The 56,486-nt window shown below is 57.7% G+C and carries 56 protein-coding genes and 1 pseudogene (1 of these 57 running past the window's edge); 20 read left to right on the top strand and 37 right to left on the bottom strand.

Annotated features, from left to right (window positions below; genetic code table 11):
* From DQ393_RS20005 to DQ393_RS19995, 3 genes are all read left to right on the top strand, one after another.
* Window positions 1-640 carry the 3' portion of a hypothetical protein gene (locus DQ393_RS20005; protein ID WP_112343479.1) on the top strand. It extends 56 nt beyond the left edge of the window, so only the last 640 of its 696 coding nucleotides appear in the window; its start codon lies off the left edge, out of view; the stop codon is at window positions 638-640.
* Window positions 637-1,110, top strand: a complete 474-nt coding sequence (locus DQ393_RS20000; protein ID WP_112343478.1) for a DUF4189 domain-containing protein — start codon at window positions 637-639, stop codon at window positions 1,108-1,110. Before DQ393_RS20005 ends, DQ393_RS20000 begins: the two co-directional genes overlap by 4 nt.
* Before the next feature lie 169 nt (window positions 1,111-1,279).
* On the top strand, window positions 1,280-1,807 hold the full coding sequence (locus DQ393_RS19995; protein WP_112343501.1) for an invasion associated locus B family protein: 528 nt from the start codon (window positions 1,280-1,282) through the stop codon (window positions 1,805-1,807).
* A gap of 73 nt (window positions 1,808-1,880) precedes the next feature.
* On the opposite strand, the gene DQ393_RS19990 is transcribed toward DQ393_RS19995, so the two are convergent.
* The 6 genes from DQ393_RS19990 to DQ393_RS19965 all read right to left on the bottom strand — a co-directional run bounded on the left by DQ393_RS19990 (window position 1,881) and on the right by DQ393_RS19965 (window position 6,278).
* Window positions 1,881-2,177, bottom strand: coding sequence for a hypothetical protein (locus tag DQ393_RS19990; protein WP_245430410.1), 297 nt, complete (start codon window positions 2,175-2,177; stop codon window positions 1,881-1,883).
* Between the two features lie 72 nt (window positions 2,178-2,249).
* Window positions 2,250-3,182, bottom strand: coding sequence for a homocysteine S-methyltransferase family protein (locus DQ393_RS19985; RefSeq protein ID WP_112343476.1), 933 nt, complete (start codon window positions 3,180-3,182; stop codon window positions 2,250-2,252).
* Between the two features lie 58 nt (window positions 3,183-3,240).
* Window positions 3,241-3,930, bottom strand: coding sequence for an ABC transporter permease (locus tag DQ393_RS19980; protein WP_112343475.1), 690 nt, complete (start codon window positions 3,928-3,930; stop codon window positions 3,241-3,243).
* A gap of 11 nt (window positions 3,931-3,941) precedes the next feature.
* Window positions 3,942-4,667: an ABC transporter permease gene (locus DQ393_RS19975; RefSeq protein WP_112343474.1), complete on the bottom strand. Its 726-nt coding sequence runs from the start codon at window positions 4,665-4,667 to the stop codon at window positions 3,942-3,944.
* A gap of 12 nt (window positions 4,668-4,679) precedes the next feature.
* The gene (locus tag DQ393_RS19970; protein WP_112343473.1) at window positions 4,680-5,453 is read right to left on the bottom strand and encodes a transporter substrate-binding domain-containing protein; all 774 of its coding nucleotides are present in this window, start codon (window positions 5,451-5,453) and stop codon (window positions 4,680-4,682) included.
* A 45-nt stretch (window positions 5,454-5,498) separates the two neighbouring features.
* Window positions 5,499-6,278, bottom strand: coding sequence for an ABC transporter ATP-binding protein (locus tag DQ393_RS19965; RefSeq protein ID WP_112343472.1), 780 nt, complete (start codon window positions 6,276-6,278; stop codon window positions 5,499-5,501).
* A 171-nt stretch (window positions 6,279-6,449) separates the two neighbouring features.
* Between DQ393_RS19965 and DQ393_RS19960 the strand changes: the two genes are divergently transcribed.
* Window positions 6,450-6,935, top strand: coding sequence for an Lrp/AsnC family transcriptional regulator (locus DQ393_RS19960; RefSeq protein ID WP_112343471.1), 486 nt, complete (start codon window positions 6,450-6,452; stop codon window positions 6,933-6,935).
* Window positions 6,936-6,943: 8 nt separating this feature from the next.
* On the opposite strand, the gene bigR is transcribed toward DQ393_RS19960, so the two are convergent.
* The 8 genes from bigR to DQ393_RS19920 form a co-directional block, all read right to left on the bottom strand.
* Window positions 6,944-7,288, bottom strand: coding sequence for a sulfite-sensing transcriptional repressor BigR (gene bigR, locus DQ393_RS19955; protein ID WP_112343470.1), 345 nt, complete (start codon window positions 7,286-7,288; stop codon window positions 6,944-6,946).
* Window positions 7,282-8,577, bottom strand: a complete 1,296-nt coding sequence (gene blh, locus DQ393_RS19950; RefSeq protein WP_112343469.1) for a bifunctional sulfur transferase/dioxygenase Blh — start codon at window positions 8,575-8,577, stop codon at window positions 7,282-7,284. The genes bigR and blh overlap by 7 nt, the downstream gene beginning before the upstream one ends.
* A 120-nt stretch (window positions 8,578-8,697) precedes the next feature.
* Window positions 8,698-9,465: an SDR family NAD(P)-dependent oxidoreductase gene (locus DQ393_RS19945; protein ID WP_112343468.1), complete on the bottom strand. Its 768-nt coding sequence runs from the start codon at window positions 9,463-9,465 to the stop codon at window positions 8,698-8,700.
* Between the two features lie 212 nt (window positions 9,466-9,677).
* Entirely contained in the window at window positions 9,678-10,439 is a 762-nt protein-coding gene (locus DQ393_RS19940; RefSeq protein WP_112343467.1) for an ABC transporter ATP-binding protein, read from the bottom strand.
* Window positions 10,436-11,476 carry a FecCD family ABC transporter permease gene (locus DQ393_RS19935; protein WP_112343466.1) on the bottom strand — a complete coding sequence of 347 codons (1,041 nt, stop codon included), beginning with the start codon at window positions 11,474-11,476 and terminating at the stop codon, window positions 10,436-10,438. Before DQ393_RS19935 ends, DQ393_RS19940 begins: the two co-directional genes overlap by 4 nt.
* Window positions 11,473-12,504: an ABC transporter substrate-binding protein gene (locus tag DQ393_RS19930; RefSeq protein WP_112343500.1), complete on the bottom strand. Its 1,032-nt coding sequence runs from the start codon at window positions 12,502-12,504 to the stop codon at window positions 11,473-11,475. The genes DQ393_RS19935 and DQ393_RS19930 overlap by 4 nt, the downstream gene beginning before the upstream one ends.
* A gap of 169 nt (window positions 12,505-12,673) precedes the next feature.
* Window positions 12,674-13,771, bottom strand: coding sequence for a DNA polymerase IV (gene dinB, locus DQ393_RS19925; RefSeq protein ID WP_112343465.1), 1,098 nt, complete (start codon window positions 13,769-13,771; stop codon window positions 12,674-12,676).
* A gap of 229 nt (window positions 13,772-14,000) precedes the next feature.
* Complete coding sequence (locus tag DQ393_RS19920) at window positions 14,001-15,128, bottom strand: helix-turn-helix domain-containing protein (RefSeq protein WP_112343464.1); 1,128 nt, start codon at window positions 15,126-15,128, stop codon at window positions 14,001-14,003.
* Between the two features lie 459 nt (window positions 15,129-15,587).
* On the opposite strand from DQ393_RS19920, the gene DQ393_RS33220 reads away from it, so the two are divergent.
* A complete protein-coding gene (locus tag DQ393_RS33220; protein ID WP_146758991.1) occupies window positions 15,588-15,935 on the top strand; it encodes a hypothetical protein in 348 nt (115 codons plus the stop codon).
* Window positions 15,936-16,050: 115 nt separating this feature from the next.
* On the opposite strand, the gene DQ393_RS19915 is transcribed toward DQ393_RS33220, so the two are convergent.
* The 7 genes from DQ393_RS19915 to DQ393_RS19885 are packed head-to-tail and all read right to left on the bottom strand — an operon-like array spanning window position 16,051 to window position 23,354.
* Entirely contained in the window at window positions 16,051-16,563 is a 513-nt protein-coding gene (locus tag DQ393_RS19915; protein ID WP_245430409.1) for a DUF995 domain-containing protein, read from the bottom strand.
* Window positions 16,564-16,576: 13 nt separating this feature from the next.
* Entirely contained in the window at window positions 16,577-17,521 is a 945-nt protein-coding gene (locus tag DQ393_RS19910; RefSeq protein WP_112343463.1) for a glycoside hydrolase family 26 protein, read from the bottom strand.
* On the bottom strand, window positions 17,518-18,087 hold the full coding sequence (locus DQ393_RS19905; protein ID WP_112343462.1) for a DUF995 domain-containing protein: 570 nt from the start codon (window positions 18,085-18,087) through the stop codon (window positions 17,518-17,520). The genes DQ393_RS19910 and DQ393_RS19905 overlap by 4 nt, the downstream gene beginning before the upstream one ends.
* Entirely contained in the window at window positions 18,071-19,489 is a 1,419-nt protein-coding gene (locus DQ393_RS19900) for a UDP-glucose dehydrogenase family protein (RefSeq protein WP_112343461.1), read from the bottom strand. The genes DQ393_RS19905 and DQ393_RS19900 overlap by 17 nt, the downstream gene beginning before the upstream one ends.
* 12 nt (window positions 19,490-19,501) lie before the next feature.
* Complete coding sequence (locus DQ393_RS19895; protein ID WP_112343460.1) at window positions 19,502-21,358, bottom strand: glycosyltransferase family 2 protein; 1,857 nt, start codon at window positions 21,356-21,358, stop codon at window positions 19,502-19,504.
* Window positions 21,355-22,341 (bottom strand): UDP-glucose 4-epimerase GalE, encoded by a 987-nt coding sequence (galE, locus tag DQ393_RS19890; protein ID WP_112343459.1) that lies wholly within the window; start codon window positions 22,339-22,341, stop codon window positions 21,355-21,357. The genes DQ393_RS19895 and galE overlap by 4 nt, the downstream gene beginning before the upstream one ends.
* The gene (locus tag DQ393_RS19885; protein WP_112343458.1) at window positions 22,341-23,354 is read right to left on the bottom strand and encodes a UDP-glucuronic acid decarboxylase family protein; all 1,014 of its coding nucleotides are present in this window, start codon (window positions 23,352-23,354) and stop codon (window positions 22,341-22,343) included. The genes galE and DQ393_RS19885 overlap by 1 nt, the downstream gene beginning before the upstream one ends.
* Before the next feature lie 578 nt (window positions 23,355-23,932).
* On the opposite strand from DQ393_RS19885, the pseudogene DQ393_RS19880 reads away from it, so the two are divergent.
* Window positions 23,933-24,118 (top strand): annotated as a pseudogene (locus DQ393_RS19880) (ABC transporter permease); the annotation flags it as partial.
* 70 nt (window positions 24,119-24,188) lie between these two features.
* On the opposite strand, the gene DQ393_RS19875 reads toward DQ393_RS19880, so the two are convergent.
* Complete coding sequence (locus DQ393_RS19875) at window positions 24,189-24,989, bottom strand: hypothetical protein (protein WP_112343498.1); 801 nt, start codon at window positions 24,987-24,989, stop codon at window positions 24,189-24,191.
* 264 nt (window positions 24,990-25,253) lie between these two features.
* On the opposite strand from DQ393_RS19875, the gene DQ393_RS19870 reads away from it, so the two are divergent.
* From DQ393_RS19870 to DQ393_RS19855, 4 genes are all read left to right on the top strand, one after another.
* The gene (locus tag DQ393_RS19870) at window positions 25,254-25,610 is read left to right on the top strand and encodes a hypothetical protein (RefSeq protein WP_181592392.1); all 357 of its coding nucleotides are present in this window, start codon (window positions 25,254-25,256) and stop codon (window positions 25,608-25,610) included.
* 386 nt (window positions 25,611-25,996) lie between these two features.
* Window positions 25,997-26,236 (top strand): sigma factor, encoded by a 240-nt coding sequence (locus tag DQ393_RS19865; protein ID WP_181592391.1) that lies wholly within the window; start codon window positions 25,997-25,999, stop codon window positions 26,234-26,236.
* A gap of 380 nt (window positions 26,237-26,616) precedes the next feature.
* Window positions 26,617-26,868, top strand: a complete 252-nt coding sequence (locus DQ393_RS19860; protein ID WP_112343456.1) for a YMGG-like glycine zipper-containing protein — start codon at window positions 26,617-26,619, stop codon at window positions 26,866-26,868.
* 218 nt (window positions 26,869-27,086) lie between these two features.
* Window positions 27,087-27,725 (top strand): protein-L-isoaspartate(D-aspartate) O-methyltransferase, encoded by a 639-nt coding sequence (locus DQ393_RS19855; protein WP_245430408.1) that lies wholly within the window; start codon window positions 27,087-27,089, stop codon window positions 27,723-27,725.
* Window positions 27,726-27,824: 99 nt separating this feature from the next.
* Here DQ393_RS19855 and DQ393_RS19850 read toward each other — a convergent pair whose 3' ends face one another.
* From DQ393_RS19850 to DQ393_RS19830, 5 genes are all read right to left on the bottom strand, one after another.
* Entirely contained in the window at window positions 27,825-28,037 is a 213-nt protein-coding gene (locus DQ393_RS19850) for a hypothetical protein (protein ID WP_112343455.1), read from the bottom strand.
* Window positions 28,038-28,233: 196 nt separating this feature from the next.
* Window positions 28,234-29,025, bottom strand: a complete 792-nt coding sequence (locus DQ393_RS19845; RefSeq protein WP_112343454.1) for an SDR family NAD(P)-dependent oxidoreductase — start codon at window positions 29,023-29,025, stop codon at window positions 28,234-28,236.
* A 311-nt stretch (window positions 29,026-29,336) separates the two neighbouring features.
* Entirely contained in the window at window positions 29,337-30,068 is a 732-nt protein-coding gene (locus DQ393_RS19840) for a gamma-glutamyl-gamma-aminobutyrate hydrolase family protein (RefSeq protein WP_245430407.1), read from the bottom strand.
* Between the two features lie 719 nt (window positions 30,069-30,787).
* Window positions 30,788-31,342, bottom strand: a complete 555-nt coding sequence (locus DQ393_RS19835) for a hypothetical protein (protein ID WP_112343452.1) — start codon at window positions 31,340-31,342, stop codon at window positions 30,788-30,790.
* A gap of 272 nt (window positions 31,343-31,614) precedes the next feature.
* A complete protein-coding gene (locus DQ393_RS19830) occupies window positions 31,615-36,705 on the bottom strand; it encodes a trifunctional serine/threonine-protein kinase/ATP-binding protein/sensor histidine kinase (RefSeq protein ID WP_112343451.1) in 5,091 nt (1,696 codons plus the stop codon).
* A 324-nt stretch (window positions 36,706-37,029) separates the two neighbouring features.
* Between DQ393_RS19830 and DQ393_RS19825 the strand changes: the two genes are divergently transcribed.
* The 3 genes from DQ393_RS19825 (at window position 37,030) to DQ393_RS19815 (ending at window position 38,645) form a co-directional block, all read left to right on the top strand.
* Window positions 37,030-37,353, top strand: coding sequence for a type II toxin-antitoxin system RelE/ParE family toxin (locus DQ393_RS19825; RefSeq protein ID WP_112343450.1), 324 nt, complete (start codon window positions 37,030-37,032; stop codon window positions 37,351-37,353).
* The gene (locus DQ393_RS19820) at window positions 37,350-37,628 is read left to right on the top strand and encodes a helix-turn-helix domain-containing protein (protein ID WP_112343449.1); all 279 of its coding nucleotides are present in this window, start codon (window positions 37,350-37,352) and stop codon (window positions 37,626-37,628) included. Before DQ393_RS19825 ends, DQ393_RS19820 begins: the two co-directional genes overlap by 4 nt.
* 408 nt (window positions 37,629-38,036) lie before the next feature.
* The gene (locus tag DQ393_RS19815) at window positions 38,037-38,645 is read left to right on the top strand and encodes a helix-turn-helix domain-containing protein (protein ID WP_112343448.1); all 609 of its coding nucleotides are present in this window, start codon (window positions 38,037-38,039) and stop codon (window positions 38,643-38,645) included.
* Between the two features lie 400 nt (window positions 38,646-39,045).
* Here DQ393_RS19815 and DQ393_RS34330 read toward each other — a convergent pair whose 3' ends face one another.
* Together DQ393_RS34330 and DQ393_RS19805 are read right to left on the bottom strand one after the other, a co-directional pair.
* The gene (locus tag DQ393_RS34330; protein ID WP_112343447.1) at window positions 39,046-39,420 is read right to left on the bottom strand and encodes a response regulator transcription factor; all 375 of its coding nucleotides are present in this window, start codon (window positions 39,418-39,420) and stop codon (window positions 39,046-39,048) included.
* A gap of 142 nt (window positions 39,421-39,562) precedes the next feature.
* Window positions 39,563-40,186 (bottom strand): response regulator transcription factor, encoded by a 624-nt coding sequence (locus DQ393_RS19805; protein WP_112343446.1) that lies wholly within the window; start codon window positions 40,184-40,186, stop codon window positions 39,563-39,565.
* A gap of 351 nt (window positions 40,187-40,537) precedes the next feature.
* Between DQ393_RS19805 and DQ393_RS19800 the strand changes: the two genes are divergently transcribed.
* The 5 genes from DQ393_RS19800 to DQ393_RS19780 all read left to right on the top strand — a co-directional run bounded on the left by DQ393_RS19800 (window position 40,538) and on the right by DQ393_RS19780 (window position 47,226).
* On the top strand, window positions 40,538-41,842 hold the full coding sequence (locus DQ393_RS19800; protein ID WP_112343445.1) for a cytochrome c: 1,305 nt from the start codon (window positions 40,538-40,540) through the stop codon (window positions 41,840-41,842).
* Window positions 41,839-42,312, top strand: a complete 474-nt coding sequence (locus DQ393_RS19795; protein ID WP_112343444.1) for a (2Fe-2S)-binding protein — start codon at window positions 41,839-41,841, stop codon at window positions 42,310-42,312. Before DQ393_RS19800 ends, DQ393_RS19795 begins: the two co-directional genes overlap by 4 nt.
* A complete protein-coding gene (locus tag DQ393_RS19790; RefSeq protein WP_245430406.1) occupies window positions 42,309-44,561 on the top strand; it encodes a xanthine dehydrogenase family protein molybdopterin-binding subunit in 2,253 nt (750 codons plus the stop codon). The genes DQ393_RS19795 and DQ393_RS19790 overlap by 4 nt, the downstream gene beginning before the upstream one ends.
* 335 nt (window positions 44,562-44,896) lie before the next feature.
* Window positions 44,897-46,117: an MFS transporter gene (locus DQ393_RS19785; protein ID WP_112343443.1), complete on the top strand. Its 1,221-nt coding sequence runs from the start codon at window positions 44,897-44,899 to the stop codon at window positions 46,115-46,117.
* Window positions 46,114-47,226: an FAD-dependent monooxygenase gene (locus tag DQ393_RS19780; protein WP_112343442.1), complete on the top strand. Its 1,113-nt coding sequence runs from the start codon at window positions 46,114-46,116 to the stop codon at window positions 47,224-47,226. Before DQ393_RS19785 ends, DQ393_RS19780 begins: the two co-directional genes overlap by 4 nt.
* Window positions 47,227-47,400: 174 nt before the next feature.
* On the opposite strand, the gene DQ393_RS19775 is transcribed toward DQ393_RS19780, so the two are convergent.
* Window positions 47,401-48,300, bottom strand: a complete 900-nt coding sequence (locus DQ393_RS19775) for a LysR substrate-binding domain-containing protein (RefSeq protein ID WP_210209432.1) — start codon at window positions 48,298-48,300, stop codon at window positions 47,401-47,403.
* Window positions 48,301-48,408: 108 nt separating this feature from the next.
* Between DQ393_RS19775 and DQ393_RS19770 the strand changes: the two genes are divergently transcribed.
* Together DQ393_RS19770 and DQ393_RS19765 are read left to right on the top strand one after the other, a co-directional pair.
* A complete protein-coding gene (locus DQ393_RS19770; protein ID WP_112343440.1) occupies window positions 48,409-49,161 on the top strand; it encodes an SDR family NAD(P)-dependent oxidoreductase in 753 nt (250 codons plus the stop codon).
* Window positions 49,162-49,185: 24 nt separating this feature from the next.
* Entirely contained in the window at window positions 49,186-49,584 is a 399-nt protein-coding gene (locus DQ393_RS19765) for a nuclear transport factor 2 family protein (RefSeq protein WP_181592390.1), read from the top strand.
* A 162-nt stretch (window positions 49,585-49,746) separates the two neighbouring features.
* On the opposite strand, the gene DQ393_RS19760 is transcribed toward DQ393_RS19765, so the two are convergent.
* The 7 genes from DQ393_RS19760 to DQ393_RS19730 form a co-directional block, all read right to left on the bottom strand.
* Entirely contained in the window at window positions 49,747-50,736 is a 990-nt protein-coding gene (locus tag DQ393_RS19760; RefSeq protein ID WP_112343439.1) for a hypothetical protein, read from the bottom strand.
* Window positions 50,729-51,253 carry a (2Fe-2S)-binding protein gene (locus tag DQ393_RS19755; protein ID WP_112343438.1) on the bottom strand — a complete coding sequence of 175 codons (525 nt, stop codon included), beginning with the start codon at window positions 51,251-51,253 and terminating at the stop codon, window positions 50,729-50,731. Before DQ393_RS19755 ends, DQ393_RS19760 begins: the two co-directional genes overlap by 8 nt.
* Window positions 51,250-54,105 (bottom strand): xanthine dehydrogenase family protein molybdopterin-binding subunit, encoded by a 2,856-nt coding sequence (locus tag DQ393_RS19750; RefSeq protein ID WP_162737068.1) that lies wholly within the window; start codon window positions 54,103-54,105, stop codon window positions 51,250-51,252. Before DQ393_RS19750 ends, DQ393_RS19755 begins: the two co-directional genes overlap by 4 nt.
* A 349-nt stretch (window positions 54,106-54,454) precedes the next feature.
* The gene (locus tag DQ393_RS19745) at window positions 54,455-54,934 is read right to left on the bottom strand and encodes a DUF2442 domain-containing protein (RefSeq protein WP_112343436.1); all 480 of its coding nucleotides are present in this window, start codon (window positions 54,932-54,934) and stop codon (window positions 54,455-54,457) included.
* A 15-nt stretch (window positions 54,935-54,949) separates the two neighbouring features.
* The gene (locus DQ393_RS19740) at window positions 54,950-55,192 is read right to left on the bottom strand and encodes a DUF4160 domain-containing protein (protein ID WP_112343435.1); all 243 of its coding nucleotides are present in this window, start codon (window positions 55,190-55,192) and stop codon (window positions 54,950-54,952) included.
* 35 nt (window positions 55,193-55,227) lie between these two features.
* A complete protein-coding gene (locus DQ393_RS19735; RefSeq protein ID WP_112343434.1) occupies window positions 55,228-55,887 on the bottom strand; it encodes a nucleotidyltransferase domain-containing protein in 660 nt (219 codons plus the stop codon).
* A gap of 102 nt (window positions 55,888-55,989) precedes the next feature.
* Window positions 55,990-56,486, bottom strand: a 497-nt coding sequence (locus tag DQ393_RS19730; protein ID WP_112343433.1) for a hypothetical protein, incomplete at its 5' end; no start/stop codon positions are given.

Below are 56,486 nucleotides of genomic sequence, written 5' to 3'. Positions count from 1 at the left end.
AATTCAGACCGTGGCCGACGATCAGGTGAAACCGGGGCGGAGATGGCGGAAGGCGACCCTTCTCTCGCTGCTTGCCATCGCCATTGCCGGCGCCGGTGGCTATGCGGTCGCCCGATATGACCTGATCGGAAACCTGCTCTCGCAGCCGGCCGTCGCCGCGGCGAACGACGCCAATCCGGCGCTGCCGGACACGCCGTTCCTGCAGCACGCCAAAAAGGCCGGCCTGCAGTCCTGCTCGACCATCTTTCCGGTTCTCGGACAGCTGCTGACAAACGGCACGCAATACAATGTCCAATCGATCTGGAACAACCAGGCGGCCGACAAGCATGCGGTGCAGGCCCTCGTCGGCATGGACTACGCCACGCAGGGTTATAGCGGCCCGGCTGCCGGCATCGTATTCGCGGCACCGGTCGCATCCGGCTGCGAAGGCGCCATGGTCCGCGTGGCACCGTTTACAGGCTCTTGCCCGGAAGTTTCGGCCAAGTTCCCGAACGGAAGCAAGCTCGTCAACAATCTCGGGCAGGTCGGAGTCTACGAACTTGGCAGCGATGGCGGCGATGCGATGCTTCTGCCGACCGGAAACGGCTGCATCGTCATTTCGGTCGCTTCGGCAGCAGGAAAACAAGGGGGCACCAAATGAAATTGAGATCCGCCATTGCTGTGATCGGCATGCTGTTTGTCTCCACCGCCCATTTGGGGGCAGCCGATCTCTTTACGACCGAGCAGCCGCCGGCGCCTCCGCCGGACGAACGCGGCATCTGGGCGGCCATCGCCTATTCCGCGCCTGACGAGAAATACGGCTTCTTCTGGGGCGCCGACAAACGGCAGGAAGCCATGGATATCGCGCTCAAGCATTGCGAGCACGACAAGGGCAAGAGCTGCGTCGTCGTCAGCGTGTTCCGCAATCACCGGCACTGGGATGACGACGATAAGACCGGCTTTCCGTACAATCATTGCGGGGCGCTTGCCATCGGCAAGGAAAAACGCGAACGGGCGACGCCATGGAGCGCGAATTCGGCACCGACGCGCAAGGAAGCCGAAGATCTCGCGCTGAAGGCATGCGAGCGCTCCGGCTCTTCCTGCGCAGTCCGCGAGTGGGTGTGCACGTAACCATCCGCAGTCATGGTCGCGAAAGCATGGATTTCGCGATCATCGCTCATCGGCATGACCCATACCCCTGATGCCCTGCGGTACCGGCCGCGGAAATATTTTGCTCCAAGCAGAAAGACCTCATCCTTTGCCAGTTTCGACGTTCATTTCATCCCGCACGATCGGTCGCATGTTTCGGGCGATGCTCACCCTTGCCTGCGCGAGCGCGACTTTGACGCTTGCGCCCACGGCCTTTGCCCAATCGGCGCTGCCAAACGGTGCCTCAAGCCTGCAGGAGGCCTATCAGGACTGGCGCGTCGCATGCAGCCAAAGCGACAAGGCGCCGGTATGCACGATTTCGCAGGATCAAACCCAACAGAATGGTCAGCGGCTGCTTGCCGTCGAACTACAGATGCGTCCCGACGGCAGCGGGCTTGCGACGCTTCTGCTGCCGTTCGGCATCGTTCTCGACTCCGGCGTGACACCGAATATCGATGACCAGCCGCCGTTGAAGCCGGTGCGCTTTCGCACCTGCCTGCCCAATGGCTGCATTGCCTTGCTTCCGCTCGACGCGGCGACGCTCGCCAAATTGCGCAACGGTTCACGCCTGAATCTCAAGGTCGTTGCCGACGGTGGCAATGCGCTCGGTTTTCAAATCTCGCTGCAAGGCTTTTCGGCAGCGGTCGATCGGATCGCCGCCTTGAGTGTGAAAAAGTAAGATTGCCCCGGCTTTGCGACGGCACTGGAGACAGGCTCCTTGCGCCGTCGCGTCGTTATGGCGCCACAATTGCTCAGGCGAATACCGCTATGCAGACGGATAGCCAGATAAAGGCTATTCCCAGCGCCAAGGCGCGCCTGGCCTCGACCACTTTTTCCGCTTCTTCTTCCGCCACGGGAGTCGTCACGATCAAGGGCACGCAGCCAAGCGCTGCAAATCCGATGATGGCCAAAACCACCACGAAATAATCGGAGATATGCCAGGGTCCCTGTTCATACACGCCCCAATAGCCGAGGAACGCCATCCCGACTGCAAACATGGTCGCGGATGCCGAGCAAAGCCCGGTAACGGAGCCCGCGGGTGCGCGCATCCTGCTTTTTTCCGGTGTTGATCCATTCATGACGCGATATCCATGCCGGCAAGTCGCCTGCGTGCATATATGTCAGGAATTGCCTGCCGCCTCAACGGCATGCGTCAGGGATCGCCTCAGCCGGTGAATATGTCCCGCGCCAATCCCGCAGCAGCCGCCGACCATCGTTGCGCCGGCATCGACCCATGAACAGGCGAAACGCGAATAGGCGTCGTCGTTCAGATCGCCACGGGTAGCATGAAGGCCCTCATTGGCGGCGGATTCGCCCTGCTCTCCTTCGAAGGCATTGGCATAGACGCCGATCTGCAGGGTAGAACCGCTGCTCCTGAAGACCTCTCCCGCCGTATCGACCGCCGCGCGCATGACTTCAGGCTTGCTGCAATTGAACAGAAGCGCTTCCGCACCGGACGAAGCGGCCCATCGAGCCGCATCCTCCACCCTTTCCCCGGAACGGAGCGCGGGAGAGGCGCCGTTCCGCTGAGCGGCGTCATCCGCCAGGGTGAAGGAGATCCAGAAAGGCTTGCCGGTTTCGGCAACCGCGGTGCGAACGGCTTCTCCTTCGGCGATCAGGCTAAGGGTTTCGCCGAGCCAGACATCGACGTAAGGATCGAGATTTTCCACCAGAACCTTGAGATAATCCTGAACCCGAGACGGATCGAAATTCTCAGGCTCGTAGGAACCGAAGATCGGCGGCAGGGAACCGGCAACCAGGATCTTACGGTCCTTGCAGGCATCGGCGGCGGCGCGCGCCAATTGTCCCGCACGCGCAATCAGAGCGGCACCGTCGGCCCGGAACCGCTCTTCACCGATATGGAATGGCACGAGCGCGTAGCTGTTGGTGGTTATGACGTCCGAGCCGGCGGCGATGAATTCGTCGTGGACCTGTCGGACTATCTCGGGCGAATTGATCAGCGCCAGTGCCGACCATTCCGGCTGTTTCAACTCGGCGCCGAGACGAAGGAGTTCGCGGCTCATGCCGCCGTCGAGGATCAGGAATTTGCTCATAAATGGATCTCCAGAAAGGTCGGGCATACGGAGAGGTGTTGGCCCCTCCTTCCCCCGGTTAGCGCCGCACGGGAACCTGCGCCTCCAGGAAGCGGAAGGCTCGCGCGATCATGGCTGTGATGATGAGATAGAAGATGGTCACGACGATCAGCGGCTCGTAGACGAGCAGCGTGTCCTGGCGCACCTTGGTGGCAACGGCGTAGAGATCCATCACTGTGACGGTGAAAGCCAGCGGCGTTGCTTTCAGCTGCATGACGATTTCGCCGCCGATCGTCGGCAGTGCGATGCGAATGGCGCGTGGCAACCAGATGCGCCGCGTCAGCGTGAAGGGCCGCATGCCGAACGCGCGGCCGGCTTCCAGCTCGCCTTTCGGGACGGCAAGCAATGCGCCGCGCAGCACCTCCGCTTCGTAAGCCGCATAGTTCAGCGTGAAGCTGACGGCGGCGAAGAAAAAGCCTTCGCGCAGGACCGGCCAAAGCAGGCTCTGGCGAATGCCGGGGATGACAGGCAATAAAGAGCCGACGCCGTAATAGAGCAGCCAGAGCTGGATCAGCAGCGGCGTACCCCGGAAGAAGGTGCAATAAGCGCTGGCGACATACCGGAGAAGGCGATTGCTGCTGATCTGCGCGAAGGCGAGGCCGATTGCGATGATGAAGCCGAAGACAACGGAAATCGCAAGCAGCGACAGCGTTTGCCAGGCTCCGGTCAACAGAAGCGGCCAATAGGCATTGATCCATGAGAAGGTCATGTCAACGCTCCTCACGCAAGCTTCGGCTGGCCACGCCGCACCCGACGCTCAATCAGCTTGAACACCGCATTCGAGACGAGCGTGAGGGCGAGATAGATGAGGGCGGAGGCCAGGAAAAAGATGAAGTAATGCTTGGTACTCGCGCCGGCGAGACGCGTGGCGAGAGCGAGCTCCTGGTAGCCGACGACCGCGACGAGAGCGCTGTCCTTGGTGACCGACATCCAAAGATTGGCAAGTCCCGGTAGCGCGTTCGGCAGCAGGGCGGGCAGGATGATGCGGCGGAAACGCAGATGCGGTCCCATGCCGAAAGCCTTTGCCGCCTCGACCTGGCCGACGGGAATGGCAAGGATCGCACCGCGCAGCACCTCCGTCATGTAGGCACCCTGCACGAAGCCAAGCACGGCGACGGCGACCGCAAAGCCATTCAATTCGAAGGCGGGGAAATTGAGCACCGCAAGAAGCCGGTTGAGACCGTCCATTCCGGCATAATAGAGCCCGACGATCAGGATCAGCTCGGGGACCGCGCGGATGGCGGTGGTGTAAAGTTCCAGCAAAAGGCCGAGTGGCCTGATGCCGGAAAGCTTGCCCAGTGCGCCGCCGATACCAAGAAGAAGGCCTATCAGAAACGCGCCGGCGGAGATGGCGACCGTGGAGGCGGCGCCCGTCAGCAGCACTCCACCCCATCCGGGCGGATAGGGGGAGAGCAGGTCGAGAATGCCTTGTTGGGAGGTCGCCATCGCTACGATCGTTTACTTGGCGCCGTAGATGTCGAAGCTGAAATACTTCCTGGTGATTTCGTCATATTTGCCGTTGGCGCGCACCGCGGCGATGGCCGCATTGAGCTTTGCCTTGAGCGCGGTGTCTTCCTTGCGCAGGCCGCCGGAAACGCCTGCTCCGAGGATTTCCTTGTCGTCGGCGACGTCGCCCATCTTGGCGCAGCAATCCTTGCCGCCATCGCTTTTCAGGAAGGCATCAAGCGCAAGCGAATCGCCGAAGACATAGTCGATGCGGCCGGCTGCAAGATCCTGAAACGCTTCATCGAGCGTCTGGTAGGTCTTTTCGTCCGCGACCTTGGCAAAGTATTTCTTGTAATATTCCGACTGAATGGTCGACACCTGGATGCCGATGGTCTTGCCCTTGACATCGTCTGCCGTCGCGCCGGGCTTCTGGTCCTTGGGACCGATCAGCGTGCTGGGCGTATTGTAATATTTGTCGGTGAAATCGATGACTTTCGAACGCTCCGCCGTATTCGACATCGATGACCAGATCACGTCGAACTTCTTGCTCTGAAGCGCCGGAATGAGACCGTCCCAGGAAAGCTCCACGATCGAGCACTTCTCTTTCATCTGCTCGCAGACGGCGTCCATCATGTCGATTTCCCAGCCCTGCCATTTGCCGGAGGCATCCTTGGCGAAGAAGGGCGGATAGGATTCGTTCATGATGCCGAAGCGGACTTCGGCCTGCGCCGTGAAAGCGGAAAGGGCGAGCGTTACGCCGGCAAGCAGCATGGGAAGCAGTTTCATGTGCGGGGTTCTCCTGGTGTTGTTGTTTGTGCGGGGACGTGAAGATCAGGGCGAAAGCATGCCGGTGAATTCGCGGCAGCGGGCGCTGAGCGGAGCATCGAAGACCTGTTCAGGCGCCCCCTCTTCCTCGATCCGTCCCTGATGAAGAAAAAGAACGTGGCTCGAAACGTCGCGGGCAAACCGCATCTCATGCGTAACCAGCAGCATGGTTCGGCCTTCTTCGGCGAGATCGCGGATGACCTTGAGCACTTCACCCACCAGTTCCGGGTCGAGCGCCGATGTCGGTTCGTCGAAGAGCATCACCGCCGGGTCTATGCAGAGTGCACGGGCGATTGCCGCTCTTTGCTGCTGACCTCCGGAAAGAAAGGCCGGATAGGCATCGCGCTTGTCGTAAAGCCCGACTTTATCGAGAAGAGCCACCGCCTTTTCGATCGCTTCGCGGCGAGGGACGCCCAGAACATGCACCGGAGCTTCGATGACGTTTTCGAGAACAGTCATGTGCGCCCAGAGATTGAAACTCTGGAATACCATGCCGAGGCCCCTGCGGATCCGCTCGATCTGTCGCCAACTTTTCGGCTGCGTCCGTCCTTGCCGTGCCTGCTTCAAGGCGATTTCCTCGCCATTGACGACGATGCGTCCACGGTCGGGCATTTCGAGCAGATTTATACACCGCAGAAACGTGCTCTTGCCGGAACCGGACGAGCCGATGACGGCAATGACATCCCCTTGCCTGGCCGAGGTTGAAATGCCCTTGAGGACTTCGTGTGAACCAAAGCTCTTGTGAAGATCTTCCACACAAAGTGCCTGGGAGGAGGGCTCTGCCATGCATAATTCCGATAAAAGACAATTTGCGGAGAATATCGCGAAGGTAAGCGGAATTTGCGCGCAATTTCCGATCGTTCTGCATAAAAAAAGCAAAAATCTATTTCAAATGCACCTTTTGTGATAGAATGGGGATGTCGCCACGCAATTTCATCAGCCGACCAGAGGAATGAGATGGAAAATCTGGATCGCTTCGATCGCGATATCCTCGATATCGTCCAACGCAACTGTCAGCTCACCGCCGAAGCCATCGCCGACGAGGTCGGTCTTTCGACGTCCGCCGTGCAGCGACGCCTGAAGCGGTTGCGCGAGGATGGTATCATCAAGGCCGAAATTGCGGTCGTGGACCGTAAGGCGACCGGAACTTCGATGGTCTTCATCGTCGGCATGGAGATCGAACGGGACAACTATGATGCGCTTGCCAAGTTCCGAATTTGGGCGGAGAAACAGGATCACATCCAGCAGGTCTATTATGTCACCGGCGCCGTCGACCTCATTGCGATCGTCACAGCCAGGGATGTCGAGCATTATGACGATATCGCCGCCTTGATCATGGCGGAGAATCCCCAGATCCGCCGCATGCATACGAATGTGGTCCTGCGCGACGTGAAACTCGGATTATTCGTTCCGCTGGCAAATGGCGGCGAAGACGGCCGATAAATGCCCGGTCATGACCTTTCCTCCGGCAGGCAGAAGATCGAATAGAGCGCTTCGATAAGCTGCGCGGCTTTTTCCTCCGTCAATCGGTAGAAGATCTGCTTGGCCTCTCGACGGGTTTCGACGACACCCGCTTCGCGCAACACCCCAAGCTGTTGCGACAGATTAGGCTGATGGATGTCGAGCTTTTCCTCCAATTCGCTGACTGAATATTCGCCTTCGGCCAAGCTGCATGCAAGCATCAGTCGCATGGGATGCGCCAATGTCCGCAGGAGGGATGCGACCTCGGCCGACCGCCTCGCCATATCCTCGAGCGACATGGCGGAGAGAACCGATTTTTCGATTTCCGTTACCATGCAGCCCCCTGCAATGCGTCGAGCGGGAATTTGAGATAACGGCGGCCGTTGTCCTCAGGCTCCGGCAAACGACCACCCTGCACATTCACCTGAAGTGCGTGGAGGATCAGCTTCGGCATGGGCAGTGTCCGGTCGCGCGCTTCGCGCAGCGCCACAAATCGGTCTTCCGTCATGCCAGCGAGATGCGCATTGGACCGCTTCTGCTCGTCGACAGTGCTCTCCCATTTCGGGTTTCGACCGCCAGGTTGATAATCGTGGCCGGTGAACAGGCGCGTTTCATTGGGAAGCGCCAGGATATTCTGAATGGAATTCCACAAAGCCTTGGCACTGCCGCCCGGGAAATCGGTCCGCGCCGTGCCCGAATCAGGCATGAATATCGTGTCGTGAATGAAGGCTGCGTCGCCGATGACATAGGTGACTGAAGCAAGCGTATGGCCGGGCGAGAATATGACACGACCCTCGAGATTGCCGATCTTGAACGTGTCACCATCGGCAAATATCCGATCCCATTGCGAGCCGTCGGCAGCCATGTCCGGCTGATTGTAGATATCTTTCCAGAGCTTCTGGACGTCAACCACACGTGAGCCTATCGCGGTCGATGCGCCGGTCTTCTCCTTCAGGTAGGAGGCTGCCGTGAAATGATCGGCATGGGGATGGGTGTCGAGAATCCATTCAACGGCGAGATTTTCGGCGTGCACGTAATCCAGGATCGCATCAGCATTGAGGGTGGCAGTGGCGCCGGACTTTTCGTCGAAATCCAAGACAGGATCGATGATGGCGCAAGCCCGAGTTGCCGGGTCGCTGACGACATACTGGATGCTGCCGGTGCGCGCGTCGTAGAAGCCCTTGACATGGGGTATTTTCCGCTCCTTTCGAGCGAGCCAATTGGCCGCGCCCGTCAGCTCAAACCCATGACCCTTGCCGAAGGCCACCAGGTCTTCGCGCTTCATCCGCCCGTCGAGCACCTCGCCGATTGCATAGAGCGCCAGCGCGCGAGTGCCGCTCTTGCAATGAGCAAGGACCGGCCCTTTCGCATCTTTCAACGTTTTCTGAAAGGCCTCGATATCCGCGTCGGTAATGGTGGAGTTGGTAACCGGCAGGAAGGTATAACCGAGGCCGGCAGCGCGAGCGGCGGCGGCCTCGGCGGCATTGCCGGGTTGACCCTGCTCTTCACCCTCCGGACGAGCATTGATGACCGCCACGAAGCCGCGCTCCGCAAAGCCAGCAAAGGCGGCCGTATCCGGTTGGGCCGATACTGTCAGTCGATCATTGATTTGTACGGCGTCCATGGCGCTGTTCTCTATTCATATTAATATACAATATTATATATTGTATAATGAGCCGATGTCAAGAAAGCATGCAGACCATGCCGGATGGCAATGAGACGCAGTTGCTGAGCTGTCAGAGGTTCAGATTGCGGTAAATCCATTGTCGACGAAAAGATGGATGCCATTGACGAAATTGGACTCGTCGGAGGCAAGGTAGAGGGCGGCGCGCGCAACATCTTCCGGCTCTCCGATCCGGCCTTGCTGCGCGGCGATTGCTGCGTCCGAAACATCAACACCAAGAGTTTGCAGCGCAGCCACCTCGCGCAAGCCGTGCGGCGTGCGGATGAAGCCGGGGCAAACGGCATTGCAACGAATATTGCGATCGCGAAACTCGACGGCAATGGCGCGGGCGAACATGTGCACGGCGCCTTTCGTCGTATCGTAAAGCACTTCCATCGGTGTTGCCGCAACCGCCGAGATCGATGATGTACAGACGATGGAGCCGCCGCCGGCTGCGATCATGCCCGGCAGCACTGCCTTGGTCGTCAGAAACATGGAGCGCACATTGACGCCATGCAACCATTCCCATTCCTCCAATGTTGTCTGGAGGAACGGCTTGATGACGATGGTGCCGGCATGATTGAAGAGTACGGTCACGGCGCCGAAACGCTCTTCGATACCTTTGACGGCCGCATTGACGGCTTCTTCGTCTGAAACGTCAGCGACCCAATAATCGGCAATGCCACCTGCTTCTTGAATGGCCCGCACCGTCTCCGCCGCCGCCGCGGCATTTCGATCGATGATCGCGACCTTCGCACCTTCTGCCGCAAACAAGCGCGAGGCCGCTCCGCCCATGCCGGTGGCCCCGCCTGAAATAATGGCAATCTTGCCCTTGAGCCTATCCGTCATTTGTTCCTCCCGATGTTCTTCACTTTGGCATGGGTCATTGGTGCGGAATATAGTTCTCTATATTCGCGACGTCTCGCAAGCCCGGTGTGAAAGTAAGTCGTCTTTTGCCGGTAACGAAAAAGGATGTCACGGTCCGGATTCCCGCTTACCGGCAGACGGCTTCGCTCGCTTTGCCGCCCGCATTCGAGAGAAAGGCGGCCGGCTCAAGTGACCTATCGCAGATAATGGATATGCGGCCGCTCGTGATGAGGCGAGATCTCGACCCGGGCTTCCACGGCGAAGACGTCCCGCAGGAGGTCTTCGGTCAGCACAGTTTCCGGGGTGCCGGAGGCGACGATCCGGCCCTGCTGCATGATGATCAGCTGGTCGCAGAACATGGCGGCGTGGTTGAGATCGTGAAGGGCGATGATGCTGGTGACCGGCAGGCCGGAAACCAGCCGCATCAGGCTGATCTGATGCTGGATGTCGAGATGGTTGGTCGGCTCGTCGAGGATGAGCTCCTTCGGTGCCTGCGCCAGGGCGCGGGCAATATGGGTGCGCTGTTTCTCTCCGCCCGACAGGCTCTGCCAACGGTCGTTGCGCTTTTCCTTCATCCCGGCGCGCTCAAGAGCGCTTTCCACGGTTTCGTCATCGGCCGAGGTCCAGCCTGAGAACATCGACCGATGCGGAAATCGGCCGAGCTTTACGACGTCGATGACCTGGAGATTGGCATTGGTCGTGCTGTGCTGCTCGACAAAGGCGACACGCCGTGCGATCGCCCGGCGAGGCATTTTGTCAAGGTCGCGCCCTTCAAGCGTAATGCGGCCGGAATTCGGCTTCTTCAATCCGGCCAGCAGACGCAAGAGCGACGTTTTCCCCGAGCCGTTCGGCCCGAGCAGGCCGAGCATTTTTCCCGCAGGCGCTTCGAAGGAGACGCCGTCGAGCACGGTCTTTCCGCCGATTTTCCAGATGATGTTGTCAGCCTTGATGCTCATGACGCGCGCTGGAACCGATAGAGGATGATCGCAAAGAACGGGACGCCGACAAGCGCCGTAACCACCCCGATCGGCAGAACCTGCTGTGGGATGAGGGCGCGTGAGGCGATATCCGCCAGTACCATGAACATCGCTCCGATGATGGCGCAAGCCGGCAGCAGGCGGATGTGAAGCGGCCCGACGACGAAGCGCGCCGTGTGCGGTACGACGAGACCGACAAAGCCGATCGAGCCGACCATGCTGACGATGGTCGCCGTCATCATTGCGGTCAGCGCAAAGAGCCCCATCCGCGCCCGCCCGACATTGACGCCAAGCGACGAGGCTGCCTCGTCGCCAAAGGCGAAGGCATCCAGGATGCGCGCGTAGAGCAGGCAGGCGGCAAGCCCGAAGCCGACGATCGTCGATACCAGCATGAATTCCGGCCAGCGGACGCCGCCGAAACTCCCGAGCAGCCAGAACATGACATCACGTGCCTGTTGGGCGTTCCCCGATGTCGTTACGATATAGGACGTCGCGGCGTTGAACAGCTGGGAGGCGGCGACGCCGGCAAGGATGGTGCGGTCCGTGCCGCCTCGTGTGCCGTTGGAAAGGAGAGCGACGAAGAAAAAGGCGGCGAATGCGCCGGCAAAGGCGCCTGCTGACAGTGAAACCGCACCGGCGCCGACGCCCAGGATGACGACTGCGACGGCCCCCGTCGAAGCACCCGCCGAGATGCCGAGCACATAGGGTTCGGCAAGGGGATTTCGAAGCAGCGATTGCATGATTGCGCCCGACAGCGCCAGGCCCGCTCCGCAGAAAGCCGCCACCAATGCCCGGCTGAGGCGATAATCCCAGATGACCGTTTCGTGGATGCGGTTGAGCTCGATGCCTGTCCAGCCCAGCCTGTTGGTGATGGCGTAGAACGTCGTCGACAGCGGTATCGGCAGGTCGCCGATGCCGACGCTGATACCGATGATCAGGCCGATCGCTGCAAGGGAGGCCAGCAGCAACAGGCCGAGGGCAGCCAATTGCCGCAGGTTGCGGTACGCGTCGATCACTTCAGCAGACCAAGGGCCTTGAGCTGCTGGGCCACCTGCTCGGCGCCATAGATCGTCCGGATGGTCGGGTTCATGGCCTGACCGTCCATGACGACGATAGCCTTGTTCTTGACTGCGGGAAGCTGGCTGACGGCCGGATCGGTGGTGAGAAACTTGATCTTGGCTTCCGGCTTGTCGAGCTCCCAGCGATTGCGGTCGAGGCTGGCGACGACGATGACGTCCGGATTGGCGGCTATGATGCTCTCCCAGCCCAGTGTCGGCCATTCCGCTTCGGTGGTAATGGCATTGCGGCCGCCAAGCAGGTCGGCGATATAACCTGAAGGGCTGTTTTTTCCGCCGACATAGGCATCTGCAGATGGCGACGGGCTGGAGAACCAGAAGACATAGGAGAGCTTCTTGCCGTCCTTCAGCGCATTCGCGCGCAGTGCCGCTTCCCGCTTTTTGAAATCCTCGATCAGCGCCTGGCCCTTGTCGCGGACATCGAAAATCTGCGAGAGCTCATCGATTTCCTGGTAGAGCGCGCTCATGTTCCAGATCTGGCTACGGGCGGCATTGCCGTATTTGTCCTGAGAGGCGCCCTGGGCTGGGCAGATACTGGGGGAAACATAGGTGGGAATATTGAGCTTCTCGAAGTCCTCGCGCTTTGCCACCTTGCTGCTCGGTCCCATCAGGGTCGGTAGTGCGGCTGCAACGAAATCAGGATTTTCCGAGAGGATCGATTCAAAGGTCGGAAACTCGACCGTCAGCAGCTTGACCTTGGAATTGGCTTCCGCAAGCTGCGGCAGAACCTTGTTGGGCCAGAAGGCGGTGCCCGCCATTTTATCCTGCAGACCAAGCAAAAGAAGAATTTCGGCACTGTTCTGGCCAAGCCCGATCGCCCGTTCCGGCGCTTTCTGGAAAGTGACCTTGGTTCCGCAATTATCGAGTGTCAGCGGATAGCTGGTGGATGCGGCAGATGCCGCCGGTACGGCAAGGCCAAGCGCCATGCAAAGAGCCGAGACGGCCAAAAGTGATTTCAATATGGTCACGAAAAATATCCTGATCGTTGCGGCCAGAGAGGGACGGTTGAAAACATCCGCGGCGGTATAGCCTTGCCGGCCGGTCAAAAACAAGAGGAATTTAGTCATATTTCTACAGATTCGGCACGCGCGGACCAAGGCAGGCCTGGGTTCGCCGTGTCGCCACCATGACCGGCAATTAAATGCCGAGATCGAGCTGGGGCTGTGCGCGGCTATCGTCGGTTTCTTCGTTCGTCAGGGATGAAAGCGTGACGCCGAGCAGCCGAACCGGCCGCCTGAACGGATGGACGGTCGCCAGAAGTGCAGATGCCGCTTCGAGGATCTCGCTCAAGCCCGCGACCGGAACAGGGATGGTCCGACTGCGCGTGGCCTGCATGAAATCAGAGTATTTGATCTTCACAGTCACCGTCTTGCCGCTGATGCCGCTTGCCTCGCAGTAGTGCCAGACCTTCTCTGCAAGCGGCCGCAATTCCGCCGTAGCCAGATCGAGATCGTCGATATCCTCGGGAAACGTATCCTCTGCGCCGACGGATTTGCGGATCCGGTCGGGCCTCACCTGGCGTTCGTCGATGCCCCGGGCGATCCCGTAGAAATACGATCCGGACTTTCCGAAATGCTCCTGCAGGAAGGCGAGGGACTTCGCTTTCAGATCGAGCCCGGTTTCGATGCCGTATTTGCGCATGCGTTCGGCGGTCGCCGGCCCCACGCCGTGGAATTTGCCGACGGGCAGCGCCTCGACAAAGGCTGGCCCGTTCTTCGGCGTGATCACCGCCTGGCCGTTGGGCTTGTTCAGATCGCTTGCCATCTTGGCGAGAAACTTGTTGTAGGAGATGCCGGCGGAAGCATTGAGCCCGGTGACCTGCTTGATCCTGCCCCGGATTTCCAGCGCGACTTCGGTGGCAATCTCCATGCCCTTGAGGTTTTCGGTGACGTCGAGATACGCCTCGTCGAGCGAGAGCGGCTCGATCAGCGGCGTATATTCGGCGAAGATCTCGCGGATCTGCTGCGACACGGCCTTGTAGACGTCGAAGCGCGGCGGCACGAAAATCAGATCCGGGCATTTGCGCTTCGCCGTCACCGATGGCATGGCCGAGCGAACGCCGAAGGCGCGGGCCTCATAGCTTGCCGCCGCCACAACGCCGCGCGCCGCGGACCCACCGACCGCTAGCGGCTTGCCGCGCAGTTCGGGATTGTCACGCTGTTCGACCGACGCGTAGAAGGCATCCATGTCCACATGGATGATTTTGCGGACCGGCGTCGAGCTCATATCGTTCATTATCGTCTCGATAATCCGCGCTGGAATCAGGCCGCGCTGAAATGACGTTGTGTGGATGATGTGGTCTGAAAACCGCACGCAGTTTTCGACGTCATACTCCGGCGTTCAGCGCCGCCGTAAATCGCAGCGGGTCGAACAAATACGGAACATATCACGCTTGGCGACGATATCAAACAGGCTCCTGGCTTTGCAAGGCAGGACATTGCGACGTCGCTGTCGGTCTTTATCGTCAAAGACCAAGCGTACCGAGCCAGTTATCGAAGCTTGAGACCATAGCCGTGCGCGATGGCGCTTCCGTCTTGAAATCGCGCGAATGCCTGCGCACTTCGCTTGGGTTATAGCCGAACTCATGGGTGAAAGCCCGGCAGAAGTTGGCGGCGGACTCGAAACAGAACTGGCTGGCGATTTCGCCGATTTTCCGGCCATCGGCGGGATCGTTGAGTGCGGCGCGCGCGGCCAGAAGCCGTCTTCTTCTTATGTAGTTGAGCACTCCGCTCGAGGTCTGAAAGAGCTCGTAAAGGCGCGTCCGCGAGATCGCCAATTCGCGGCTCACGGTTTCCGGCGTCAATTCTGCGGAGCCCAGGTTGTTCTGAATGAAGTGCCTTGCCCGGGTCATCAAACCGCTTTGCGATATCTCGCCGTCGATCTCGCTGTGGACCAAGGGAGAGATCGTATGGAACACCATCTCGCGAAGCTGGTTCCTGACGCCTGGAAGATCATCTCTGGTCAAGCGAAGGAGATTGACTTCGAGGAAATCCATGTAGCTCGAAAGTAACGAGACGCGCGGGCCTCCAAGGACAATATTGCTGCTGGCGCTCGGCAGTCCGCCATAGGCGGCAAACAGATCGCATGGCAGGATCAGCGTCGTGGATTGCGCCGGCGAGGTTCGTCCGTAAAAGGGGCAGCCCAGCATTCGGATTTCCATCATGCCGGGCTCGTTTTCGACAACCTTGCCGTTAACGCTCGTCCATGTCTTTCCAGTGCGCAGGAAGGTGATCTGCCAATGATCTATCGAGCTGAAGCGCACCTTTTCGGGGGAGCGTTCGAAACTGAATGCCGGAGTGTCCTGTTGAATGAGCAAGACTCCTTCGAGGTTCCATACGACCTGCTTAACCGCGAACGGCTCGCACGCTTTTGCTTGGTTCTGCAGCCGCATATCGACCAGCGGAGCCATGCGTTCCTGCCAGGCTGCAAATTGTCGATCGGGGCGCAGCTCCTCCGTTGAAAACGGCAGCGACGCCAGCTCCGTTGTTTCGGGAAGCTCGCTGTAAAGCGGTGCCTGAGGTGAGCGCGGCCAGCGCCGGCGCTCGACAGCCTTGGGCTGTTCAAACGAAATATCTGCTTTGCCCCACATCATTGTAGCGATCCCTCGACACTACATGGCGTGTTGTACTTGCCGCGGCTGCAGCGCGCCTCTTGAAAATTCTGCAGCTGGCCCCAACACCAGTTGATCATATTAAAACCACATTTGTTTGTGGATTAGCCGCCTTCTCGTGAGATCCAGCCTGATTTCCAACTTTTCATGCCGGAACGAATCTGTTTCCGTATTGTAACAGGAAGAGAGAGGGATAAACGCACGACAGGTTGCGTCCTCATCTTTGATGAGGCGGACAGTTCTGTTCGACAGCGCGACGAGCAGCTTGGCAGAAGGCCAAACTGCCCGGGTGATGATCTCCGGCGGCCATCGCAAGGAACGCAAAACTGATACCCGAGAGGGTCGCATTGCCGCAAACCTTACTTCAATACTCGTAACGGTTACTTAAACATTATTCTCTAATAGTTTCAAGAGTTTTATCGAGAGATCGAAATAATTTGAATGGATGTAGAAACGAAACATAGAGGACATGGAAGTAAGCAAATGGTAGTAAACCCAATTGAGCCGAAGTTTTATCTTTCTCGTCTTGTATCAAGCTTGACTTCTGTTTGCTTGTGCACCCTTTTTCTTGCCTATCCTGCAGAAAACGCGGTTTCCGCAACCTTGGATAAATATAAATACAAGACCATCGACCTGTACATGAAGAAAAGCGAAAGCAACATGTACTTTTATGGGACTGGTCAGATCCGCAAGAGGACAACGGTTTCGGCCGACGAGTATTTCAAGGGCGCACCCTATATCTGCACGCCGAGCGGCTTTGGACGCACCTCGCATTGCTACAATCGTTGAACAGTTGAAACCGTCTGGCAATTGATCCCATTGCCAGAACGGTCCCGAATGTCTCAATTGATGGTGTCGTCATAGTCGATCGATCCCGCGTGCTCGACATCTTCTCTGCATCCGGTTAGCTAGGTAAGTGCCGGCTGACATAGTTGCTTTTGCGCAGTTTCATTGCCTCGTCGTCATGTCTCGGCGGATCGTGACGAAATACATACCACTTTCCGTCCGGTAGACGCTTCTGGTAGATGATGCCGTCTTTCTCGCGATGCAAAAAGCAGGACGTCTTTTCCACGTCGTATTTCTTGCTCTGCCAACGCGCCTTCATGCATAACTTGCCGTTGAAGGTCGCATACCAGGTGCCTTTGGCATAAGTTTTCTCGGCGCCGGTATGCGACCAGGCCATGAAGCTGCCTTGCTTGGCCGAAAAATAGCCGGCACCATCTTTCCAAATCCACGACCGGCCGCCGTAAAGGCTCCGCACGTCCGAGGCGCTTATCGATGTTGCCTGAATGGCAGAGCGCTCGATTATCCAATCGGCATGCTGCCGGCTCGCAGCATGTGCCGATCCACCCAACAGCAACATCGATAGGGCTACACCTGATATAAAGAACCTTGCAAGAGACATCTTCGCCTCCATTCTTGTTGTTGTTTCAGTTCAACAGAGGGCTGACAACACGCCAGTCCGGCCGTCCAAGACCATGAGGCCACGGGTAGGTCTCGCGATCGTCGAAATACACCACTCCAACGATATTCTTGAACTCGTCATGCGGTTTGGCGGCTTCCTCGGCCCAGGCATGGACATAGGCTTCATTTCCCTGGTAGCCCAGCTCCGCGATCACGATCGGCTTTCCGAAAGCTTTGACGCGGTCATAGCCTGGTTTGGTCGCCTCGACGAAGGTCGAGTCGCGTCCAAGCATGCGCTGGTCGAAAGGCTGGTAGCCGAAGACCGAGAGGCCTACGACATCGACATATTGATCTCCCGGATAATAGGCTTCAAGCCCTTCCTTGCCCATCGGCGACCACATGTATTTGGCGGACGGAAGATGGCGGCGGCAGACATCGATGGCGTGCTTATACGCCTTCACATATTGCGCCGGGTTCCAGTAGGCCCAGGTGAACTGCCCGTTCTTTTCATCCATTTCCTGGGCCCAGCGAATGGTAACGGGCTGCTTTAGCTTGGCGGCGGCCGAGCATATCGATGCCATGTTCGCATCGTAGTGCCCATCCACGATCCCCTGGAAAAGATCGTCCGGCGTGACGCGCCAGTTGCGTGCCCAGGACCAGGGCTCGACTGTGATCAGCAGCGAGCGGCCGCGCTGGCGCGCATAGCTGTCGGCGACCCCAAGTGTTGCCAGATCCACATCTTCCCAGGGAAGGAAAAGATGCTCGATCTTGGGATTGGGGTCATTCGAGAAATCGCCGTTCGGATCGTATGCGCCCGATGGCAGCGATTGCGGTGTGATGATCGGCCTCTTGTCATGGAACATGTTCTGACTGCCGCCCGCCGTTTCGAGACCATTGTTGGCGGCGTAGATCGCTCCGGACAAACCTGCGAAGCAAACGACGGCTGCGGTAAACTTGAATGCCGTTTTCATTGGACTGCCTCCTTCTTCAGTTCGGCCTTGCTCGTGTTCAAGGTGGCTTTCACGATGCTCAGTCGTTCAGTAACCAGATCGCTGGCGATCAGCTTTTTCGCCTCGTCGGCGTCTTTGGCCGCGGCATGGCGAAATATGAACCATGTCCCACCGGGCTCGCGCTTCTGGTATACGGTTTCATTGAGAATGCGGTGCAGAAAGCAGGTCTTGGCCGGGAATTTGCCATTCGCCGCGTACCAGGTCGCTTCAAAGCACATGCGGCCGGCATCGCTTACGCTCCAACGGCCTTCGGCCCAGGATTTGCCTTCCTTGCCGTCGACCCAGGCAGCGAAACGACGATTTGCGTCCTGCATCTGCCCGGCGCCATCCGGCCATTGCCAGCTCTTGTCGCGATAGAGTTGGTAAAGTTCGAACGCCGTCATGGGGCGAGCGTCGACCGGCAATTTGAGGTCCTTGCCCGCGGCCGCCGCGCTGCTTGACGCGACAGATCCGAGGATGATGACGGCGGCAAGCGTCGCCGCGCTTGCGCGGACCAGAGGGCTCGGCTTGTTATATGATGATGCCATTGTCTTTCTCCCCCATAGCAATTGGTATGACCTTGGCGGTCCCTAGGGATTTGTTCCTCTGTCTCGCCATGCTTCGGACATCGCCCTTTGTGCTGGCCGAATTTCCGATGGTCGAAATACGGAATCCGAGCTGTGCGGCGGCGTCCCTGCGAAAGGCGTTTCTGAGATCCACCAGGATGGGCTGGCGCATATTCGCCTTGAGCTGGATCAGATCGAGGTTCTTGATGATTGCCCATTCCGTCATGACGACCGCTGCATCGGCATTGCGCGCGCAGTCATAAGGATCGTCGCAAAACACCACGTCATCGAGGATCTTCGCGGCATTCTCGATGCCCATTGGATCATAAGCTCGAATATGGCCGCCAAAGCGCTGGAGCGCTTCGATCAGCGGGACCGAGGGGGCTTCGCGCATGTCGTCCGTGTCGGGCCTGCATGTGAGGCCGAGAACGGCGACGGTCAGGCCGTCCATATTGCCGCCAAGCGCTTCGACGACCCTGAGCGCCATGCGCCGCTTGCGGGCGTCATTCGCCGCAACGGTTTCTTCGATGACGCGCAGCGCGACCCCATGGTCCTGTGCGGTTCGCAGAAGAGCGAGCGTATCCCCTGGAAAACAGGATCCGCCGAAGCCGGGACCTGCCGTCAGGAAGGTCGTGCCTATGCGCTTGTCCAATCCTATCCCGAGTGCCAGTTCCTCGACATCGCTGCCCAGACGTTCACAAAGATCGGCAAGCTCGTTGATGAAGGTTATCTTCGTCGCCAGAAATGCGTTGGCCGCATATTTGATCAATTCCGCAGTTCGCCGCGCCGTCACCACAAGCGGTATGTCCTGGAGATCCATCGGGTCGGCGTAGAGTTCCAGCAGGCGCTTATAGGCACGCTCGTCGTCTACCCCGATTACGACACGGTCCGGCGCGAGCGAATTGCGTACCGCAACGCCTTCGCACAGGAATTCCGGGTTGGAGGCCACGGAAAACGTGCCCGGCTTGCGTGTCGCCCCGATGATCTTCTGCACCATGTCGCCGGTGCCGACGGGCACGGTCGATTTGACGACGACAACCGTGTCGTCGGCTATCAACGGCGCAAGGTCGCTCGCCGTGCGGTAGAGGCTGGAAAGATCGGGTTCCCCCCGATCGGTGCGAGGCGGAGTGCCGACGGCGATAAAGACGATAGCCGCTTCCTTGACCGCCCGAGCGAGGTTGCAGGTGAAATCAAGCCGTCCCGACGCACAGTTTCGTTCGACCATTTCGTCGAGGTGCGGCTCGTAAATCGGCATTCTGCCCTGGCGGAGACCGGCAATTTTGGGCGGATCCTTGTCCACGCAAACGACGGTGTGGCCCCACTCGGCGAAGCAGGCGCCGCTGACCAAACCCACATATCCCGTTCCGACAACAGCTATCTTCATGGTTTGTTGCGCCTATGCGCCCCTCCTGCTGGGAACTTCCGTCATTGCGTTGGCATCATGCCAATGCGGATCGAACATGATCCGATGCAGCTTGCGTCCGCTGACGCCCGCCCCCGCCACCGACGAGCGCTCCACGAAAAGGGCATAGCCGCTCGTGCTCCACGTCAGCGACAGTACTCCTTCGGCACCGCGCTCCCTGGCTGCAAGCCCCGGCAGGGCGACGAGAACGAGCATTGCGCTTGCAACGGCGGGACGATAGAAGCGGCTGCTCATGGAGATGGTATTCTCCTGCGCATGCTTCAGAATGATCACCGATAGCAGCAGCGTGTAGATCGCCGCATTCATGGTTGCGAAGATATAGAAGCCGCTCGTTTCTCCCGCATCGCGAACCATCAGGACAGGTACGATGGAGACGAGAGACAGAAGTGCATAAGGCGCAAGCACGCGGAAGGGCAGTGGATCGACATTGGACGTGCCTTTCGGGGTGACGCGGAAATCGACGAAAGATCCGGTCGTCCAATCCCGTATTGCTGCAATTGTGCCGGCAAGCGCCCATGGCCAGCGCGCAAACAGAAACAGCGTGACTTCCCAGCTGAGAATCTTGGCATCCACCGGCCTGAACGTGCCGGTACGGCGCCAGCGATAGGCAAACGCGATCAGCAGGAACGATTGCGGCAGGAAATGCAGCAGGAAATCGGGATAGGACACATTGACAAAGTTCCGTCCTCCCGCGAGTGCTAATATCGGCAGCGCGAACATCAGCGCCATGAACAGCGAAAACAGCGGGTACCAGAGCTGCGAGAACAGGAATTGCAGCCTCAGCCGAGGGGGGAGGCAGGGAAGCAATTTGGGCGAATACTGCAGCAAGATCATCATCAGGCTGCGCGACCACTGGAATTCCTGCGTGATGAGATCGGTAAAGGTACGTGGACCATCACCATGGGCAATGGCATCGATGGCATGAACGCCGCGCCAACCATGTGCATTCATCATGAGCGTCGTCGAATGATCCTCGGCGAGTTCAGGCCCGAGGCCGCCGATATCTTTCAGAGCTGCAGTGCGGACGGCATAGTGTGAGCCGATGCAGAGCGGCGCCAGGCCGTTGTTGAAGCCGGCCTGCAGCGATCCATGCATGCTTGCTTCGGCATAAAGGCGTCCACGCGCGGACCAGCTCTCGCGAGCATTGCTGTCGCAGATGCTGGGCGCGGATACGTAACCGATCGCAGGATCGGCGAACGGGCGCAGCATCTGGTAAAGATAGTCCTGGCTCGGCACGTGATCGGCATCGAGCTGGACGACAAAGTCATAACGTTCATAGCCGTAATGGTCATAGAAGAAGGCGAGATTTCCTTCCTTGCAGCGTGTGCGGCGCGGCCATGTCTTGCGGTGATAATCCTCCCGCCCCTCGCGGGTGGACAATTGAACGCCATGCCTGCGGCACCAGCCGATCGTCGCAGGTGAGGGATCCTCGTCGGCCAGCCAGGTATCGTGCGGCACCTCCTGTGCCAGCATGGCTTCCAGGGTGCGGGCAACGACATCGAACGGTTCCGACGGTGCCTTTGTCACAACCATCGCCACCCGGCTGCCTGCCGGCAGGCGTAACGGCCCGTTTGGCTTCCGCGCACGATAGAATACGGCGACGAAATAGACCGGAAGAAGGGTTGTCCATGCCAGAACGGTGGTGATCAGAATGGATCCGAGCGGATCGACATGGTGAGCCGGCAGGAGCCACCACCACCAAAGATAAACGAGTGCCGCAAACCATATCGTGGCACAGGCGATATATTCCGTACGCCGATAGCCAGAGAGGATGGGAACCATCAGTGGCTCGTCCTGTGCGGCGGATCTGTTTATCTTGGGCATCCTCATGATTGCGTCTCCAATCCGAAGAATGGAGCTGCCGTTCGGATGATGGTTCCGATATCGGAGTACAGGGGTTGGAAGCCGAGTTTTTCGGCGGCAAGATCCGACGCCGCATAGAGCGCCGGCGGATCACCCGACCGGCGCGGGCGCATCGCAACCGGCACGGAGCGTTTCGAGGCAAGCCCGATGGCGTCCAGGACCTCCCTGATCGACGTGCCGCGGCCGGTTCCGAGATTGATGGCGAGATTGGCGCCGCCCGCCATCAGATATTTGACGGCGAGAGCGTGGCCGCGAGCCAGATCCATGACGTGGATGTAATCGCGCACACAGGTGCCGTCCGGCGTATCGTAATCGTCGCCATAGACCTCGAGACAGTCGATGGAGCCTGTCGCCGCGAGCAGCGCGCGGGGGATCAAGTGCGTCTCCGGAGTGTGCCATTCGCCGAGCTCCTGCTCGGGGTCGGCTCCCGCCGCATTGAAATAGCGCAACGCGACGTAGCGAAGCCCGTAGGCTGCCGCATAATCGGCCAGCATGTGTTCGGCGATGAGCTTTGTGCGGCCATAGGGATTTATGGGACGCTGCGGCTCACATTCGCGGATCGGCAGTTGCTCCGGTATGCCATAGACGGCGCAGCTCGATGAAAAGATGAGCTTGTCGGTACCGGTGGTGCGGCAGGCTTCCAGAAGCGAATGCGTGCCGTTGACGTTGTTGGCGTAGTATTTCGCCGGCTCTTCGACCGATTCACCGACATAGGCGGACGCTGCGAAATGGATGATCGCTTCGGGCTGGTATGTCTTGATGGCCTCGACCAGGCAAGGCGTGTCGAGAATATCACCCTCTACGAATGGTCCCCAGCGGACCGATTCAAGATGGCCCGTGGAAAGATTGTCGTAGACGACCGGTTCGTAACCCTCTCTGTGCAGAAGCTTTGCCGTGTGGCTGCCGATGAAGCCGGCACCGCCCGCGACGAGGATGGTGCGCGTAGACATCAGATGACCTCTACGAGTTCGCTGCCTTGCCGATGAAGCTGACGTTCGAAATAGGCGACCGTCGACTTCAGACCTTCAGAGAGAGCGACTGTGGGCTCCCATCCCAAGTCCCGTTTTGCAATCGTGATGTCGGGGCGGCGCTGGCGAGGGTCGTCGATTGGCAGCGGCTTGTAGACAAGTTTCGATGGCGAGCCCGTCAGCGCGATGACCTGTTCGGCAAGCTCGCGGACGCTGAATTCCGCCGGATTGCCCAGATTGATCGGCGAATGAAGCGCGGCCGGGTTGCCCATCAGCCGAACGAAGCCCTCGATAAGATCGTCGACATAGCAGAACGAGCGCGTCTGCGATCCGTCGCCGTAGACGGTAATATCCTGCCCCTTGAGTGCCTGGACGATGAAATTGGAAACGACGCGGCCATCGTCAGGACGCATGCGAGGCCCATAGGTATTGAAGATGCGTGCGATCCGGATGTCCACGCCATGTCTCATATGAAAGTCATAGAAAAGCGTTTCGGCCGAGCGCTTTCCCTCGTCATAGCAGGAGCGCGGGCCAAACGAATTGACATGGCCCCAATAGCGTTCCGGCTGGGGATGCACCTGCGGGTCTCCGTAGATTTCCGAGGTGGAAGCCTGGAATATGCGAGCCTGGTGACGGGCCGCCAGTTCAAGCAGGTTCAACGACCCGAAAACGCACGTCTTCATCGTATGGATCGGGTCCGCCTGATAGTGCACAGGTGAGGCGGGGCAGGCCAGATTATAGATCTCGTCGACCGGCAGATCGATGGGATTGACGACATCGTGACGAACGAAGCTGAAGGCGTCGTAGCGGAGCAGATGCCGCAAATTCTCCGTGCGTCCGGTCGAGAAGTCGTCGGCACAGATGACTTGACAGCCATCCCGCAATAGCCACTCACAGAGATGAGATCCTAGAAAACCGGCGCCGCCAGCAACAAGAACGGTGCGTCGTTCGGAATTTTTCGAATACAAATTCGTATATCTGAGCGGCATATTCATAGAACTCTCCACTTTTACGATGATACACAAACATAGCCGCGACGGCTGTACTGAACACGTGCCGTGTTTTTCCTCGTCTCTAAATATAGTTCCGACGAGGACTATAATTAATAAATTACTAATGTCTGGAGTTTCTGTCGTTATCGGGGAATTCGAAATTTTTACAATCTGTACATTTGTTGGCCAGGAAAGACGTTTGGCAAGCGAACCAAACGCTTCCAGCAAAAAGCCATCGCCGGCCGTTTCAGGCGGGGTCATTCGGCATCGGCAATCGGAATTTTCGTCTTTTCTACAATTTGCCGCATGGCGCGAAGCATTGCTTTCGTCAACTGCTAGAAAAACTGCCTTTGGATTTCAGGCATTCACAGCGATCATTTTTGCAACGGGACGCTGTGCCCCGCCGCCTAAATCATCGGAGCGAAGCCTATGTCGATCAATCGCCGTCAGTTCCAACAACTATTGCTGCTCAACCCGATGCCGTTATCGAGCGGCTGAAGGGTAATGCCAATCTCGTCGTCGATGCCACCACATACACCTATTCTGGGTCGCCGCTGCTGCTGTTCTTCAACTATGAGAAGGCAGAATATTTCCTGGCGGTCGGCCCGGGCGTCGGCGGTCTCGTCATTGCCGGCCGCGAGCGTTTCGACATGGCGCTCGTCATGGTCGGCGTTCTCGTGCTGGGTCTCGTGGGCTTCACCCTCAATCGCCTTGCCTATGCGCTGGAGGCCCATCTGCTGCGCTGGCGGCCCAGGCAGACCGCGTAAGCAGCAGCGATTTCCTTCGGCGAGCTGTGCTGTGCCGTCGATCATTATGGCATTAGCCGTTAATAGATCGCTATGGCGCCAGCATATCGGCGAGCGCATGCCGCATGGACGTGCTCGGAATCCCAAAAAGGCCGCCATAGGGAAGATCGAGATCCAGGATGACAAACATGACGCTCGCCACCGAGACGATGGCGACGGCGACAATGGAGCCCGCCAGCGGATTTCTGGGGGCCTGAAGACCGAAACTCAGAAATACCAGCATAAGCCAGAAGATCAGGACATCGAGAAACGGCGCCGAAAGCGAGCCGTGCGCATCTTCTATGACGGTCCACCGCGCGACCATGAGGTTGCCGAAGAGCTGATTGCAACGGGCCACAAGGATCTGATGCAGGGGATCATTTGGCTGCTGGCGGGCAATGCCGAGCCCTATGGTGTTCAGAAGTGCCCCCAGACTGGGTGCTTCACCGATCAAAGGCAATTTTGATACGTCCGGATATGTCATTCCCGGCGGAAGCGGCTCTCCCGGCCATGTGCTGGCGATGACGGCGGCGGTATAGCTGCGCAGGAGCTGCCTCTCACCATCCAATGCGGCGCCGTAGTTTTTGAGGCAGACGTCCATTTCCGCCAGACCGGCGGCATAGCGGTTGCGATCGTGGGATGCCGTCGTGAATGCGGTCAGTTCCGATGCCAGAAGCAGGCTCATGACAAGGGCGGCAAACGTCACGAGCAAGGCCGTCACGACGCGAAGGAAATCTATCGTCTCGGTACCACGGTGCGGGGCCGGCAATCTGGTGCGCAATATCGAGCCGACCGCGGCGCTCACTATGAGGAGAACAAACAAAATCAGCGTCCAGACGGCTTCTCGCGGCATCGAAAAATGCTCCAGCTGCATCTGGCCATTGACTATGTCATGTATCCCGATGGAGTGGGAGGGAAAAACTCCGCCGGCCCTTGGCGCAAAGGCACCACCATACTCTCGCGAAACTGCTGCGCTCGGTTCCGTTCCACACGCTTATTCGCTTCCCCTTGCGACTTTCGCGTAGTGCCTCGGTTTGATATACAGGCAAGGTCGTTTCGCATTCATTCCGGTTGCGCCTGGCAATGGAGGCGACTGCGAATCTTCCCGGAGGCGGCAATGCGCAACTACCATCACCTCGTGGAGGGAGTACTCCAGCCTGAAGAGATCGATGACCTCCAAAAGATCTTCGATGTCGTAATAGCCCAGCCATGGTTCGATCTGAACGAAGTTAGCCGTGAGGCTTTCGCTTCAGAGCTGATCAAGCTCTATCGAGGGGGCGTGGTGGATTTTGACAAGCTTCATCACCTCACCACGTTGACGGCCTTAGCCCACTTCAGTCGAGGCGACTCCGAGGAGAAGCGAAGGGCATTGGAGTTGCTGCGCAGCATGGAAGGTGGATTGTCTTCCGATGCGGCGCAGGGCAAGGAAAGCCATCTTGGCAGAACCGTTGGCGGTCACCCTCATCCCAAATGAAACGTGCCGTGTCGCCATAAAGGACATCGGCGTGCAGCAGGTTGTGGCGCTCGCAAACCTTGGGTTTATCTGTACGGAAGGCTCGCGGAAGCTGTCGAAGCTTGCCGGGCAACCTCGCCGTCGATGGATCGTTTCGATGTTATAAGTGGCACGAAAACAGTCATTATCGATAGCAGATGCTGTTTAGGGTTCTTGCCTCCCACAGTCCTGCAGGCTCGTGACCTGCCTAGGTCCGCGCACCCTTGCAAGTGGTGCTGATCCTTCCATTTTTTCGCCACCTAGGAACAAGCCGAGGATCATACCCGTTAAAAAAATATGGGGCTGGCGCGAATGCGTCCCGATGAAAACCGATGGAACAATCGCATGAGTCAGTGAGAGAGAATATCGTGACGAATATTTCCCGACATCGTCGATTGAAGGCTGAAATCGAGGAGCTAGGGCCTACGTTTCGATCGTTAGCGCAGGCGCTCTGTAAAAATCCGGCCGATGCGGAGGATCTCGTACAGGAGCTTATGGCCGTGACCTTCGCAAATCTCGATCGGTTTCCTGACGGCATGTCACTGAAGTCGTGGATGTTTGAGAATATGTATGACAGCTTTCGCCGGAAATTCGACATTTCGAAGTAAAGAATCACGTCTTCCGGAACCACTCTTTCATCGCTCTATTCCTAACGCGTCAATGATCCGATTGATGCGGGTCCGCAATGAATCCGCTGCATGCAACGCATGTACATGTAGCCCATCCGCCAGTTCGAGATGCGACGCGGGTACTTCGGTGAGGTATCTGAAGCAACCTGGATAAGCATGGCACCTGCCTGAATATCCATTGAAATATCAAGTCCGACGGCGCCCCCCTTCAACTCGGTCGGAACTTCCGGCCGGTGACGTGGTTTGATGAATCCACTGTGCCGGGCCGGCCGGCCGGAGCCAATACCCGCCCTGTTGCACGGCCATGACGGCATAAGGAGTAGACCAGTCCTCTAAGGCGAAATGGGAAGGAAATTCAAATGAACAGGTTCATCGCCATCGGATGTGCAGGATTGTTGTTGGTGGCTTGCACGTCGACGGAACAAGGCGCCGGCATCGGCGCCGCCACGGGTGCGGTCGTCGGCGGCGCTGCAACGGGCAATATTCGCGGCGCTGCGGTTGGTGCTGCCGTCGGCGGCGTATCCGGCGCGTTGATCGGCAATGTCGCGGGACAACCGGGCCGCTGCTACTACCGCGACCGCGACGGGAACCGCTACGTCGATCGATGCTGAAGCTTTCCCGCGGTGACGCAAGGTGTGCTGATACCGGGTGAAGCCGAACAACGAGAGGCGGCGCAGGATGGTGGCCGCAGGGGCAATGGAGAAGATCGTGCATGATGGAAGATGATCTTCGTGTTGCATCGCCACCTACCGCGATTTGACCGTCGCGCGCCATCACCCGATTCAACCCGCCCACCGACAACAAAAGGCGAGCAGAACGGGAGGCCAGGATGGCCGACTACCGGCGCATGCGCGATCATATGGTCGAGGTGGATATTGAGCGCCGCGGTGTGCGCGATAAACACATCCTAAGGGCGATGCGCGCCGTGCCGAGAGAGCGCTTCGTTGCCGAGAGCATGGCTGAATTCGCCTATGAGGATACCCCTCTCTCCATAGAGGAGGGGCAGACCATTTCCCAGCCGTATGTCGTGGCTTTGATGATCGAAGCGGCGGAGGTGCACCCCGGCGATCGCGTGCTCGAGGTGGGAGCCGGCTCCGGCTACGCGGCCGCGGTGATCGGCCAGATCGCGGAGCATGTCTATGCCATCGAGCGCCACGAAACCTTGGCCGTATCGGCAAGACATCGCATGGCCGATCTCGGTTATGGCAATGTCGAGATACTTGCCGGCGACGGAACCCGAGGGTTGCCCGAGCAAGCACCGTTCGACGCCATTCTGGTGGCAGCCAGCGGCCCTCTCGTGCCGGAAGCCCTCAAGGAGCAGCTTGCGATCGGCGGGCGGCTTGTCATTCCCGTGGGCGACGAGCGGGGCCAGATACTCCGCAAGATCATCCGGCGAAGCGCGAGCAGCTATGAAGAGTTGGATCTCCAAGCTGTGATGTTCGTACCGCTCATTGGCGGGATTTCTTAGCGGGAAAGGCCTTTTTTGGCCATGCGGAGGCTATGCGCCCCCGTCCACGGGAGTCCGACAGCGCCGGTTTGGCGATTTCCGAGGTGGCGTGACTTCAGTCTAGACTCGCCAAGCGCTTTCATTCTTTTCTTCGTAGTCGTGGAAGGCCTTCTCCAGGCCGCTCAAAACCTCAGCCGAGGTCTCGAACATGGCTTTTAGTTGCGGCTCGTCGACTTTTTCAATGTCCTCGCGCAGGTGCTTGCGCAGATCGGCGAAGGCCTTCTGCATCTTCTGGGTATGGTGGAGTGGGTCGCGGTCGGCATTGCTGGGCATATCAAGTCTCCTGTCATGGCGGTCTGGCCGCGAATGCATTCGCGGCCAGACCGCCGAGTTCACTTGCCCTCCTAACGACCACCAGATAGCAGCGGTTCCCGATTACGGAGCCCGATACAGGCTGCGGTCATGGCATTGGACGAAGGAGAGCATCAGGTGATCACTGCCTTGCCGTCGATCGGCGAAGGCACCGCCGTCAGAACGCGCTCTTGACCACACCGCCATCGACCCGGAGCGCGGCGCCATTGGTGGCCGAAGACAGCGGGCTTGCCACATAGGCGACCATCGTCGCGACTTCCTCAGGCTGCGTGAAGCGTTTGATCAGGGACGTTGGTCGGATTTTCTCGAAGAATTCGGTCTCGAATTCCGCGAAGGTCTTTCCTTCGGATCCGGGCAAGGCTGCGACAAAATCCACGACGCCGCGCGACTTCGTTGGACCGGGCAGCACGCTATTGACCGTGATCGCGGTGCCGGCAACGGATTCGGCAATACCGCGCGCTACGGCAATCTGGGCCGCCTTGGTCACACCGTAATGCACCATCTCGGCGGGAATATGCACGCCGCTTTCGCTTGATATGAAGATGATGCGGCCCCAGTTCCGCTGGCGCATCGAGGGCAGATAAAGGCGGGCGAGACGAACACCTGAAAGCACATTGACATCGAAGAAGTGCCGCCAGTCGGTATCGGGAATTTCTTCGAAAGGCTTCGGTTCGAAGATTCCGAGGTTGTTGACCAGGATTTCGACATCAGGAAAGCGTTTCGCGACCGCAGCAGCGACATCTTCGGTTCCAAGATTGCCGGCAAATCCTTCAACGCGGCCGCTTCCGATTGCGGAAAGTTCCGCGACCGCGCGATCGACAGCATCCTGGGTGCGTCCGTTGACGATGACATGGGCGCCTTCGCGAATGAGAGTAGCTGCGATTGCATAGCCGATGCCGGCGGTGCTGCCGGTGACGAGAGCTAATTTACCGTCGAGTTCCAGGTTCATGACAATTCTCCAATGAAATGTTTAACTGGTGCGTGCGTATAATGAGCAGATTTCCCGAAGGGCGGAGCCGCGGCGTCGAGCGACGCTAAGCTAAGGCAGATCCGGTTGCCTGACCAGTTCACATTCCTTGATAATGATGGTTTACCGGTGCGCTTGCAGGACATGCCACAAGCGCATCATCTCCGGCCGATCGAATCATGCTCGCAGCGTGCTGAGATCCAATCTCATAACCAAGCACGGCTTGAAAAACCCCTCAGCGGTTGCGGAGACCTGCAGACGGTATCTCAATTCGAGATCAGTGGTGCTTCAGATTATGCCGCGGCTTCCACAAGGCCGCGAAACACGGCATTACCTGGGTGGTCCACGTCAGCAAATAACTCCTGGTGCCATTGCAAGCCGATCGCAAACGAGCTGGAGACGACTTCAATGGCCTCGACGATGCCGTCCTCAGCGTAGGCGCTCGCAAGAACGGCTGGTGACAATTGCGCGATAGCCTCTCGATGGAAGGTGTTTACCTCGAAACGGCGCTCGCCAACGATCTTCGCCAAGCGGGATTCTGGGACAATTTCGACCGCATGAAGGTGGTCTCGTTGGTCGTGTTCATTTGCAGTCGGGAAGGACGAGCGTAGGTCGGGTGTGAGGCGACAGCCGTTGAGGCATGCGAGCATCTGCATGCCGGCACAAATGCCGAGAATGGGTTTATCTTTCTCCAGGAAACCCTCGACGATTGCCCTTTCGATATCGAGACGTTCCGATGGCGGCGCTTTCGAGACCTCCCCGGTGATGTACCAATCGTCAGGATAGGCAAACCGTCCGCCGACGCAGACCAGGCCATCGAACTCGTTCAAAACGATGCCGACGACTTCAGGAATATACGGCACGCCGAAGGGAAGACCTCCCGCTTTGCTCACACCCCGAAAATATCCCTTGGCCGCTTCATAACGGGTTCCGCCCGTGCTGGTGTTCTCGTCGAGAATGATAGCGATACGAGGCTGACGCATAGGATTTGGCTCCCCCCTTGTTCCGACGCTGTTTTTAAGCATGCTTCCGGTTAAGAGAGCATAGTTGCAGATTCATGACGAGATCGATGAGCGGTAACCGGGGCATCCAAGTTTATCGGTTAGTCAGGGCACTACGACGCCCCAAAAATCGCTGCCCGTGGAGATCCCCATCCAAATATCAGCGGCAAGGGGACGTCACTCCAGAACGAGTTCGACATTATCTTCGGCCTCGTCACCGCTGTCACCATGAATTTGGATGATTTCAATAAGCCAGTCGAAAACGGTGGTCCCTTGCCCTTTTCGCACTCGGATTGGCTGCCGTTCGCACTAAGCATTTCGGTTAAGATGGTGTTCCACTCGCGCTTGGAGAGCAGTCCTTTGTTCGATGTTTAGGACCGGCAGCCTTTATGAAGCTGGCTGCTATGCGCTAACCGCCACTTGCTCTGCGAGGTTGACGCCTAAACTGCGTAGCCGCCCGATCTGCAGCGAGCGCGTCCGTCTCAAGGGGCTATCTTCGGGTGTCTGCAGTAGGATTGCAGGTCGCATCGATGATTATTGCACCGTTTACGAAGCGCTGCTGTCGGATCGACCAATGCGCTTTCGTTTCCTCGGCTCCATCGCGGACGAACAATACGAGATGCGGTAATAGACTTCCCTTTGGGAGGGAGAAAAAACCAAGGTCAGAGACAGCGGGTTCGTGGTAACGCCATTTCGGCACGACGAGACACCACGGTCGTCCATCTGCAAGTGTTTCCGCCCCCTCAATGATGCGGCGCGTTTGCCCAGAACCAACGAACGAAATTGTCGCAACGACGATAGACAGAACCGTGACCGGGATCGCGAGGCCACTGGCCCGGCGGATGAGCATAAAGATCATGACTGCGCTGGCGGTTAGGCCAATACCCAAATCCAACATGCGCCCGCCCTGAGCTGCCGCCGAGGAGTGAGGCCATGCTGATCGTCAACGCAAGGCCGACAACAGCACCGGTGACCGCAAGCAAAACCCTGTCGATCCAGCGCGTATTCTCGCCGAGCATGATTTCTGATCTCAACCTATCATAATAAGCAGCGATACAGAGCCGCAGGGCCAAAGCCAGGAATACAATCGAGAGGAACCACGTTAGGAGAGCAATTCCGATGGAATAGCCAACGTCCTGGTCGGTCCAATGAACAGGTCCACGAAGCAAACGGAATGATACAAGGGCGAGAACCGAAAGAGCGACCGACCTCCACATAAGGAACAGCGGAAGAAATGGGCTGATTAGCGCCAGCACGAAGAATGCAATGAACAGGGGCCAAATCAGAGAGATTGTCATGAAGCAATCAAAAGCATAGCAATGTTAAAGGTCGACAAACTGCCGCTGGTTGCAGCAGAATTAAATTGTGCCATCTCGAACTGCGTCTTTGTCCACATTGAAAGCTGCCCGACCGACCCAGTCGGCGAGCGTTGACCGGTCGAGATCGCGCCCGTTCTCCTGCTCGGTGTTGCTATGATAGCTCGCCACCTGAGATACTGACCTGTGCAGCGATTGCTACATCGCCTCTGCTGTCGAGGACGTTCTGGCCACCATTTCGGACTCTGTCGCTCTCATCCCCTGGGTGCCAGACCGATCGAAAAGCTGAAAACAGTACCCGGATTTGCTGGCTCGACCGTGAGGTTACCCCCGTGAGCCTCAACAATTGATCGGCATATTGCGAGACCCATACCCATTCCCGATTCTTTTGTCGTGAACATCGGATCGAAAACCTTTGCATGGAGGGCGTCTGAGATACCAGGTCCGAAATCCCGAACCGTGACTCTGACGCCGCCGCCATCAACGGGTTCGGTCGAGATGACAAGCTGGCGGTCCTGAGGCGGCGTGGCTCCCATCGCTTCGATCGCGTTGGTCAGCAGGTTGAGGATAACCTGTTTGATTTGGGTCGCGTCGGCAATGACCGTCTGGTTGCTCATGCCCAGTCGTGTGACGACACGGGTCTGACTGGTCTCGATCTCTGATCTGGCGATCAGGATAACTTGTTCGATCAGCGAGTCCACGTCGATTGGCTCTGCTGCTTGCGGTGCCTGTTTCGAAAGTGCTCGAAGTGAGCGAATGATTTCGCCCACTCGCTCCATGCCCTCCTTGATCCCTTCGAGACCGATCACGGCTTCACCGATATCGGGTTCGGGGCGCCTCAGCCAACGAAGGGATGCAGATGCGGAGGCCGATATGGCGGCCAATGGCTGCCCGATCTCGTGGGTGATCGATGCTGCCATACTCCCCAGTGCGGTAAGCTTCGCCTTCCTTTCCAACTCTGCGCGGGCGTCGCCAAGTTGCGTCTCGCTCCTCACGCGCAACTCGTTCTCCTCGACCAGGTTGGCGTAAAGCCGGGCGTTCTCGAGGGAGATCGCTGCCTGGGTTGCGAGAAGCTTGAGAAGTGCGATCTTGCCTTCCGTGAACACTCCCGCAACAAGATCGTTCTGCAGGTAAATGAAACCGACGAGGCTACCACGCTTCAGAAGCGGAACGCAGAGTACGGACCGGGTCGGGCGACTGTTGAAATATGGGCCATGGAATTCCTGGCCATCCAGTCTGGCATCTGCCAGCACGAGCGGTTGGCGGGTACTCATTACGGCGTCGATAATCGAATAGGGAATGGTGCCTTCGAGAGGGAGGCCGGTTGTATTGACGACAACATCCTCCCCTTCGATCCAGGCGATCGCCTCCACGCTGAGCTCACCGTCGTTCATCGACACCAGGAGTGCACGGTTGGCGCCTGCGTGAACCAGCATGCTCTTCATAAGTGTTTCGATCAAGCGGTCCAGGAATACCTCTTCGGACAGCGCCTGTGACGCCGCCACGACAGCCTCCTGATCGAGGGGAATCTGATATGAGGCACTCCGCTCGCCATTGCTGTCTAGTATATCGGCGAATTCCTCTCGCAGGCGGCCAGCTTTCCGGTCGGCACCCCAGCGCTGGTATGCTTCCAGCGCGGCTTGAATGTAAAACCTGGTGCTCAGGACCCGCCCCAGCTGGCGATTATGATTGCCGGCAAGCTCATATGCCAATGCCTGTTCATGAACGAATCGGGAGGCCTCGGCTGCAAGCACGGATCGTTCGAATAGCGCGGTCGCCAGATCGTGATCACCGTTGAGCCTGGCAAGCTCGGCCTCGATCAGCAGAAGCTTGTTCTGGAATGTTTCCGGATTGAGCTCAGCCCATGTAGCAAAGCGCCCGCGCAAATACTGGAGTGTCTGATCCACCTCGGATCCGGGGCTGTATGCATCTTCGGCCTTAGCCAAGGACAGTGCGAGAAAAAGGCTGCAGTAGGCCGTATCAATGTGCGCGGCCAGCAAAGGTATAAGCTCCGCCGCTTCCCGTAGCGCACCGGTCGCCTCGCGATACGCCCCGTCGTAGAAATATGCCACGCCCTTGTAGAGCTGGACCCAGAAGACCGTGGATGTCGCAACGATTTTCTCGCCTCCGAAGGTCCAGTCGACCTCGGGCAGCGAGCCATCGTCCCATCCCGATAGGGTCCGAACCAGGTTGAGCTGACTTGTTACCAGATACTCGATATCTTTGTAGTTCAACTGGCGAGTAAGTGTGATGGCTCCGATGGCCTCCTTCGCGATTCCGGCCAGATGGTGACCCATGATGATGAGGTCGGAGACGAGGTGATTGCGAGCATAGCAGGTCATTCCCACGTCGCCGGCAGCGTGCCCAATTCTGATTGCATCGTGTATTCGCTGCAGTGAATAGCTCATGGGCTGCGTCCATGGGCTGATCTGGTCAACTGCCACCAGGGTAGCGGTGTGCTGCTCTTCGTAGCCGTGCTGCTCGACCAGCGCCAGAGCCGCTTGGCCGTAGGCAAATCCATCGCGATAATCGTCGTATAGAGAGGCAATCATCACCCCGAACCAACTCAGGCCGTAGGCCGATTCGGAGGTGGTCCCGTATTGGAGCGTAAGCTCTACCATTTTCGCCATATGCAGGAACCGAAGCCCATCCCTCGTGAAAATCGAGGAAATAAGGGTTGTCAGAAGTCCCATTGCGCATTTGATGCGGGGATCCGTCATCTCCGGAAGATGCCTGAGTGATGAGATCTCTCTGTCGCCGAGCGACCGTTTGACGTCTTGGTAGGCCTTGTCCAATTCTTCGCGGGTTGCCCCCCGCTTCAGATTCACTCCAAGAAGGTCGAGTCCAAGGAGAGCGGCGTCTATAGCTCCCTCGTAATCCGATCGCAGGGTTCGCAGATTTGCATAAAGCCTGTAAACCGACGAGCGGTCCAGTGCCGAGTTGGTACGGCCTATAAGATCGTCGAGCTGAATGGCTGCATTCTTCAAGTCTGCGGTCGTCAGCAGACATTCGCACCACAGCAAACGAGAGCGGTAGATCAAGTGATAGGCGCCCGTCCACCAGCTTTCGTCAGTAAGCCTATAGGCAGTCTCTCCATAATGCGCAGCCTGACCATTGGCTGCTGATCGTCTGGCATGGACCATCGCTGCCAAAAGGACCTCAACGAAGCGCTTGCGCTGGCTCTTTGACAGCTCGGTCGGATCACACCGTTCTATCTGGCTCGCCGCGGCGAAGGCGGCGTCACTTGTCTCGACCCCGTTCAGGTCTATCATTTGCTCGGCGACGCCGGCATGGGCGGCGGCGCGCTCATCATTGGAGAAGAGTGCGTAAGCCGCTTCCTGAACGCGGTCGTGGGAGAAGCGGTAATAGCCGTCAATTCTGTCAACAAGGCCGGAATCTACAAGTTGCTGCGAGAGATCATGCAGCCTTTCGAGGTCCACGGCGGCGACGGCGCACAGCAAGCGCTCGGGCGACCGAGGCCCAATGCAGGCCATGAAGCGAAGGATTTCACGGCTCTCGGGGTCCATTTGCCCCAATCGTCTGAGCATGAACTCGACTACATTGTCACTGGCAGGGTAACGCTTTACATCATCCGCGTTCCAGCGCGGCGACCGGTTGGAAATGGAAAAATCGATCACCCGTTCTTCGATGAGAGCCTGAAGCAATTGGCGAAGAAAAAACGGGTTTCCAGCTGTCTTGGCATAAAGCAGATCCGTTAACGACGCAATTTCCGAGGGATACGCGTTCAGGCCGCTGGCGATCAGTTGGCCCGCAGCGACTTTCGAAATCGGTACGATTGCTATTTCTTTGTACGGAATAGTGGAGTTGCGGACATGTGTTACAAATCCTCCTGGAGAAAGCAAAGAGGTACTCTCTTCCTCCCGGTAGGCTGCCAGGAGCAGTACGTTCTCCACCTTCTCGATGACGAGAAGCTTCAAAACTGCGATCGTTGGCTGATCAGCCCACTGAAGATCATCCATGAAAAGTGCCAGTGGAGCGATGCGGGAGGCAAGAACCGCCAATGTCTGAACCAATGCCTTTTGAAGACGAATTTGCGCCAGATGTGGTGGCACGTCGGACATCGGCGGGTGCGCTCCCACGATAAGCTCCATCGTGGGGACCAGATCGACAATCAGCCTTGCGTGTGTGTCAAGGCGATTCAAGAGCGCGTGTCGCAACTCGGACAGCGCCGGTTCCGGGCTCTGCATTGCCTGCTCGACGATGGAGCGAAGCATCTGCACCATCGGAGAGTAGGGGATGTCCCTTTGTTGTTGATCGCTTTTCCCATAAGCGAAGATGATCGGAACGGCGGTGCGCTTTCGTATCGAATTGACAAGGGCGCTCTTCCCGATCCCCGCTGTGCCCGAGACAAACACTACGGTACCCTCGCGGCTATCCTCGAACTGCTCGACCACACCGAGGAGATCGGCCTCCTCGCGACTCCTGCCGAAGAGCGCGTGAGCGTAAGCCTGGCCCAAGGGAACATCTGCGGTGCCGAGTTCAAATTCCGAGATCTCTCCGCGCGAGACCAGCTCATCTCGACACCTGGATAGGTCGGCATAGACCGATGCCGCAGTTTGATATCGTTGTGCGGGATCCTTGACCAGAAGATGGCTCAACATACGGCCCAAGATGGGTGGGATGTCTCTGCGAAGTTGGCCGCTGTCATAGGGTTCCACGGCAAGGTGAGCGTGCCGCCACTCCGCCGTACTGCCACCTCTAAATGGGAATTGGCCGACAAGAAGCCTATAAAATATGACACCTAGGGAGTAGAGGTCGCTCCTGTGATCGCTGGCGGGATCCATCGAACGAAGCTGTTCGGGCGCATGATAGCGCAAGTCTTCGATGAAGGCTTTGTTCTCCGTCGTGACCGAGGCACGATCGCGGATTTGGAAGCGTGTTCCCAAGGCCCGGAGCCGAACGGCCCCTGTTTCGTCCGTTGCGAGATTGAGTGGATGCAAGGGAGCGTGGATATAGCCGTCGCCGTGAGCGGCGATCAGCGCCCTGGCAGCCGAAACCGCAAAATCGAGGAATGCTTTGACGGTCATGGCAGAGCCGCTTTCAGCGAGCGGAGCGACACTGGCATCCTCGTATAAAAGTACGGTTTCATCTCCGGTGCGGATCAGGTCGAAAGGAATATCCATCCAGGCCGCGCGCTCAATCTTGTAACTGGCAAACTCGTCCTCGAGCAAAGACGCACTGCTCCATACTCCATTGGACGTTGTCAGTGCTTCCCATTTTTCACCGGTCTGCCTATCCGTGAGAGAATAAAGCTTGAAGACGTCGGATCTCCACAAGGTCTTGCGTTCGCATCCGCTCAACCATGCGGAGTCTAACTGCAACATCAAATATCTCCGTGTGAATCGGCCGATCGTGTGTTCGAGGCGCAAGTGTGAGCATTATAGTATGTTTTCCAACTCCTATTCACATAAGCAATTGATTTCAATTTATAATCAACTGCCATGCCGCTCTTGCGTCACACAGGTGCGCACCAAACCCGCAAAATGCGGGCGCGGAAAGCTGGTCAGCCGAATAGGTGCCGGCGCGCATTATTGCGGCATTATGGAGCAAGTGCCACAAGATTCCCGTGACGGCTGATGCTAAGCTAACAACATCAGTTGTTTGCTGCACGGCTTGATTGACTATAGCATATCCGCTATATAGCACCTATGAGATGGACGGTCGAAACACACGATGCCGCTGATGCTGAGATCGAGGCATTGCCTCCCGGCTTTCAGGCGCGGTTGATCCGCCTCATGGAAGCGGTCGAGAATGTCGGCCTTGAACAATTGCGTGAACCGCATGTGAAGCATCTGGAAGGCAAGCTTTGGGAACTGCGCGCCAAAGCCGCCGAGGGGATCGCCCGTGGTATCTACGTGACCGTTACAGGCCGTCGAGTCATCGTACTGCATGTTTTCGTGAAGAAGTCGCAGAAGACTCCACCGGGCGCGCTAGCGATAGCCAGAGAGCGGATGAACGAGGTGAAACCATGACCAAGATTGCCGAACTGAAAAAGAAGCTGATGAGCAATCCCGAATTCCGGCAGGAGTACGAGAAGGCGGATGCAGAATTTCAGCTTGTCGAAGCTCTAATCAAAGCGAGAACAAAGGCAAACCTTTCCCAGGCGGAGCTTGCTCGCCGCATCGGCACCACGCAATCGGCCATCGCCCGACTGGAAGGCGGCGGCGTCTCACCCTCATTGAATACCTTGCGACGCTATGCCGAAGCCACTGGCTCAAAGCTGGAAATTAATCTAGTTCATCAGTAGCCTTTACGGCTCGCCGATGAGTTTCGCAGTATTCCTTTGCGCCCTGACGAGACACTCTGCCAGAGCTCGCCGCTACAACTATAGACATATGTTAATCTTTTAGAATCACACTACGGGATGGTACCCGGCGTGCAAAACGCCAAAGCGAGCAGTGTCCACTCGCATACGCCTTAGATACGCCCGACTGGATCATCCACTCGTCACCGTAGATTGAGCCGTATATTGGAGGGATACCAGTGCGAACGACGGTCTAGCGGAATTGTTGAGATTGCGGAGGCTGGCATATACCGAGGTATGTCGCCCACAAACCGGAGTTTCGAGCAAGCTAAATATAAGTACGATTCCGTTCAGAAGTCGGGTCAGGCCATTATCGCGTCATCGAGAAGAAGATGCCGCAGGAGATTGGTTATGCAGTCCGATAGTGCCGCCCTTGAAGTTCCGATTTTGGGAATTAATCCTTCTAGCCTGACCGCTGAGAAATCCTCGGAGATTTCTCGATTGCTGCTGAAAGCACTTGATTGCATTGATGACGACGAGGTCTCTGCGATTGACCTCGTTAAAAGGGCATCGATCTTGCTCCAGCCTGCGCAAAAGCCCGCTGAACATGGCAGAGTGCATGTCAGCGGCGGGCTTGCAGCGTGGCAGGTCGTAAAACTGCGGGCATTCATTTCGGATCGTATCGACAGTGGAATCTCGCTGGCTGACCTGGCAGCCGTCGCAAAACTTAGCACGAGCTACTTCTCCGTGGCCTTCAAGACCAGTTTCGGCCGCTCCCCTCATGCGTATGTGATGGAGCGCCGGATCGAAACAGCCAAAGATCAAATTCTGAATACCGACCTTTCACTCTGCGAGATAGCTTTAAATTGCGGGCTGGCTGACCAAGCCCATCTTTCGCGGGTCTTCAAGCGGGTGACCGGAACGACACCCAGCGCTTGGCGCCGCGTCAAGGCTGCTTCCAAGGTCAATCTCGGTCGGCGCCGATCGTCGGTGTTCGATCAGCCATCGGCTGCTGTGTAATTGATGACTGCTTCCACCTAATGCCGGCAAGGCGGATGCAGAGAGTACCGATACGCGAATGGCCGGTGATGTCAGCCGCGACATCCCCATGTGCGCAGTCCCGGAATCGTCATGGAAAGGCGGAAAGCCTGCCTGCTGACTTCAAACGAAGACCGGTATGGCCCGTTCGAAGCCCAGAGCTCCAAACCGGTCGAGGGCGAATTCTTGTTTGCCGCATGGCGCTGGAATCCTGGGAGATTGGCGAAACTCAGGCCGTCAATACAGGCCGCGCACAACGACGCTTTCCATGCGCTGGAAGGGCGGCTGCCGATAACCTGCCGCGCGAAAACGTGGGAATCGCCACGTGGGTGGGCCATCCAATTTTACCGATATCGAAGGGTCCAGCTGATCGCTTGCTTCTTCAGAGGTCGCCGACACCCGGAGCAGCTTCGTTTATCATCGAAACCAGCTTCTCGCCGTCGAATGGTTTTTGAAGCAAGGGCACGTCCGGGCCAACTTGCGCTCGGACCAGGTCGTACGATGAAGCGGTTAGGAATATGACCGGAGTCTGGATGTCACGACTCCGGAGAAGGTTAAATAGATCAATGCCGCTCATGCCACCCATTCTCACATCGGCAAGGATGCATGCCGAAGATGCCGCGTCGGTTGCCGAGAGGAACTCTTCCGCTGAGGCATATGATTTCACGTTAAAACCAAAGGAGCGCAGAAGGTTACCAACAGCCTGCCGTACAGTTGCTTCGTCGTCTACGATGGAGATTTCGGGGCGAATTGACACTTTGGGGGGAGCCGATCTCCGATTGCCTCGGGCTGGTGATCGCTTCTCCTACCGCCTTTCCGGCCAAGAGAGAATTATACGCTGGTATATTCCGGAAATTCAACATGTTGCGTCGCAGCAAGCCTGCAGGCCAAGATGCCACTCATCCAGCTTTCGCCTGGAGAGCGAGGACTTCAGCCATGCGGACCAGGTCGGCAAACGTTCGAGCCATCATTTTGCGATTCACTTTCCCTCGGTGAATCTTCACGGTGATCTCGCTCAAGCCAAGTTTGCCAGCTATCTGCTTATTCAGGAGCCCCGCCGTCGCCATGATCATTATTTCGCGCTCGCGTGCGGAAAGCGCTTGATATCTTGCGCGGATGTCCTGCTCGCGAAACCCGGACGCCGTTTGCTGCCTGCTGCGTTCCACTGCGGAAGCCACGGCATCGAGGAGATCCTGCTCTCTGAACGGTTTCGGGAGGAAGTCTATGGCTCCAGCCTTCATTGCCGAGACCGTCATAGGTATATCACCATGGCCCGTAATGAAAATGATGGGGACTCTGATCTCATTGTCCACGAGTTTACGCTGAAATTCCAAGCCGCTCGTGAAGGGAAGCCGAACGTCGAGAATCAAACAATTGGCATCCGACAGCGTCCGGCCGTCCTGAAGCTCTTGAACGCTTTCAAACGCCTGGACCTCATATCCAACCGATCGCAATAGGCTCGCTATGCCATTCCGAACGAGCTGTTCGTCGTCGACGATGACGACATTGGGTTTTTCAGACATACGCGTCTCCCGCGTCGGGTTGTGCAGCAAGGCTTTTTAAGGGTACTCGTCTCGATGCTCAACTATACCAATGTATATGGTTTTCGCTAACGGCTTTCCATTCCATCCTGCCTCTGGAGCTTGCTTGCCCGGAGGTTGCCGCGCCCCTCGACGACTGCTCGCAAATTGCAAAGCTCATATTCAGCCCGAGGTTCTTCGCTGAGAAGAAAAGGCTGCATATCGTCTGCTATTTCGCAGGCAAACGGGAAGAAAATAAGAGCATTTCGTTCAATTGGCAGTAAGCGTACACAAGAATTCGGCACGATATCGGCCCATCAAGTAGCTGCTTGCGAGCACGCGAAAGGTGGACAAATGCAGCTGACGAAGCGACATCTCTGGGCGGGTATCGGAGGTCTTGGCGTGCTTGGCGCGGTCGGTCTGGCGATCGCGGCCTGGATTGTATACGAGCCCGAGATACCAAAGATTGCGCGCCCGGATAGAAAATCATTCTCGCCGGAGATTATCAAAAAGGGAGAACAGCTCGCGACCGCGGGGGACTGCATCGTCTGTCACACCGCCGACAATGGTCCGGCTTTCGCGGGGTCGCGTCCGCTCGCCACACCTTTCGGAGTCCTTTACTCCAACAACATCACACCGGATGAGGAGACGGGCATAGGCAATTGGTCGCCGGAGGCCTTCAGGCGTGCTGTGAAGCACGGTGTGGGGCGCGATGGCAGCCATCTGTATCCTGCATTGCCCTATGAGCATTTCATCAAGGTCAGCGACGATGATCTGGATGCGATCTACGCATTCCTGATGACCCGGGAGGCCATCTCCAAGGCAGCTCCGCCAAATGAGTTGTTGCCGGGACTGGGCATTCGCCAATTGTTAGCGGGTTGGAAGCTGCTTTTCCTGCACGGATCCGTCGAACCGGAGGATACCTCGCAGACGGCCGAATGGAACCGCGGAAAGTACCTCGTAGACGGGCTTGCTCATTGCGGAGCCTGTCATACGCCGCGCAACCTATTGGGTGGCGAGGAATGGGGAAGGGAATTCCAAGGCGGAATTGCTGAGGGATGGAACGCGCCTCCCCTGGATCCAAGTAACCCCTCGGCTGACCGTTGGACTGTCGACACATTGATCGGATATCTCACCACCGGGACAAACAGCGCGCACAGCACGGCGGCCGGTCCGATGGGACCCGTCACGGAAGGGCTTTCGCGCCTGAACAGTTCGGATGTCCGCGCGATCGCGGTCTATATCGACTCGATGATGCACCCGAGCGGCGATGAGCCGCGAAATTCGGCGGCCGGTCACGAAGCCCAGCCGGCCGCGACCGCGGCTGTCACGAACAGCGAGGCGGCCACGCTGTTTCAAGGGGCGTGTGCCGGCTGCCATGAGCCTGCCAGCCCGATGGCCGTTCGGGGGCGGCCGCTTCTATCGGCGACCTCCGATCTGAACTCGGAGGATCCACGCAACGCAATCCAGGCCGTTCTGCAAGGCATCGAAGCGCCGGTGGCTAGCAACGCACCATACATGCCTTCTTTCGCTGACAACCTCACGGACGGACAGATTGCGGATCTACTCGGCTACGCGCGGTCCCGCTTCACCTCGAAAGAACCCTGGCCGGGGCTCGAGCGAACCGTTCGCGATATCCGCAAGGAGAACCAAAAATGACGATTTCCATGGTCGTGAATGGCAAGAAATGCGACATCGACTCCGATCCGGATACGCCGCTTCTGTATGTCTTGCGCGATGAGCTTGAACTCAATGGCGCGAAGTACGGATGCGGACTTGGCCAGTGCGGCGCTTGCACGGTTCACATTGAAAACAGGGCGGTCTTTTCGTGCTTGACCCCGGTGGGCGCTATCGGCGAGCGGCGGGTGCGAACTCTGGAAGGATTGGGGACCATCGACAATCCGAGCATCATTCAAAAGGCCTTTCAAGACGAGCAGGCCGCGCAATGCGGTTACTGCATCGCAGGAATGATTATGCGAGCGCAAGCCTTGCTCGAGCAGAACCCGACCCCTACGGATGACGAAATCCGTACGCATCTGCAGCCCAATCTCTGTCGATGTGGAACACATTCCCGCATTCTGCGCGCGGTCAGACGCGCGAGCGAAAACATGGGCACGGAAGGACGATGACCATGAGCGCGAATTTAACACGCCGCTCCTTCCTGGCGGCCAGTGGCATCTCAGTCGCCTTTTCACTGACGCGCCCGGCGCTGGCCCAACTGGCCGGGGGCGGGGAGGGAGGACCGGGTCCTGCCATCATCGCACCAGACCTGCCCGGCAGTCTCAAATCGTCACCCTATCTCGATGCATGGATACAACTCGACGAGTGGGGTAACGCAACGGTCTTTTCAGGAAAGGCCGAGCTCGGCCAGGGCATCAAAACAGCTTTGATTCAGGTCGCTGCGGAGGAACTTGATCTCCCACCGCATAGAGTGACTTTGGTGACGGTTGATACAGTCCGCACCCCTGACGAGGGGCTCACCGCTGGCAGCCATTCAATGCAGGATGGCGGCACGGCGCTAAGGAATGCCGCCGCGAATGTTCGCATGCTACTGCTGCGACAGGCGGCAGAAGTGCTAGGAACGGATGTCGGCAACCTCAGCACGACCGGCATCGGCACGATAAGATCGCAGGATGGCAAAGCCATCGGCTACGGCCGGATTGCTGGTTCGCTTTCGTTGCATGTCGAAGCCGTCGCCAATGCGCCGCTGCGTGTTAAGTCACAGTTTCGTACGATGGGGCACAATCTGCCGCGCGTAGATATCCCAGCGAAGACGACGGGCGGGACCGCCTTTATCCACGACATGCGACTTCCGGGAATGTTGCATGCGCGGGTTGTCCGGGGGCCGAGCGAAGGGACCAGGTTGAAGCTGCCCCCGGACGAAGAAATCGAGCGCATGCCCGGCCTGTTCAAATTCGTCAGAAACGGTGATTTTGCGGCTGTGCTTGCGGAGAGGGAATGGGATGCCATCAAACTGATGCGCGCCCTTCAATCCGCGCCATATGAGCTGGCCCACGCCCCTTTCCCGCACGGCAGCGTGGACGACACGCTGAAAGCCCTTCCCTGGAGAGATATCGTCATTCTCGATACCGACGGAGCCGTAGCGGTTCCTGAAAAGTCAGTTAGGCAGAGATATTCAAGGCATTGGATCAGCCACGGCTCGATAGGGCCTTCGTGTGCGGTCGCATGGCTGAAGGATGACATGCTGACGATATGGACTCACAGCCAGGGCACATTCGATGTGCGACGGGTTGCGGCAGAGCTGCTCGGACGGCCAATCGAAAAGATTCGGGCAATCCATGCGGAGGGGGCGGGGTGCTACGGACAAAACGGTGCCGACGACGTGGCCGCCGAAGCCGCCATGCTTGCCATGGCGGTGCCGGGAAGGCCAGTTCGCCTCCAATGGATGCGCGAACAGGAGTTCGGCTGGGAGCCACTCGGACCCGGGATGGTCACCGAGGTTGATGCTGCGATCGACGCCAACAACAGGATCGTTCGCTGGAATTACGGTGTGTGGAGCAATCCTCACAATAACAGACCGGTCGGCGCCGGCGGAGTTTTGATCGGCAACGAGATCCAACCTTCCTTCCAGCCTCCCGAAGGAAAGCCGATTCCGATGCCGGAAGGTGATGGAAGTCGAAATTCGAACCCGCTCTACGCCTTTCCGAACATGCATGTCATCTATCACTTCATCAAGGACATGCCCATTCGGGTATCGGCATTGCGGTCGCTCGGCGCACATTTGAATGTATTCTCGATCGAGAGCATGCTCGATGAACTGGCTTTGGCTGGTAGCATCGATCCGCTTGATATTCGGCTGAATCATATGGAGGACGGGCGCGCCAGACAGGTGATCCAGACTGCCGCCGACGGATTCGGTTGGAGAAAGCGACAAAAGGCTCGGCCGCTGCAGGGTTTTGGAATGGCGTTCGCGCGCTACAAGAATCTCGGAGCATATTGTGCCGTCTGCATGGAGATAACGGTCGAGCGGGATACCGGATTGATTACAGTGCAGCGTGTCCATGCCGCTACGGATTGTGGTGAGGTTGTCTCGCCAAATGGAGTTCAAAACCAAGTCGAAGGCGCGATCATTCAATCGCTTAGCTGGTGTATCCACGAGGCAGCGATGAACGATGGGACCATTCGAACCAGTTTTGATTGGAGCGCCTATCCGATCCTCCGCTTCATTGAGGTACCCAGGACAATCGACGTCACAGTGATCGAGCAGCCGGGGCAACCCTTTCTTGGGGTGGCCGAGTGCGGGCAGGGCCCAACGTCCGCCGCTCTTGCCAACGCGCTTGCCGATGCGACGGGGGTCCGGTTCACCCACATGCCGCTAACGCCGGACAAGATAAGAGCGGCGATCGTGACACTCTGATCAAAACGAACGGAAATAGAGATCGAAGCAAACGGGAAAACCTTCGCTTCTCAGGGCTACGGGCATGGGTCGGGTTGTCTGATGGAGACGTCTGATCCCATGCGCTTCTTGCTCCTAGAGCGGCTCGCTTTTTGGGCAGCCGCCATCACCCAAACCCTGATTGTCTTCCGGCTATAGCCGGTCTTCCTGACCTAATCACCATCGTAAAGGCCAGGATATCATCGGTGTTCACTTATCGAATTTCGGTATGAAGGCAGAACGTCCAAGACTGCTGAATCGATCCAACTTAAGAAAGCTAGATATCTCGCAAACCTAACCTAAAGCAGGTGAATGCCATGGATGTCAACGCCAAACATACTCCCAGAACCAAAGCAGAGCTTGGAAAGGCTACGCTTTTCGCTATGGCTGCCGCGAGCGGTATTGCCGTCGCGAACATCTATTACAACCAGCCGATGATCGGGATCATCGAAACCGAGTTCGGCAATGATCCCATGACTGGTTTCATACCCACCGCAACGCAGCTGGGCTATGCTCTCGGTCTGCTGTTTCTCTTGCCACTGGGCGATATTGTCCACCGCCGGAAACTCATTATCGGGCAGTTTCTCGTACTGGCTGTGGCATTGGTGCTTGCGGCACTTTCCCCGACTGCGTTTGCATTGGTACTTGCATCACTGGTTGTCGGAGCAAGTTCAACCGTGGCACAACAGATCGTACCGTTTGCAGCCTCACTTGCCACGCCGGAGAAGCGTGGAACGACCATCGGAACGGTGATGGCAGGTGTTCTGTCTGGTATCTTGTTCAGCCGGACATTGTCGGGCTTTGTGGGGCAGCATTTCGGCTGGCGTGAGATGTTCTGGCTTGGAGTGCCGATGGCTTTCCTTGCCTCCGGCTTGATGTACCTTACGCTTCCCGCTCATGCTCCCGCCTCTCGGATGGCATATCGCAATGCATTACGCTCTCTTGTGCATCTGTGGAAGCGTGAGGGCGAACTTCGCACGGCCGCACTGGTGCAAGCTGCGCTCTTTGGTTCGTTCACTGCCTTCTGGACGGTGCTGGCACTTTACCTGGCAACTCCAAAGTTCAACCTAGGTGCGGATATTGCCGGCCTGTTTGGTATAGTGGGAGCTGTTGGAGTTTTCGCTGCACCGCTGGCGGGAAAAGTTGCTGATCGCAAGGGGCCGCATTTCGTCGTCTGGCTCGGAACCTTCCTCACCATTGCAGCCTGGTTGATGTTCGGCTTCTGGAGCTCGCTCGTTGTATTGGTAATCGGGGTCGTCGTTTTGGATTTTGGCATCCAGAGCGCGTTGGTCTCGAACCAGCACATTGTCTACGCGCTCGATCCGGACGCACGCAGCCGTATCAATACCATCTTCATGACTGCGATGTTTCTCGGCGGCGCTGCCGGTGCCGCGCTGGCTTCCGCTGCCTGGTCCTACCAAGGGTGGGCTGGCGTGAGTATCCTGGGCGGGGCGCTTGGGCTGGTCGCACTCGCAATCCGCAGCTTGGGACGCAGCCGGCCCAAGATCCAATCGGTCAATGGAGGGCGGGCGAAATGAGACCGATGCGCATTCGTATCGTGGGAGGCTCCCTGGCGGGCCTTTTTGCCGGAATCCTTCTTGCTCGCGATGGGCACGACGTGAAAATCTACGAACGATCTTCTTCCGGGTTTGCCGGCAGAGGAGCAGGGTTGGTGCCGCAGAGCGAGGTATTTCATATTCTTCGTGAGATCGGCGTCGAACACCTGGCAACGTTCGGCGTGGTTTCTCGCGACCGCATTTGGTATGAACGATCTGGGGCGATCGCGCGGCGAGCCCATATGCCGCAAACCCAGATTTCCTGGGATCTGCTCTACAAGACACTGGCCGAACGGCTCGATCCCGGGATTTACGTTCTTGGAAAGCCGGTCACGGCTGTCCGCGAAGAAGCCGGCGGCTCTCTCCTTGAGTTTGATGACGCGTCTGTCGAGAGCGCGGATCTCGTCATTGGTGCGGATGGCGTCAGCTCGACCGTTCGCACAACCATCAACACGGACGCCGTAAGCAGGTACGCCGGATATGTCGCCTGGCGCGGTCTCATCCCGGAAGACGACCTGCCCCAGGCCGCCAGAACGCTCATCGGAAACTTCGCCTTCTACGTCGTTCCAGGAAACCATGTGCTCGGCTATTTGGTACCCGGTCCAGGAGGAGAGATTTCCGAAGGAAATCGCCGCTACAATTGGGTTTGGTATCGTTTCGTCGACCAAAGGGAACTGCCTAAACTGTTTACGGGTACGTCGGGCCGATCCTATCTCTTCTCATTGCCGAAAGGTGAATTATCAAGAGAGGACAGGGCACGCCTTCGTGCTGACGCCGATGATATGCTCCCGAAGCCGTTCGCGCTCGCAGTCGCGGCTGAGGCAAATCCCTGGATCCAAGCGATATGGGACTACGAATCCCAACGCATGGTCGGAAGTGCCGTGGCTCTGATAGGCGATGCGGCATTCGTGGCTCGTCCGCATACGGCCATGGGTGTTGCAAAGGCCGCGGCGGATGTCCGGGCCTTGCGCCTTCAGCTGCAACGACATTCGGATCTCCAGCAGGCTCTGAAGCAGTATGAGAAGGAGCGTATCGTGATTGGCAGAAGCACCGTTGCTTACGGTCGTCAACTTGGTGCGTCGGCATTGTAACGATGCTCTCACCGAGTCTTGAGGATTGCTTCACCCTCACCAGATCTGGCTGGAATGCGAGGGAATGTTGCATGGACCTTCGCGTCGCCCCTGGCATGGCAAACGTTGCCGTGCCCTCATCTTTGGAGGCGCTGGCGACAATTTCGAGAGCCCTATGGTTACTGGCTCAGAGCATCAGATAAGCGCATCCTTGGGAAAGCCATTGGCCAGGCAGTCGATGAACCTGCGAACGGCTGGAGGAAGACCGCGGCGGGTGGTGAATACCAGGTGAACGAGACCCTTCATGCCATGCCAGGCGGGAAGGACCCGTACGAGCTTTCCCTCTTCCAGAGCCTGTCTGCATGTGTGATCCGGGAGAAGAGCCACGCCCAGACCAGCTAGCGCGGCGGCCCTCACGGCCGTAAAGTCTGCACTGCCCACTCGCGGCTCGTGCCTGAGCGTATGGGTTCGGCCATCGTCCGTCTCGAGAAACCAGTTTACCTCGCCCTGATCATCCGTGGTCGAGAGAGTAGGTTCGCTCGCCAAAGCTTCAATGTCCCCGATGCGTCCGGCAATTTGCGGACTTGCGACCAGGATGCGGATCGAGTTGCCTAACGAGCGCATCGTTAGCGAGGCATCGCCATCCAACGACGTTCGGACGCGCAATGCGACGTCGATCCGCTCGTCGATGAGATTGACGGGGCGGTCGATCGCGACGAGCTGCAGCCGCACCTTTGGGTGCTGCGTCAGGAATTGCGTCAGGAGGGGGGAAATCGGTTCGACCAGCCCTGTCGGACAACTCATCCGGATCAGACCATGCGGCTCTGATTGTGCTTCCGCGACAAGCGCTTCGGCGCGCTCGGCTTCCGCCAGCATTGCCTTGCAACGTTCGTAGAAGGATTGACCTACATCGGTTACCCGGAAGCGGCGGCTCGACCGTTCGATCAGGCGCACGCCGAGACGTTCCTCAAGTCCGGCCACCCGCCGGCTAAGCTTCGATTTTGGCTCGCGCAAAGCACGCCCCGCGGCTGCGAACCCGCCATGAGCGACAACCTCGGCGAAATAGACCAGATCATTCAAGTCAGATCTCATCATCGTTCTCCATTTGGAACGATGAGTACCAAATTTGCCGTCTGTTTGCAGCATCGTTCTGCTGTCATGTTCCTTTCAACGGCGTGTGGGCCGCAACAAAGGAGCATGACAGTGAGCAAGAAATTTGAAAACAAAGTCGTCATCGTAACGGGTGGCACGAGCGGTATTGGCCTTGCGACGGCAAAGGCCTTCTCGATGGAAGGTGCATCCGTGTTCATCACAGGCCGCCGCAAGGAAGCGCTCGATGCCGCCATCCAGGAGATCGGAGGCCGTATCACGGGCGTGCAGGCCGACATGAGCAAGCTCGTCGATATCGATCGTCTATATGACGCAGTTCAACAGAAGCACTCGCACATCGATGTGGTTTTCGCGAATGCCGGCGGCGGCGAGATGCTATCTCTCGGCGCGATTACCGAAGAACACTACCAGAAGACCTTCGATACCAACGTGAAGGGCACCTTGTTCACCGTTCAAAAGGCGCTCCCGCTCCTGCGTGATGGTGGTTCGATCGTCCTCACCTCGTCGACGACGAGCACTTCAGGCACGCCTGCCTTCAGCGTCTACTCGGCAACCAAGGCTGCCGTGCGTAACTTCGCCCGCAACTGGATCCTCGATCTGAAGGATCGCCGTATTCGCGTCAATGCAATTAGTCCTGGCGTGACTGAAACCGCCGGCCTCAACGAACTCTTCGGCAGCGGTGAGAATGCGGAGAACACGAAGAATTATCTTGCGAGCCTTATTCCTGCCGGCCGCATCGGGCAACCGGAAGAGATTGCCAAGGCTGTCCTCTTCCTTGCCTCCGACGATGCCAGCTTCATCAATGGTATCGAACTCTTCGTCGACGGTGGCCACGTCCAGATCTGACCCGTCATATCAGGGAGAATGATCATGGCAGACATTGCAACGCTGCTCGATCGGAATCTACAGGGCATTTTTGGGGAGGGCGACGACGCCCTCCGCCGGAACGTGGCGGAGGAAATCCTTCACGAAGACGCCATATTCGTGGAACCGCACGGGATCTATCGTGGTCGCGACGAGATCGTCCGCATCGCCGGAGTCATTCGCGCCATGCATCCGACATTTGCGTACACCACAATCGCCGCGGCGGACGTTCTGCATGAGCGGGCCGGCCGCGTGAAATGGGTGGCCGGTGCGCCCGGCGAACGACCTGCATATGCAGGCACGGATTTCATCATCGCCAAGGACGGTAAGATCGCGGCGATCTATCTTTTCTTCGATGGCGATCCGGATCCGACCAGCCCACCGATCATGATCCGAAAGTTTTGAATGAACAAAGAATGATCGCTGGACGTGCGCTTCGCGCCGCGGGGAAAAGCGGTCGAATAACTTTGCCACAAAAGGTTTCCTACACTTCTTGTCACGTGGAATCACGAATATCGATAGCGCGCTCTTGAGCGCGCTATCAATCACGCCCGCCTAGCGCTATCATCAGTTCGGTGGCGGATAGGCCGGAATTGCAGTTATGCGACATGCCGGCTGGTCAGGTTTCTGGCAGCACGATCTGATCTGATCCACGGAGGATTTATAGATCGAATTCCAGCTGGTCTGCGTGATGCCAATATCAGGTGGCATCGCATGTGAGCCCGGAAAGCGACGTGCCCAATCGTCGGCTCCTTCAGGAAATCGCCCAGTCATCTCATCCGTCAATTGCCGGCACGTTTCGGCAATGCCAATTCGGTGACAGCCGAGGCACGTATTATCGGTCGGGTTGAGGGTCCGGGTTGGCCAACCGCTGAAGCCAACTCGATGAGGTGAAGGAAGATCCACATGGTAGTACGGCCCGAATGGGTTGACTGGCATGCGGTTCCAGACCTGCCCAACAAACGGTGAGAACATGAAGGGGTCATTGTCGTGACAGGTTCCGCAGCCGTCTTTGAATGTGATCTCCGGTGCATTCCAAAATGGGCTCGAAGGCTGGGATGTCGGAGACGGTACTTTCTCGCCGCTGACGGGTTGACTGGGCTTTCCTTCCGCCTGAAACCAGCACGTCGCACCGGTCTTGGGGTTATGAGCGACAATATCGATTTCATCGAACTCCATTTTATCCGCCGGCCGAATGATCTTTTGCCGACACATGACGGCGATCTGCATTGTCTCCGTCGATAAGGACAGGATGCGGGAATTGGGCACACATTGCCCGTCAGAACCCGAGCCATTCGGAAGCAAGGCGGGCCGATCGCATACCATACTCTTCGTCGCCGGCACGCTCTTCCCATCGACTGTAATCGGCACGGGAACTCCGTCACTGCAGGCGAATTCGGGGATGTCACCCACCTGCTTGCGGCATTCCGCGCCATATAGCTCTCTCGTCGAACCCATATCGACTTGATCCGCCAGTGACTGGCCTGCAAATAATTGTTCCCCTGAAAGCAGCAGCAAGAAGAACAGACCTTTGCGCAGGAAGAGAGAGCTAGCCATTCTGCGATCCTTCCTTCGCAAACATCGCTTCGGCTGTTTTGCGGATGGCATCGTAGTAGCGAACATAGCCGGTACAGCGACAGATATGGGACCCGACAGCCTGTTCGATTGCCGCATCGAGGTCGCTTGGCAGGCTTCCCAATTGCCGCAAGCCATCCAGAAATATCTGTGATGCCACGACGAAGCCGGGAGCGCAGTAGCCGCATTGAAACGAGAACTCTCGAAGAAATGCCTCCTGAATGGGCAGCAGTCCATCGCTGGGCGTAACGCCTTCGATCGTGGTGATCTCCGTACCATCAACCATCGCCAATGCCGTTGAACAGCTGATGACCGGCGTGGCCGTTTCATTGGGAGCTCGAACGGAAGCAACCGTACAGGCCCGGCAGACGCCAATCCCGCAACAGAATTTGGTGCCGGATAGACCGAGATCATCGTGCAGAAAGTCGATCAATCGATCGTCTGCGCGGTCGGATTCCACCTCATGGGTGATGCCGTTGACTTTGAAGGAAATCGTCATGCCTGCAGTCCCTCCAAAATTTTCGCCGGCGTTATAGGCAGCGACGTATAACGCCGCCCCAATGCATCATGCAGGGCGTTGGAAATCGCCGGCGCGACAGAGCACATCACCGCCTCGGCAATACCGCGGCCTGCTCCGCGGTCCCCTGCGCTTTCCGGCAACGTCACCAATTCCTGCGCGCGCTTGCCGGGTTCGTAAGCCGTGTTCAATGGCACATCGCTCCAACGGGGGACATGATAGCGGTTCAGGTTCCAGGTTCCGTCGGCAGGCCCTGCCATGCCGTTCGGCATGTCTTCCATCAACGCGTAGCCGATTGCCATTGCAATCCCGCCCTGACTTTGTCCGGAAACAAGCTGTGGCACGAACAATCTGCCGGCATTAAGGACGGAAAGGATGTTCTCGATCTTTACTGAACCGCTGCTTTTGTCGACCGTCAGCCCGATGACGTTTGCGCAGGGCGCCCAGACATAACGGGAATAACGCTGGGCGATCGCGGGTGGCGGCATCGTATTCGTTCGGCCAACAAATGTCGGATCCTTCACATTCGGCAGGTAGAAGGACAGGCCGTCGAGCTGCAGGTGCATGGTTCCGCTTGGTCCTGCGAAATCTGCCTCGACCCAGCTTCCCTGAATGAACGCATGACCGAGCGCCCCTTTTGGCAATCCTTTGGCGTAAATGAGCTTTGCAAGATCCGCCCATGCAATGGGTTCGGCACCACCTTTGACCAAAGTCAACCGTCCATCAGCCCATCTGACATCGTCAAGGCCAAGTTCCTGTCTTCCCCAGATCGACGCGGCGGCAGGCAAGACACTTGCCTGCATCAGGGCAAGTGCCGTCTGCTGGACGGTGTGGACCTGATGGAGGCCAGTCAGACAGGCAGAAGAGGAACCAACACCTTTGGCTGTCCAGTGCGGATTATTCCAATCGCTTCCATTGCCTTTAGTAGTCAGCCCGGTTTGACCGAACAAACGATAACCACCCATGTCGACGGCCGACGCGTTGGCGCCAAGTATTGGCCCGATAACCACCCCCAATGTCGTCGCCGAACCATTTCCCATGTCGACCGCGTCGGATTGAACCATCAAACTGCCATCAGGATCAATCAAAACCGCCGCAACCATTCCGTCACCGGAAGTTCCATAGGCCTGCATCGACAAGGCTATGCCCGTGCCGTAGGTCAAACCGCGAGCAGCATAATCGGATTTTATCTTATCCCGATCAGCCCACAGCGGATGGGCCTCCGCTCGATCAAGTATCTCCCCAAGACGTAGTTCCTGATCGATCGGACCACCGACGATGGTTCGACCTCCGGTGTCAGCAATATTGGCGCGCCGCAGCGCGATAGGGTCCCACCCCTTGGATGTCGCGATATCATCGAGCGCTGTTTCGATGGCAAGAAAGGCTTCCGGGCCACCGAACCCGCGCTGAGAGCCACCAGTAATGTCCTTCGTGTGTTTTGATTGGGCAAAGACATTCGCCATCGGCAATTCATAAGATCCGCCAACGCAGAGTGCCGCCAGATTGGCAACATAGGGGGACAGGTTGCGTAGCCCACCACCATTGAAATTCATTGTCGCTTCGATCAGGCGCAATTTCATGTCGGATCCGGCCACCAGCTCACCCTTGATCGCCGCTCCCGGGCGCTTCAGTCCATAGCGAAACTGCTCGAATCGATCATGGGCAAGCTTGACGGGAGCTCCATCGGAAAATGCAGCGGTCAAAGCCAGTAATTGAGAGAAGGGCGAACTGTCGCGGCCCCCAAAACCACCACCGGGATAACAGCTGTGAAGTATCACTTCCTTGACGACGATCGGCGAGTCACCCCCGCTGAACATGGATGCGGCGCTTGAGACATCGCCATCCGGCGACTGCGTCCCGAGCACGAGAGCCAGGCTTTGAGCCTTGCTGTCATAATAGGCAAGCCCGCTCTCCGGCTCCATGAACATCGGATCCATGGCTTGTGTATCAACGGTGAATGGCTGACGGATCAGGTCGGGGTTCTGTGCCAGATACTGATCGATCTTGTCGCGATAGGAGGGGACTTTCTGCGAATACGTCGCCGGATCGGCAGTAGCGTAACTGAAGGTTTCGCCTTGTTCGAAATACTTTACATAGGTCGTTTGAGGCGACCACGGTGCTCCCATGTTCTGTGAGGAAGCATCATCCAATGCATAAACCTGGAAGCTGGCATCGTTGAATTGCATGAGGCGCTTTGCTGCCCGATAAGTCTCACGCTTGTCGAAGAGGAGCAAAGCGACTGCTTGGCCGAGAAAGTTCGGGACATTGCCGGGCTTAACGATGATATCGAACTCTACCGACGAAGAGCCTTTTGCAGCAAAAGCTGTAGCCGACGCCGGGAGCGGGGTCTTGAAGAGTTCCGTCGCCCCCTTTTCGTGTTGGTCAAGAGCCTCGGCTTCGACCTGCAGATCGCGATATCGGGCCAGTGGAGCAGCCCTGACCGCGGATTTGAGCTGATTACCGAGGATTACACGCTTTGGCTTTGCCTCGTCCGGCAAGTAACTCAAATCCACATTCAGGAACTTGTGGTCTGTTGTCAAAGCCGGCAGATAGAGTGCATACCATTGGTCGCGCCCCCAACCCATATCGATGGAATTGAAGTCTCGGGCAAACACCTTCTGGCCGGTCACCTTCGCGTGGCCATCGATCCGTTCCCTGGCGACGCCGGGGGTGGCTGCCTGAACGGCTTTTGAATTGCCCAATGACTGGTCCGCAATGGCCCTCCCTGGAGGCCCGAGGACGGTGACTGCGATCAGGCCTGCAGCGCCTTGCAGGAAGCGGCGCCGCTTGATGGGTAAATCCGCAAGCTTGCTCTGGAAGATCGTATCGTTCATTGCACACCCCTCGCCAATAAAGTGAAGAGACTTTGAGCAAATCAGTCGATCGTGATGCACGAAGACAAGGCGTCGAACAGGGCATATGCTGACGGAAGTCACTCGCATATGCCTGTGTGAGAGCATTTAAATTGTAGGAATCGTCACCCGCAAGGCGTGCAGTCATGTCTTCTACGCATAATATTTACACCTATAGGTAAGTCAAGCCGAATTACGACATCGAGTACCAACGGCGATCTTCAGTTTTTAAGAAGGTTACGCAAATCGCGCTGGCCATCGGCCACGCGCACAATCTGTATCTATCGGTCCCGATCAGTGCCAGGAATTGTCCCTTATGCTGGGTTTCTCCTCAGGCAGCTTTCGGCCTGCCATTCTGACGTGGCCGGTAATGCGCATGCATCAAGAGCGGGTCGCGCTGACTTGCGCGCAGCAGCATCTTGACGGCATGGCTGACAGGAGCGCCGGCACGGTAGTTCTTCCATGTGCGCAGACTGACGCCTAAAAAGTCCGCAGCCTCGTTATTCGAAAGCCCTATCTCTTCCTGCCATTTCCGCAGGTCCTCGGCATTAAAATCGCGCTGGTCTTCGGCGATCTGGAAAAGGTGATAGGCATCGATCGCCAAATCTCCGCCTTCCCATTCGACCGTTGCACCGTAGTCGGCGACCGCGGCAGTTTTCCAGACATCAGGGGACTTGAGGGGGGCGAGCAATTCGCCGCCGGTCGCAATCCAGCCGACGAGATTTGCGGAAGCCTCAGCGCCACCCTTCCACTCGATTGTCAGCGTCATGTTTGACGTTGGCGTTACGCTTTCAATTCGCGGCATGTCCATTTCTGTTTCCCTTCCTCAAGCGATTGGAAAGCGGGGATTGGTCCGGTTCCACTCGGCGGCGATGGCCGCCTTGTTCTTTGCTGCCCATTCGAGGGCGTTGTCTTGCGCCTTGCGTGCGAGCTTACCACGCAGGATTTCCAGTGTCGCGATTTCCACCAATGCATCCCCATCCGGGGTGATGATGTGGAAGTGCGGGGGCAAATGATCGTTCGCATAAACTCGAATGATGATGTTTCCGATTTGAACCAGTTTGCCCATGCGCCCCTCATTTCCATAAGAAAACATAGGGCAGTTTATGCACCATGTAAAGATATATGGTGCAATTTTACCTCAATATATCTGGAGAGGTTATGGATCGCGGGAGGTTCTTCGCGGCCGTAGCCATGCCCCATTGCCTCCTTCGGCAGTTCGAAGCGATGCATGGCGCTTGGGAACCAGTGGCCGAAATGCCTGAACATTTCAGCCTTGGCGGCGTCCGGATCCAGCGGCTTGGGTTTGGCGAGGGGAAGACCCGGCGTCTCATAGAGCGGGATGCCGTCGCGGGCGATGTCCACGAAAAAGGGCCGACCATGCGCGAGCTGGTTATTGAGGTCCGTGATGGAGTGAACGATGAAGTTGACCGGCGTTGTGAGATGTCCGGTGACCGTCAGTTCCCGCAGGAAGCGATCCGCAGCCCAGTACCAGAAACGTGGATCGGCAAAGGTTTCAGTCGTAACGACGACGAGCAGGTTATATTCGGAGCGATCATCGCCCTCGCCCTCTTCGACCCAGTCGCCGCGTGCATAAGAGCCAAAGAGAACCAGTTTGAGGATACGTCCACCCTTCTCCCTGTCCGACAGCTTGCTCTTTTGCACGTCCTCGAATTCATCGAAAAGGATTCGTGCAATCCGTTCCAGTTCACGGCGTCTGTTCTCGGGAAGATGGCCGAGGCGTTCAGCAAGCGTCACAGACACGGCAGCCTCCGGCGCAAGCGTGCCGCGAAGGGCTTTGCCGTCCTGTTTCCCCGAGCAGGCTTTTCATGATGCGCCGCGATTGGTTCCGGGAGCCCTTTACGGTCACTTCCGGGCATGAATCGACCCCGGCTGCAGGGCCTGCCCGATGCGTACCAGATCGGCCAGCGCTGAGCGCATCTGTGGCCAGGGGAATTCCTGAGACACGCCTTGCTCTCCGGTGACGAGGATGGCGTGAAGTTTCGCGACAGCGCCCGCAACCGACACGGCAGGTTCCTCCCACAGGGCATCAGCCAATTTCATCTCCATGCGATCGGATCGGATCTCGGCTTTCTCGGCCCGACTATATCCCAAAACGTCATCCAGATGATCCCAAGCTTCCTGCCGCTTCCGAAAGGCTACTATTGCTTGCGCCCTCACGGCCTGATGCCCGGCTGCATCGCCACATATTCGGTCTATGTCTTCCAGACTGAAAGCACGAACCGGCTCCTTTTTCCCGGGCAGTGTGATTTCCACCTGCGGAAATCCGACGGCGGCGACCATCCTGCTTTCAAGGCTCACCTGAATTTTCCAAAGCCGCTGCGTTTCATTGTGTGCGGCCA

Origin of the sequence: Martinezella tropici (assembly GCF_003287875.1) — a bacterium.
Lineage (GTDB): Bacteria > Pseudomonadota > Alphaproteobacteria > Rhizobiales > Rhizobiaceae > Rhizobium > Rhizobium tropici_C.
This window is presented reverse-complemented; position numbering and strand designations above follow the sequence as displayed.

Bases quoted from the DNA above. Each gene is read 5' to 3' on its own strand.
- DQ393_RS19750 (WP_162737068.1), bottom strand. From the start codon at position 54,105: ATGAACGATACGATCTTCCAGAGCAAGCTTGCGGATTTACCCATCAAG.
- DQ393_RS19915 (WP_245430409.1), bottom strand. From the start codon at position 16,563: ATGGAGGCGAAGATGTCTCTTGCAAGGTTCTTTATATCAGGTGTAGCC.
- DQ393_RS19825 (WP_112343450.1), top strand. From the start codon at position 37,030: ATGAGATGGACGGTCGAAACACACGATGCCGCTGATGCTGAGATCGAG.
- DQ393_RS19760 (WP_112343439.1), bottom strand. From the start codon at position 50,736: ATGGCTAGCTCTCTCTTCCTGCGCAAAGGTCTGTTCTTCTTGCTGCTG.
- DQ393_RS19905 (WP_112343462.1), bottom strand. From the start codon at position 18,087: ATGGCATCATCATATAACAAGCCGAGCCCTCTGGTCCGCGCAAGCGCG.
- DQ393_RS19845 (WP_112343454.1), bottom strand. From the start codon at position 29,025: ATGAACCTGGAACTCGACGGTAAATTAGCTCTCGTCACCGGCAGCACC.
- DQ393_RS19975 (WP_112343474.1), bottom strand. From the start codon at position 4,667: ATGGCGACCTCCCAACAAGGCATTCTCGACCTGCTCTCCCCCTATCCG.
- DQ393_RS19960 (WP_112343471.1), top strand. From the start codon at position 6,450: ATGGAAAATCTGGATCGCTTCGATCGCGATATCCTCGATATCGTCCAA.
- dinB (WP_112343465.1), bottom strand. From the start codon at position 13,771: ATGAACGATATGAGCTCGACGCCGGTCCGCAAAATCATCCATGTGGAC.
- galE (WP_112343459.1), bottom strand. From the start codon at position 22,341: ATGTCTACGCGCACCATCCTCGTCGCGGGCGGTGCCGGCTTCATCGGC.
- DQ393_RS19900 (WP_112343461.1), bottom strand. From the start codon at position 19,489: ATGAAGATAGCTGTTGTCGGAACGGGATATGTGGGTTTGGTCAGCGGC.
- DQ393_RS19885 (WP_112343458.1), bottom strand. From the start codon at position 23,354: ATGAATATGCCGCTCAGATATACGAATTTGTATTCGAAAAATTCCGAA.
- bigR (WP_112343470.1), bottom strand. From the start codon at position 7,288: ATGGTAACGGAAATCGAAAAATCGGTTCTCTCCGCCATGTCGCTCGAG.
- DQ393_RS19840 (WP_245430407.1), bottom strand. From the start codon at position 30,068: ATGCTTAAAAACAGCGTCGGAACAAGGGGGGAGCCAAATCCTATGCGT.
- DQ393_RS19835 (WP_112343452.1), bottom strand. From the start codon at position 31,342: ATGACAATCTCTCTGATTTGGCCCCTGTTCATTGCATTCTTCGTGCTG.
- DQ393_RS19940 (WP_112343467.1), bottom strand. From the start codon at position 10,439: ATGAGCATCAAGGCTGACAACATCATCTGGAAAATCGGCGGAAAGACC.
- DQ393_RS19965 (WP_112343472.1), bottom strand. From the start codon at position 6,278: ATGGCAGAGCCCTCCTCCCAGGCACTTTGTGTGGAAGATCTTCACAAG.
- DQ393_RS19830 (WP_112343451.1), bottom strand. From the start codon at position 36,705: ATGTTGCAGTTAGACTCCGCATGGTTGAGCGGATGCGAACGCAAGACC.
- DQ393_RS19785 (WP_112343443.1), top strand. From the start codon at position 44,897: ATGGATGTCAACGCCAAACATACTCCCAGAACCAAAGCAGAGCTTGGA.
- DQ393_RS19790 (WP_245430406.1), top strand. From the start codon at position 42,309: ATGACCATGAGCGCGAATTTAACACGCCGCTCCTTCCTGGCGGCCAGT.
- DQ393_RS19860 (WP_112343456.1), top strand. From the start codon at position 26,617: ATGAACAGGTTCATCGCCATCGGATGTGCAGGATTGTTGTTGGTGGCT.
- DQ393_RS19980 (WP_112343475.1), bottom strand. From the start codon at position 3,930: ATGACCTTCTCATGGATCAATGCCTATTGGCCGCTTCTGTTGACCGGA.
- DQ393_RS19875 (WP_112343498.1), bottom strand. From the start codon at position 24,989: ATGCCGCGAGAAGCCGTCTGGACGCTGATTTTGTTTGTTCTCCTCATA.
- DQ393_RS19755 (WP_112343438.1), bottom strand. From the start codon at position 51,253: ATGACGATTTCCTTCAAAGTCAACGGCATCACCCATGAGGTGGAATCC.
- DQ393_RS19855 (WP_245430408.1), top strand. From the start codon at position 27,087: ATGGCCGACTACCGGCGCATGCGCGATCATATGGTCGAGGTGGATATT.
- DQ393_RS19765 (WP_181592390.1), top strand. From the start codon at position 49,186: ATGGCAGACATTGCAACGCTGCTCGATCGGAATCTACAGGGCATTTTT.
- DQ393_RS19815 (WP_112343448.1), top strand. From the start codon at position 38,037: ATGCAGTCCGATAGTGCCGCCCTTGAAGTTCCGATTTTGGGAATTAAT.
- DQ393_RS19945 (WP_112343468.1), bottom strand. From the start codon at position 9,465: ATGACGGATAGGCTCAAGGGCAAGATTGCCATTATTTCAGGCGGGGCC.
- DQ393_RS19775 (WP_210209432.1), bottom strand. From the start codon at position 48,300: ATGATGAGATCTGACTTGAATGATCTGGTCTATTTCGCCGAGGTTGTC.
- DQ393_RS19985 (WP_112343476.1), bottom strand. From the start codon at position 3,182: ATGAGCAAATTCCTGATCCTCGACGGCGGCATGAGCCGCGAACTCCTT.
- DQ393_RS19920 (WP_112343464.1), bottom strand. From the start codon at position 15,128: ATGATGTGGGGCAAAGCAGATATTTCGTTTGAACAGCCCAAGGCTGTC.
- DQ393_RS19870 (WP_181592392.1), top strand. From the start codon at position 25,254: ATGCGCAACTACCATCACCTCGTGGAGGGAGTACTCCAGCCTGAAGAG.
- DQ393_RS19795 (WP_112343444.1), top strand. From the start codon at position 41,839: ATGACGATTTCCATGGTCGTGAATGGCAAGAAATGCGACATCGACTCC.
- DQ393_RS19740 (WP_112343435.1), bottom strand. From the start codon at position 55,192: ATGGGCAAACTGGTTCAAATCGGAAACATCATCATTCGAGTTTATGCG.
- DQ393_RS19970 (WP_112343473.1), bottom strand. From the start codon at position 5,453: ATGAAACTGCTTCCCATGCTGCTTGCCGGCGTAACGCTCGCCCTTTCC.
- DQ393_RS19895 (WP_112343460.1), bottom strand. From the start codon at position 21,358: ATGAGGATGCCCAAGATAAACAGATCCGCCGCACAGGACGAGCCACTG.
- DQ393_RS19850 (WP_112343455.1), bottom strand. From the start codon at position 28,037: ATGCCCAGCAATGCCGACCGCGACCCACTCCACCATACCCAGAAGATG.
- DQ393_RS19800 (WP_112343445.1), top strand. From the start codon at position 40,538: ATGCAGCTGACGAAGCGACATCTCTGGGCGGGTATCGGAGGTCTTGGC.
- blh (WP_112343469.1), bottom strand. From the start codon at position 8,577: ATGGACGCCGTACAAATCAATGATCGACTGACAGTATCGGCCCAACCG.
- DQ393_RS19995 (WP_112343501.1), top strand. From the start codon at position 1,280: ATGTTTCGGGCGATGCTCACCCTTGCCTGCGCGAGCGCGACTTTGACG.
- DQ393_RS20000 (WP_112343478.1), top strand. From the start codon at position 637: ATGAAATTGAGATCCGCCATTGCTGTGATCGGCATGCTGTTTGTCTCC.
- DQ393_RS19745 (WP_112343436.1), bottom strand. From the start codon at position 54,934: ATGGACATGCCGCGAATTGAAAGCGTAACGCCAACGTCAAACATGACG.
- DQ393_RS19820 (WP_112343449.1), top strand. From the start codon at position 37,350: ATGACCAAGATTGCCGAACTGAAAAAGAAGCTGATGAGCAATCCCGAA.
- DQ393_RS19780 (WP_112343442.1), top strand. From the start codon at position 46,114: ATGAGACCGATGCGCATTCGTATCGTGGGAGGCTCCCTGGCGGGCCTT.
- DQ393_RS19990 (WP_245430410.1), bottom strand. From the start codon at position 2,177: ATGCGCGCACCCGCGGGCTCCGTTACCGGGCTTTGCTCGGCATCCGCG.
- DQ393_RS19805 (WP_112343446.1), bottom strand. From the start codon at position 40,186: ATGTCTGAAAAACCCAATGTCGTCATCGTCGACGACGAACAGCTCGTT.
- DQ393_RS19910 (WP_112343463.1), bottom strand. From the start codon at position 17,521: ATGAAAACGGCATTCAAGTTTACCGCAGCCGTCGTTTGCTTCGCAGGT.
- DQ393_RS33220 (WP_146758991.1), top strand. From the start codon at position 15,588: ATGGATGTAGAAACGAAACATAGAGGACATGGAAGTAAGCAAATGGTA.